The sequence below is a fragment of the Streptomyces lateritius genome, from assembly GCF_014649715.1.
Taxonomy (GTDB): Bacteria; Actinomycetota; Actinomycetes; order Streptomycetales; family Streptomycetaceae; genus Streptomyces; species Streptomyces lateritius.
The window spans coordinates 235,092-290,128 of record NZ_BMTO01000010.1 but is presented as its reverse complement, the minus strand read 5'-3'; the positions used below and the strand labels follow the sequence as shown (position 1 = coordinate 290,128).

Below are 55,037 nucleotides of genomic sequence, written 5' to 3'. Positions count from 1 at the left end.
CGCCCCGGCTCCCACGCCCGCCGGCGCGCGCTCGGCCTCGGCGCCGGGCCCGCGTACGGCCCCGGTCCCGGACGGTCCCGCCGAGCGCAGGCTGTGGCGTTTGTGCCAGGCGACGATCGCCGCCGTCAGGCCGGAGACGACGATGAACCCCATCGAGATCAGGAACGCGGGCGAGGTCGGCGAACCGGCCTCGCTGCCCGCGATCACGTAAGCCGCCGTGTTCGGGATCGTCCCCAGCCCGGTCGCGAGGAGGAACGGCGCGTATCCCATACGGGAGACCGCCGCGCAGTAGTTGGCGGCGGCGAACGGCACCCCCGGGAAGAGCCGGATCGCCAGCATGGAACGGAAGCCGTGCCGGCTCAGCTGCCCGTCCGCCGCCTTCAGCCAGCGGCCCCGTAGCAACGGCCGCAGCGCGTCCTGCCCCAGAACCCGCCCGAGGGTGAACGAGATCCCGGCCCCCAGAACCGTTCCGGCCACCGCGGACGCCAGCCCCGCCTGGGTACCGAACAGCGCGCCCGCCGCCAGGTTCAGGATCGGCCGGGGCACGAACGCCGCCGTGCACAGCCCGTACGCGAGCCCGAACAGCACGACCGCGCCCGCACCGCTCATCTGCGGGGGCCACCCCGCCGCGAGCAGCCGCTGGGGCTCGTACAGCACCACCGTCGTCGCCGCGCTCAGCAGCAGCACGGCGAGCAGGGAGAGTCGCGACCAGGGCGACAGCAGCGCCCGGGAGCAGCGAAGAGCGACGGAGCCCGGCGGCCGGGTGACGGGGTCGAGCATCCGGGGAGACTAACCGACAACCACCGGTGATCGCCGTCATGTCCGTCATACGCCGTACCGTGAACCGTATGACGACCGCCGTGCCCGACAGCGCTCTCGCCGACACCGTGCTGACCCGCCTCACGGAGGTCTACCCCACCGCCGGTGACCCCTTCCGGGCACAGGAGCAGATCGCCTACATGAAGGGCGTCGCCCCCTTCCTCGGCATCCGCACCCCTGAGCGGCGCGCCCTGTCCCGTACGGTCCTCCAGGGCATCCCTCGCCCCGACGAGGCCGACTGCGCGGCCGTCGCCCTGCGCTGCTTCGCCCTCCCCGAGCGCGAGTACCACTACTTCGCCGTCGACTACCTCCGGCGGTACGTGACCCGCTGCTCCTCGGGCTTCCTGCCCGTCGCCCGACGGCTCGTCACCACCGTCTCCTGGTGGGACACGGTCGACCACCTCGCCGCTCACGTGGTCGGCGGTCTCGTCGCCGCCGATCCGGCACTGGCCGTACGAATGGACGAGTGGATCGAGGACGACGACGTGTGGGTGGCCCGCACCGCCCTCCTCCACCAACTCCGCTTCAAGGCGTCGACCGACGCCGAACGGCTCTTCGCCCACTGCCTGCGCCGCTCCGGCGACACCGACTTCTTCCTCCGCAAGGCGATCGGCTGGTCCCTGCGCGAATACGCCAAGACCGCCCCCGACGAGGTCCACGCCTTCGTGGCGCAGCACCGGACCCGCCTCTCACCCCTCTCCGTCCGCGAGGCCCTCAAGAACGTCTGACACCCTCCGACGCCACGAAAACCGCTCGACGCCGGCAACCCGCCACGCCATGATCGTGGGCATGTTCCGGTACGCCTTCCTCGCAGCACGGCCCGCAGTCGCGGCCGTGCCGGAGGCTGCCGTCGTCCTCTCCGTGCTCTGCCCTGCCGCGCTCTGCGCTGTCGCACTCGACGGCGCCCGAAGCTGACCCTCCCCGGATCGTCCGGCGGACCCCGCAGGGGGAGGGTCGGTTCGGCCCCGGGGTCCCGCCTCACGCTTCGAGCTCAAGGAATGAGCGAACAACCATGCCCAAGACGGCATACGTGCGCACCAAGCCGCACCTGAACATCGGCACCATGGGCCACGTCGACCACGGCAAGACCACCCTGACCGCCGCCATCACCAAGGTCCTCAGCGGGCGGGGGACGGGCACGTTCGTGCCCTTCGACCGGATCGACCGCGCCCCCGAGGAGGCCCAGCGCGGCATCACGATCAACATCGCGCACGTCGAGTACGAGACCGACACGCGTCACTACGCCCATGTCGACATGCCCGGACACGCCGACTACGTCAAGAACATGGTCACCGGCGCGGCCCAGCTCGACGGGGCGATCCTCGTGGTCTCCGCGCTCGACGGGATCATGCCGCAGACCGCCGAGCACGTCCTGCTCGCCCGTCAGGTCGGCGTCGACCACATCGTGGTGGCGCTCAACAAGGCCGACGCCGGGGACGACGAGCTGACCGACCTCGTGGAGCTGGAGGTACGGGAGCTGCTCACCGCGCACGGCTACGGCGGCGACACCGTCCCCGTCGTGCGGGTGTCCGGCCTCAAGGCTCTGGAGGGAGACCCGCGCTGGACCGGGGCGATCGAGGCGCTGCTCGACGCGGTGGACACGTATGTGCCCATGCCGGTGCGGTATGTGGACGCGCCGTTCCTGATGTCCGTCGAGAACGTCCTCACCATCACCGGTCGCGGCACGGTCGTCACCGGCGCGATCGAGCGCGGCGCCGTGAAGATCGGCGACCGCGTGGAGATCCTCGGCCCCGGCACCGAGACGGTCGTCACCGGCGTCGAGACCTTCGGCAAGCCCATGGAGTCCGCCGAGGCGGGGGACAACGTGGCCCTGCTGCTACGCGGGGTCGCGCGGGACGCCGTCCGCCGCGGCCACGTCGTGGCCGCGCCGGGCAGCGTCGTGCCGAGCCGGCGGTTCACCGCCCAGGTGTACGTCCTGTCCGGGAAGGAGGGAGGCCGCACCACCCCGGTCTCCACCGGCTACCGGCCGCAGTTCTACATCCGGACCGCGGACGTCGTCGGCGACGTCGACCTCGGCGAGGCGGCGGTCGCGCGCCCCGGTGAGACGGTCACCATGACCGTCGAACTCGGCCGGGACGTACCGCTGGAGGCGGGGCTCGGCTTCGCGATCCGCGAAGGCGGCCGCACGGTCGGGGCCGGCACCGTCACCACCGTCGGCTGACGGAGAGCGACAGACGGGCGGAGGCCCGCATTCCGCACCCCGCGGGACGCGGGCCGACCCCCCTGCGCCAGAGTCGGGCCATGACGCGGAGAGGGTCAGCGCAGGCCTTCGTCCGGGGCGTGCTCGATCCGGCCCACCGCGGTCCGGCCGCGCGCGCCGGACGGGCCCAGGCCGCCGCCCGAGCGGAGGCCGTCGCCGCCGTGTGGGCACAATGAGGGCGTGAAAGAGAGCGCGAACGAGGGCGTGAACGAGAGCGCGGGCGAGCAGATCCCCGTCGTCCGGGAGGTCGACGGCGGCACCGCCAGGCTCCTGCCCGATGTCGACCGGGACCGGGCCTGGCTCCTCACGGTGGACGACGCACCCCAGTCGTACATCGACCTGGACGAGCCGACGCATCTCGAGTTCGAGTACGCGCGCCGCCTCGCCCACGTCCTGGACGGCGTGGCCGACGACGGAGTCCCGCTCGACGTGCTGCACCTCGGCGGTGGGGCCTTCACCCTGCCCCGTTACGTCGCCGCCGCCCGACCCGGCTCTCGTCAGCACGTCGTCGAGGCCGACGGGGCGCTGCTCGACCTGGTCACCGAGCACCTGCCGCTGCCGGAGGGCTCCGGCATCACCGTGTACGGGGCCGACGCCCGTACGTGGCTGGAGAACGCGCCCGACGCGTCGGCGGACGTGCTGATCGCCGACGTCTTCGGCGGCTCGCGGGTGCCCGCGCACCTGACGTCGGCCGAGTACGCGCGCGAGACGCGGCGGGTGCTGCGGCCGGGCGGTACCTACGCCGCCAACCTGGCCGACGGGTCGCCGTTCGCCTTCCTCCGCTCCCAACTGGCCACCTTCGCCGCAGTCTTCCCCGAACTCGCGCTGATCGCCGAGCCGGCCGTGCTGCGCGGCCGGCGCTTCGGGAACGCCGTCCTCGTCGCCTCCGACCGGGAGATCGACATGGCCCGCCTCTCCCGGCGCACGGCGGCGGACGCCTTCCCCGCGCGGGTGGAGTACGGGGCGTCCCTCACCCGCCTCATCGGTGGCGCCCGCCCGGTGAGCGACGCGGACGCGGTGCCGTCCCCCGTACCGCCGGGCGGGGCCTTCAGCGTCGGCTGAGCGACGACCCGGCGACCGCCGTGGCGGTGGTGGCGGCCGCCGGGCGGCCGGCTCGACGGCGTCAGGTGGTCGCGGAATCCTTGGGTCCGTGGCCGTCGGCGATCGTGGCCGCCGGCCCCGGAAGGGGTACGGCACCGTCGGCGTGACCGGTGACCTCCTTCGTACGGCGCGTCAGGTTCCGTACGTCCGGGACGAGCAGGACGAGGGCCGTCACCACCACGATCAGCGTCGCCGAGCCCCACAGCGCCTCACGCCGCCCGAAGAGACTCTCCGCCGGACCCGCCAGCGCGGTGGACAGCGGCAGCATGGCCGTCGAGCCGAACCAGTCGTACGCGGAGACCCGGGACAGTTTCTCCTCCGGGATCTCCTGGTGCAGCGTCGTCATCCAGGCCACGCCGAACACCTCGATGGCCACACCGCTGACGAACATCGCGACCGAGAGACCCGCCACGTCGAGCGGCACCGCGAGCGCGGCCGAGGGCAGGGCGATCGGGAAGACGCCGAGGGTGCCGACGAGCAGCATCCGGCGCGGCTTCCAGCGCATCATGAGCAGCGCGCCCACGAGGGTGCCGACTCCGAAGGCGGCCAGCGCGAGCCCCCAGGGCCGGGCACCGCCCAGATGCTCCTGGGCGACCAGCGGCCCGTACACCGACTCGGCCGCGCCCACCAACGCCACGACGATGGAGAACTGGGCCACGATCGACCACAGCCACGGGCGGCCGATGAACTCCTGCCAGCCCTCGCGGAGATCGGCCAGCAGGCCGCCGCCGGCCTTGCGTTCGGCGATGTGGCTGACGTCGAGGAACGCGCGCAGCGCCCCGGCGAAGGCGAAAGCCGCGGCGTCGATGGCGAGGACCCAGCCGGGGCCGACCGCTGCGATCATCGCGCCGCCGAGGGCGGCCCCGCCGATGCCGGCGCCGTGCATCGCCATCCGGAACAGCGCGAAGGCGCGGCTGACCTGTTCACCGCTGACGCTGGACATCAGCATGCCCTCGGCGGCGGGGCTGAAGAAGGCCTGGCCGGTTCCGCAGAGCGCGGTCAGCAGCATCATCTGCCACAGCTCGGGGTCGCCCGTGAGGACGAGGACGGCGAAGACCGCCTGTGAGACGCAGTTGAGCGCGTTGGCCGCGACCATCACCCGGTGCCGGGGTATCCGGTCGGCCACCGCGCCGCCGACGAGCAGGAAGAGGACGAGCGGGAGGGTGCGGGCCGCCGCCACCAGGCCCACGTCGCCGCCGTCGCCGCCGGACTGGAGAACGGCGAACGCCGCCGCGATCAGGGCACCGTGGGTGCCGAGGTTGGTGACGATCGCGGCGGCGGTCAGGAGCAGATAGTTGCGGCCCGCCCACTCGGGGCGGCGGGAGCGCAGCGGAGTGCGGGGGGAGGCGGCGGAGGTTCTCACCCCGGGACTATCCCTGTCGCCGCCACCTCCTGCCAAACCGATTACCGGACGTCTTCGGCCCGGTCGCCGCGCCCGGGACGCCGCCGCCCCGCACGTGCGCGGACCGTCGGCGTCAGGACGACGCCGGGGCCAGCCGCACGGTGGAGAGGATCTGCTGGATCGTGGCGTCCGGCAGCTCGTCCTTGACCCCGTCGGCCGCGTAGAGCACGAACGAGGAGAAGTCGCCCTTGGAGTTCTTGAAGGAGAACGCGATGGACTTGCCGTCCGACTCGCACTTGTTCCGCTTCTTGATGCCCGGGGCGGTGGCGGTCGACATGCTGCCCACGAGCCCCGACTTGGTCGTGTACGGGACGGCCTTGGTGATCTTGATGGTGCCCTTGGGCATGTGCTGGGCGTAACCGGCCCACACCCAGTTGCCGGCCTCGTTGAACGCCGCCTCCGAGGTGTTCTTGGCGCCCTGGCCGCCCTTGGTGCCCGCGGTGCTCAGCCCCCAGGTCTCCTCGGTGCCGTTCTTGTCGGTGTCGAAGGTGCACCACTTGCTCTTGAACCGCGCGGGCGCCGACATGGTGACGACAGGCGTGCCGTCGCCCTTCTTCTCGTCCTCGAAGAACGTGATGGAGCCGGGCTTGAGCAGTTCCCACTCCGGCGGTACGTCGAACAGCGTGCCGTACTTCGGGTTGTGGACGACCTTCCACCCCGGGATCGTCGGCTGCTGCCCGGCGTCGTCACGCGGGTTGTCGAGCGAGGGCGACGGGGCGGCGGACGTCGGCGCCGACACGGAGGGCTTGGGGTCGTCGCCGGCGTGGGTGTTCTTGTCGTCGTCCTTGTCGAGGACCAGGAAGCCCGTCACCCCGGCGGCGACGACCACGGCGATCGCGGCGCCGATGGCGATGAGCGTCGTCTGCTTCTTCTTGCCGTCACCCGGTCCGCCCTGCGGCGGCCCCGGCACCGCGTACTGCGGGCCGGTCGGCTGCTGGTACGGGTTGGGCTGCGGGTAACCGGCCTGGGCCGGCGGCTGCTGCGGGTAACCCGGCTGCGTCGGCGGCTGCTGCGGGTAACCCGGCTGCGTCGGCGGCTGCTGGTATCCCGGCTGCTGGTACGGGTTCGGCTGCTGGGGATAACCCGGCTGCTGATACGGGTTCTGGTCCTGCGGGTTCTGCTCGCCCCCGGGCGGCTGCTGTCCTGGCCACATGGCCAGTAACCATAGGGGTGCGACGGGAAGGCTGCTACGCCCGGCCCCGCCGGAGAGGGTCCGGAGGGCTCGGGGAGGCGGACCATGGGGCGCCGCAGGGATGGCCATCCCTCCTACTCGTGGGTAACATCGGCCCATGAGCGCAGACCAGATGTCCGTCGGCGAGATGCTCGCCGCCACGGTCCCCATGGCCAGGACCCTCAACCTCGAGTTCCTGGAGACCACTTCCGAGCGTGCCGTCGTCCGCCTGCCGGACCAGGCCGACTACCACAACCACGTCGGCGGCCCGCACGCCGGAGCCATGTTCACGCTGGCCGAGTCGGCCAGTGGCGCGATCGTCCTCGCCGCCTTCGGTGACCAGCTCGGCCGCGCCGTGCCGCTCGCCGTGAAGGCTGAGATCGGGTACAAGAAGCTCGCCATGGGCGTGGTCACGGCCACCGCCACGCTCGGCCGCCCGGCCGCCGAGGTCGTCGCCGAGCTGGACGCGGGCGAGCGCCCGGAGTTCCCCGTGCGGATCGAGATCACGCGCGAGGACGGCGCCGTGACCGGCGAGATGACCGTGGTCTGGACCCTGCGCCCGAACGCCTGACCCCTGGCCGCCGCCTTCCGCCCCCGCGCCGTTTCCCCGGGCGCGGGGGCGGTCGTGCGCCCGGGCCCCAGGGGCGGGCGTCCGCTCTCCGTGACCAGGTAGGCTGCCCCGGCGTGCGCGACGCCGCGCGCGCCGCGGCTTCGGGCCGAGAGGGTCGAAACGGGAGGAACCCGCGTTGCACGTCCAGGAGTGGCTGGAGACGATTCCCGCGGTCGCCATCTACGCGCTGGTGGGGGTGGTGATCGGGCTGGAGAGCCTCGGCATCCCGCTGCCCGGTGAGATCGTCCTCGTGAGCTCGGCGCTGCTCGCCTCGCAGCACGGCGACATCAACCCGTACGTCCTCGGCGCCTGCGCCACGGCCGGGGCGATCATCGGCGACTCGATCGGTTACGCGATCGGCCGCCGGGGCGGCCGGCCGCTGCTCGCCTGGCTCGGGAAGAAGTTCCCCAAGCACTTCAGCGAGGCCAACATCGCGATGGCCGAGCGGTCCTTCGAGAAGTGGGGCATGTGGGCGGTCTTCTTCGGCCGCTTCGTCGCCCTGCTGCGGATCTTCGCAGGCCCGCTCGCCGGCGTTCTGCGCATGCCGTACTGGAAGTTCCTCATCGCCAACGTCTTCGGCGGGATCCTCTGGGCCGGCGGCACCACGGCCGTCATCTACTCGGTGGGTGTCGTCGCCGAGGCGTGGCTGAAGCGCTTCTCGTGGCTCGGGCTCGTGCTCGCCGTCGTGATGGGCCTCGCCTCGATGCTGATCCTGAAGAACCGCGCGAAGAAGGCGGCGGCCAGGGCCGAGGCGGCCAAGGCCGAGACGACCGCGGAGGCACCGGCCGCTGAGCCGGTCCCGGTCCCGGTCGCGGACTGACGACGACACCGGTACGACGGCGGTACCACGGTACGGAGAAGGGCGCGGCACCCCGGCAGGGGCGCCGCGCCCTTCCTCGTACGCGAGCCCTCGCGGCCCACCGGGAGTGTCCTCAGTCGGTGAAGACCTCGGCGTGGCCCTTCGCCAGGTGCAGGTACATCTCCGCGTTGAGTCGGATGCCGGCCTGCTCCTCCTCCGTCAGCGGGCGCCGGACCTTCGCCGGGACGCCCGCGACCAGCGAGCCGGGCGGGATCTCCATCCCCTGCGGTACCAGCGCCTGCGCCGCGACGAGCGAACCGGCGCCGACACGCGCTCCGTTGAGGATCGTGGCGCCCATGCCGACGAGGACGTCGTCCTCGACCGTGCAGCCGTGGACGGTCGCGTTGTGGCCGACGGTCACGCGGGCGCCGATGGTGACCGGGAAGCCCGGGTCGACGTGGACCGTGCAGTTGTCCTGGATGTTGGAGTCCTCGCCGACGGCGATGGGACCGCAGTCGGCGCGCAGCACAGCGTGGTACCAGACACTGACGCGGGCGCCCAGGGTGACATCGCCCAGCACGACGGAGGTCGGGGCGGTGAAGGCGGTCGGATCGACCTTCGGCTCCTTGCCGCCCACGCCCTTGATCAACGCCTCTGCCATTGTCCGCTCCCGATCGTTCGCCGTTTCCGTCACGCCTGAGGGCACCCTAGCGGCGGCCCATGACGGACATCACAGGGCACCCCACTGATCAGGTACGACGGCGGCGACTACCGTGTGCGGGTGCCGAGGAACAGAAACACGTTCTCATCTTTCACCGTCTGGCGGCGCCGGGTGGTCGCCCACGCCCTGCAGGGCGGCCGGCGTTGGGTGCAGCAGGCCGGCGCCGTCACCGCGGAGCACCCCGGCAAGCTGCGCTTCCGCCGCCTGGGCGCCGGGACCCGGCTCGCCTTCCCGCAGGGCACGGTCTTCGGTGAACCCTGGATCGAGATCGGCGAGCACTGCATCATCGCCGAGCAGGTCACCCTCACCGCCGGCATGCTCCCCGGACTCGACCTCGGTCCCGCCCCGATCCTGACCCTCGGCGACGGCGTCGTCCTGGGGCGCGGCAGTCACGTCATCGCCGACACCACGGTGACCATCGGCTCGGACACGTACTGCGGGCCGTACGTCTACATCACCTCGACCAACCACAGTTACGACGATCCCCACGAGCCGGTCGGCCGGCAGTGGCCCCGCTCCGAGCCGGTCGAGATCGGCCCGGGCTGCTGGGTGGGCACGGGCGCGGTGATCCTGCCGGGCGCGCGCCTCGGGCGCAACGTGGTCGTGGCGGCCGGCGCCGTCGTACGGGGAGAGGTACCGGACCACTCGGTGGTCGCCGGGGCCCCGGCCCGGATCGTACGGAGCTGGGACCCGGAGAAGGGCTGGCAGCCGCCGCTGCGTACGCCACCTCCCGTGCCGATCCCGGACGGTGTGACCTCCGAGCAGCTCGCCGCCCTCGCGGAGTGGGATCTCGCCGAGAGCTGATCAGGGAACCGCGAGGGCCGATCAGGGCCGGACGGCGAGCGGGCGCTCAGCCTGTCGCGAGGAGCACGGTGCCGACCAGCGCCAGGCCCGCGCCGGCTGCCTGCACCGCCCGCAGCCGTTCCTTGAGCACGCCGCGGGCGGCCAGCGCCGTGATCACCGGGTAGAGGTTGGCCAGGACGGCGGCGACGGTCACGGGACCGTTCTGCGCGGCGATCGAGTACGTGCCGTTGGCGGCGACATCGGCCAGACCCACGAAGGCGAGTGCCGGGAGGGCCGCCAGGACGGCCTTCACGCCGCCGCCGTCCTCGGGCAGCGCCCGCCCGCCCCGCTTCACGGAGACGAACAGCGCCGCGCCGCCCACCGCGACGTTGGTGACCCGCTGTACGAACAGCGCGAGGAAGAGCCCGGTGAGGGTGGAGGAGGCCTCGGCGATCAGCGCCATCACCGAGCCGAACCCGAAGGCGGCGACGAGGGTGAGGAGGACCGCCTGGCGCTGTACCGGCGCGCCGCGCAGCTCCGGGCCGCCGGCCAGCACGATGCCGACGATCGCCACGCCGATTCCGGCGAACTGCAGCAGCCCCGGCCGGTCGCCGATCAGCAGGCCGACGGACACGGGGACGACGACGCCGAGGGAGCCGAGGGGGGAGACCACGCCCATCGGCCCGAGGGCCAGGGCCTTGTAGAAGCAGAGCATCGCCACCGGGCCGACCACACCCGCCGCGACCGCGTACCAGAGCTGTGGTCCGGCCTCGCTCCAGCCGCCGGTGGCCACCACGATCGCGCCGAGGACGACGACCGCGATCGCCTGGGAGACGACGACGACCGTCAGGGCCGGCATGCGCCGGGTGAGCAGCCCGCCGCCGAAGTCGGCCAGTCCCCACAGGAGTGCGGTGGCCAGGGCGAACAGAGCGGTCATGGGTTCCTCGCAGACGGCGGTCGCGCAGTACAGTGCGGTGTACAGCTGGGTACACTTCGATAGACCACAACAGTAGTTCAATATAATGAACTCTGTCATCCAAAATATTGGACGGAATGTGTCGGACCTCGATCAGCTCACGCAGTCGCTCGCGCGGAACCTCAAGCGGTGGCGCAACGAACGCGGCTTCACCCTCGACGCGCTCGCGGCGCGCGCCGGCGTGAGCCGCGGCATGATCATCCAGATCGAGCAGGCCCGCACGAACCCCAGCGTCGGCACCACCGTGAAGCTCGCGGACGCCCTCGGAGTCTCGATCACCACCCTCCTCGACTACGAGCAGGGCCCCCAGGTCCGTCTCGTCCCGCCGAGCCAGGCCGTGCGCATGTGGTCCACCTCCACCGGCAGCCACACCACCCTCCTGGTCGGCACCGAGGCGCGCGGGCCGCTGGAACTCTGGTCCTGGACGCTCATGCCCGGCGACGGCAGCGCCTCCGACCCCCACCCCGACGGCACGACCGAGCTGCTGCACGTCACCGAGGGGGTGCTCACCCTGGTGGTCGAGGGCGAGGAGCACAAGCTGCCGGCCGGAACGTCGGCCGTCTTCGAGGCGAACCTGCCGCACGCCTATCGCAACGACGGTGAGGAGAAGGTCGAGATGACCATGGCCGTCTCCATCCCGCCCGTACGCTGAGGCGACCGGACCCCCGTGAGCCGGGCACGGCGGGCCCGGTTCAGCCGAGCAGCGGGATCTCGATGGCCGGGCAGCGGTCCATGACCATGTCGAGGCCGGCCGCACGGGTCCGCGTGTACGCGTCCTCGTCGACCACACCGAGCTGGAACCAGACGGCCTTGGCGCCGATCGCCACCGCCTCGTCCGCGATCTGCCCCGCGTGCTCGCTGTTGACGAACACGTCGACGACGTCCACCGGGAACGGGATGTCGGCGAGCGAGGCGTAGCCCTGCTCGCCGTACACCGTCTCCGCCTTCGGGTGGACGGGCACGATCCGCTTGCCGTAGCGCTGCAGCTCCGCGGCGACGCCGTACGCCGCACGCGACCGGTTCGAGGAGAGCCCGACGACGGCCCAGGTGTCGCCCGTGGCGGTCAGGATCTTCCGTACCGTGTCCGACTCGGTGGTCCCGGCGCTGGTCGTCTCGATGGTCACGTGCTGCCTCCCGGTGGATCGGCTGGTCACCGTCGACAACGAACCGGAGCCCACCGTGATTCCCGCCGATTCCCGCCGCCGGGTAACCCCCTGGAGCGGGTGCCGGTCCCTACGGGCCGACGGCGACACACTAGGGTGGCGGGATGCAGGAGCAGTACCGCACGCTCGCTCGCGAGGGTGTGCACGAGACCGAGATCAACCGCTCGCGCTTCATCTGCGCGCTCGCGCCCGTCGCGACCGAGCAGGAGGCGCAGGACTTCGTCGCACGCGTCCGCAAGGAGCACCCGACCGCCACGCACAACTGCTTCGCGTACGTCATCGGCGCCGACGCGGCCGTACAGAAGGCCAGTGACGACGGCGAGCCCGGGGGCACGGCCGGGGTCCCGATGCTCCAGATGCTCATGCGGCGCGAGGTGCGGTACGTCGCCGCCGTCGTCACCCGCTACTACGGCGGCGTGAAGCTCGGCGCGGGCGGTCTCATCCGCGCGTACGGAGGCGTCGTCGGCGAGGCCCTCGACGTGCTCGGCACCGTCACCCGGCAGCGCTTCCGCCTCGCCACCGTCACCGTCGACCACCAGCGCGCGGGCCGGCTGGAGAACGAGCTGCGGGCTACCGGGCGGGCGGTGCGCGACGTGCGGTACGGCGAGGCCGTCACCCTCGAGATCGGCCTGCCGGACGCCGACGTGGCCGGGTTCCGCGCCTGGCTCGCCGACGCGACGGCGGGCACCGCGCGGCTCGAGCTCGGCGGCGAGGCATACGGCGATGCCTGAGCGGCTTCACTCGCGACCGGCCTTCGGAATCCACGAACCCCCGGCCGATGTCCGACCCCACCGATACGCTCCTCGATCATGAGATTCCTGCACACCTCGGACTGGCACCTGGGACGGTCGTTCCACCGGGTGAGCCTGCTCGACGCCCAGGCCGCGTTCCTCGACCACCTGGTGGCGACGGTGCTCGAGCGCGAGGTGGACGCGGTGCTGGTCGCCGGGGATGTCTACGACCGGGCCGTACCGCCGCTGAGCGCCGTCGAGCTCTTCGACACGGCCCTGCACCGCCTCGCCGAGGCGGGCGTGCCGACGGTGATGATCTCCGGGAACCACGACTCGGCACGCCGCCTCGGCGTGGGCGCCGGACTCATCGAACGCGCCGGGATCCACCTCCGTACCGACCCGGCGGGAGTCGGCACCCCCGTCCTGCTCACGGACGCCCACGGAGACGTGGCCCTGTACGGGCTGCCCTATCTCGAACCCGCCCTCGTCCGCGAGCGGTTCGGCGTGGAGAAGGCGGGGCACGAGGCCGTGCTCGGCGCCGCCATGGACCGGGTGCGCGCCGACCTCGCCGAACGGTCCGCCTCCACCCGGTCCGTCGTCCTCGCCCACGCCTTCGTCGCCGGAGGCGAGCCCAGCGACAGCGAGCGGGACATCACCGTCGGCGGAGTCGCGGCCGTCCCGGCCGGAGTCTTCGACGGTGTCGACTACGTCGCCCTCGGCCACCTCCACGGCAGCCAGGCCGTCACCCCGCGCGTGCGCTACTCCGGCTCCCCCCTGGCGTACTCCTTCTCCGAGGCCGAGCACCGCAAGACGATGTGGCTGATCGACCTCGGCCCCGAGGGCGGGATCGAGACCGCCGAGCGCATCGACTGCCCCGTGCCGAGGGCGCTGGCCCGGATCAGGGGCCGGCTCGACGACCTGCTGGCCGACCCCGCCCTCGTACGGCACGAGCGGTCCTGGGTCGAGGCGACGCTCACCGACCCCCTGCGGCCGGCCGAACCCATGGCCCGGCTCGTCGAACGCTTCCCGCACACCCTCAGCCTGGTCTTCGAGCCCGAGCGCACCGAGGGCGACCCGCTCGCCTCGTACGCGCAGCGGCTGCGGGACCGCAGCGACCAGCAGATCGCGGAGGACTTCGTGGCCCATGTACGCGGCGGCGCCGGACCGGACGGCGCCGAGCGGACGGTGCTGTACGGCGCCTTCGACGACGTACGGGTGGACGCGGCGGAGCGCGAGGTGAGCGGCCGGTGAGACTGCACCGCCTCGCCGTCACCGCCTTCGGGCCGTTCGGCACCACGCAGGAGATCGACTTCGACGCGCTCTCCTCCGCCGGGCTCTTCCTCCTCCACGGACCGACCGGCGCCGGGAAGACCTCCGTCCTGGACGCCGTCTGCTACGCCCTGTACGGCGCCGTGCCCGGCGCCCGGCAGAGCCCGGGCGCCTCGCTGCGCAGCGACCACGCCCAGGCCGGGACGTACACCGAGGTCACGCTCGAGCTGACCGTGGGGGAGCGTCGGTTGGAGATCACCCGGCGGCCCGCCCAGCCGCGGCCCAAGAAGCGGGGCGGCGGCTTCACCACGGAGAAGGCCCAGAGCTGGCTGCGCGAGTACGACCCCGGGACCGGTGAGTGGGCCGGACTCAGCCGCTCTCACCAGGAGATCGGCGAGGAGATCACCCAGCTCCTCGGCATGAGCCGGGAACAGTTCTGCCAGGTCGTGCTCCTGCCGCAGGGCGACTTCGCGCGCTTCCTGCGGGCCGACGCCGAGGCGCGCGGCAAACTGCTCGGGCGGCTCTTCGACACCCGCCGGTTCGCGGCCGTCGAGGAGCGCCTCGCCGATCTGCGGCGCGCCGCCGAGCAGCAGGTACGGGACGGGGATGAGCGGCTCCTCGCGCTCGCCCACCGGATGGCGCAGGTAGCCGGCGGTACCGTCGTGGCGGAACGGCCCGGTGAGCCGGGACTCGCCGAAGCCGTCCAGACCTGGGCGGCCCTGGCCCGCTCCGATGCGCGCGAGGCGCTCGGCATCGCGGGCTCGGCCGTCACCGCCGCCGAGAGCCGACAGGCCGCCGCCCGCCGGGCGCTCGACGCCGAGCGCGACCTCGCGGCGCGGCAGGCGCGGTACGCCGAGGCCCTGCGGCGGCAGGAGGAACTGGAGACGCGCAGAGCCGAGCGGGACGCCTGGGAGGCCACCCTGGACCGGGCTCTCAAGGCCGACCGGGTGGCGCCCGCGCTGGCACTGCGCGCCGACGCCGAGCGCGACCACGCGGCGGCGAGCGGGGCCCGGGAGCGCACGCGCGGCCTGCTGCCGCCCGACCTGGCCGACGCGGGAACGGAGCAGCTGTCCACGCTGGAGCGGCGGCTGCGCGAGGAGCTGGGCGGGCTGGAGTCGGCCCGGCGGGCCGAGCGGCGCAGCGCCGAGGTCACCCGGGAGCGTTCCACTCTGGAGCGGCAGGCGCGCGCCGACGAAGAGATCCTCCAGGACGCGGGCGGCTGGCTCGCCGGGTGGGAGCCCCGCCGGGCGGAGCTCATGGCGCGTATCGAATCCGCCCAGGAGGCCGCGGCCCGCGCCGAGCACCTCGCCGGCCGGCTCGAACCCGCCCGTCGCAGGCTCGCGGCGGCCCGCCGCCGCGACGGCCTGGCCGAGGAAGCGAAGGCCGCCGAGGCCCGGCTGACGGCCGCCCGCGAACACCGCAACGAGACGCACGAGGCGTGGCTCGACATCAAGTCCCGCCGCCTGCGGGGCATCGCCGCCGAACTGGCCGCCGCCCTGACCCCTGGCGACCCGTGCCAGGTCTGCGGCTCGGCCGACCACCCGGCCCCGGCACGCACCGGCGCCGACCACGTGGACCGGGCGACGGAGGACACCGCCTACGCCGCCTTCACGCACGCGGACGAGGCCAGGACCACGGCCGAACGAGAGCTCGCGGTTCTCAGGGAAGCCTGGTCAGCGGCCAGCGCGGAGGTCCTCGCGGGGCCGGTGCCCGGCGCGGTCGAGGTGGCCGCCGCGGCGCGCGTGGCGACCGCTTCCCGGGCCCGAGGCGGCGGCGCTCCCGCCAGGGGAGAGGGTGCCGTTGCCGTGCGAGGGGAGGACGCCGCCGACCCAGCGCCCGCTACCGCCCCCGCCTCGGCCGGACCGGTCGACGGAAGGGACGTGCCGGGTGGCACGCCGGGCGACGCTCCGGAGGGGGCGCTGTCCGAGGGCGGGGCCGAGATCCCGCGCCCCGACGCGGCGGACGGTCACAGGGTTCGGCTCGACACCGTGCCCGTGCAGGGTGCCGGGGCGCGAGCCGTGGAGTCGGCCGCCCGCGAGGATTCCGGCGTATCCGAGCCCGGTGTCGAGGAACTGACCCGCGAGGTCGAGGAGCTGACACGGCAGCACGCGGAGGCGCACGCGCTCGCCGGGCAGACGCACGGCGCGCGCGAGGCGCTCGCCCGAGCGGAGCGGGAGTACGAGAGCCGGCTCGCGGCCCAGCGGGACGCCGAGCGGCGGGTCGCCGCGCGCACCTCGCAGCGCGAGGCGCTCGACCGGGAGCAGACCGTCCTGGACGCGGAACTGGCCCGGGGCCGGGGGGAGTCGGGCAGCGTCGCCGAGCACGCCTCACGCCTGGAGCGGCGCATCGCCATCCTGATCGACGCCGCCGAGACCGTACGGACCGTCGACACCACCGCCCAACGGCTGAAGGAGGCCGACGACCGGCTCGCCGACGCCGCGTTCCGCGCCGGGTTCGACACGCCCGCCGCGGCCGCCGCCGCGCTCCTGGAGGACGGCGAACGCCGCACCCTCCAGAGCCGCCTGGACGCCTGGCAGGCGGAGGCGGCCGCTGTCGCCGACCGGCTCGCGGAGCCGGAGACCCGCGCCGCCGCCGAGTGTCCCCCCGCCGACCCCGCGCAGACCGAGGCCACGCACACCGCCGCCGAACGGGCCCTGCGGGGCGCCACGGCGGCCCTCGCCGCCGTACGCGACCGGTGCGCCGAACTGGCGCGGCTCTCCCAGCAGGCCGACACCGAGGTGCGCCGGCTCGGACCGCTCCGTGAGACGTACGAACGGGTCGCCCGGCTCGCCGGACTCACGGCCGGCACCTCGGCGGAGAACGAACGCAAGATGCGCCTGGAGTCGTACGTCCTGGCCGCCCGGCTCGAACAGGTCGCGGCCTCGGCCTCGGCCCGGCTCCAGCGCATGTCCTCGGGTCGCTACACCCTCGTCCACTCCGACGCCCGCTCCGGCGGCCGGCGCGCGGGCCTCGGGCTCCATGTCGTGGACGCCTGGACCGGCAACGAGCGCGACACCGCCACCCTCTCGGGCGGAGAGACGTTCTTCGCCTCCCTGGCGCTCGCCCTCGGCCTCGCCGACGTCGTCACCGACGAGGCCGGCGGTGTCCGGCTCGACACCCTCTTCATCGACGAGGGCTTCGGCAGCCTGGACGACCAGACCCTCGACGAGGTGCTCGACGTCCTCGACTCGCTGCGCGAGAGGGACCGCAGCGTGGGCATCGTCAGCCATGTCGGCGATCTGCGTCGCCGTATCCCGGCCCAGCTGGAGGTGGTCAAGGAGCGGCACGGCTCGGCCGTGAGGCTCCGTACGGCGGACGCTCTCGGCGACTGAGGCGCCTGAGGCAACTGAGGCGCCTGACTCGGGGACGCGAGTCAGCGGCTGATGGAACGCCGCGGCAGGGGGGAGGAGTAGACGACGCTCGTCGTCACGGAGCCCAGGGCGGCGATCTTCCCGGTGATCTCCTCGAGGTGCTTCATGGAGCGTGCCGCGACCTTGAGCACGAAGCAGTCGTCGCCCGTCACATGGTGTGCCTCCAGGACCTCCGGGGTGGTGGCGGTCAGGTCGTGGAACGGCTTGTAGTTGCCGTGCGGGTAGCGCAGCCGGACGAAGGCGAGGACCGGCAGACCGAGCCTTTCCTGGTCCACCACGGCCGTGTACCCGGCGATCACGCCGGCCTCCTCCAGTCGGCGCACCCGCTCCGTGACGGCGGAGGCGGACATGGAGACGGCCCGGGCCAGCTCGGCGAAGGTGGCCCTTCCCTGGGACTGCAGGACTTCGAGGATGCGCCAGTCGGTGGCGTCCGGTGCGTATCCGGTCATGACCGAGAAATAGCAGGGGAATCCCCGGGCGATCAAGGGATGCCCGGGGAGTTCTCACCGTCCGGTACGGGGAAGGGGCCGGATTCCCCTGTGAGAGCCGTGCGCTCAGAGGCGCGAGATCTCGTCCACCAGGTCGTCCAGGCCCAGCGGCCCCTGCGACAGCGCCGCCATGTGCCAGGCCTTCGCGTCGAACGCGTCGCCGTGCGCCGCGCGCGCGTTGGCGCGACCCAGCAGCCATGCCCGCTCGCCCAGCTTGTAGCCGATCGCCTGTCCCGGCATCGACAGATAGCGGGTCATCTCGCTCTCGACGAAGGACGGCGGCCGGCTGCTGTGTCGCTGGAAGAACTCCTGCGCCAGCTCCGGCGTCCACCGCTCGCCCGGGTGGAACGGCGAGTCCGCCGGGATCTCCAGGCGCAGGTGCATGCCGATGTCGACGATCACCCGACAGGCGCGCATCATCTGCCCGTCAAGGTACCCGAGCCGTCGCTCGGCGTCCGGCAGGAACCCCAGCTCGTCCATCAGCCGCTCCGCGTAGAGCGCCCACCCCTCAGCGTTCGCGCTGACCCCGCCGATCGTCGCCTGGTAACGGGAGAGCCGGTCGGCGACGTGCACCCACTGCGCGATCTGGAGGTGATGGCCGGGAACGCCCTCGTGGTACCAGGTCGACACCAGGTCGTACACCGGGAAGCGCGTCTCGCCGTCGACCGGCAGCCAGGTGCGGCCCGGGCGCGAGAAGTCCTCGGAGGGACCGGTGTAGTACGGGGCGGCGGCGCCGCCGGGCGGGGCGATGTGGGACTCCACCCGCCGTACCCGCTCGGCGAGTTCGAAGTGGGTGCCGTCCAGCGCCTCGATGGCCTCGTCCATCAGGTTCTGCAGCCAGACCCTGACCTCCTCGACGCCCTCGATGTGGGTGCCGTGGACGTCGAGGTGCGCGAGCGCCTCCCACGGGCCGGCACCCGGAAGGATGCGCTCCGCCTCCGTCCGCATCTCACCGAGGATGCGGTGGTACTCGGACCAGCCGTACGCGTAGGCCTGGTCGAGGTCCAGGTCGGTGCCGTTGAAGTAGCGCGACCACCGCTGGTACCGCTCGCGGCCGACCGTGTCGGGTGCGTCCGCCACGGCCGGGGCGTAGACGTCGCGCATCCAGTCCCGCAGCTCCGCGACCGCCTCGGTCGCGCCGCGGGACGCCGCGGCGAGCTCCGTCCGCAGCTCCGGACGCAGGGACTCCGGACCGGAGGCGGCGAACTCCTCGAACCAGCCCCGGCCGCCGGTGCTTCCGCCCGACCATTCCGTGAGCTGGTCGACGAAGGTGGCGGTGGCCCGCGGCCCGCCGAGGAGCTTGCGCTCCAGGCCGAGCGCGAGCGAGGCCCGGTAGCCCTCGAGCGCCGCCGGCACCGCGCGCAGCCGTCGGCCCACGGCCTCCCAGTCCTCCTCGGTCTCCGTCGGCATCACCGTGAACACCATCCGCACGCTGTGCGCGGGGGAGCGCATGTTGCTGACCGCGCAGAGGCCCTCTTCGGCGTCGTGGACGGCGAGTTCGGCCGTCAGACGCTCGCGCAGCAGACGGCCGCAGCGTCGTTCGGCGTCGGTTTCCGCGCCGGGCCGCCGCTCGGCCTCGTCGAGGAGGGCCAGGGTGTCGCGGGCGAGTTCGGCCACCGCCTCCTGTCCGGCCGGCGAGAAGTCGGGGAGGAGCCCGGCGCTCTCTTTGACTCCCAGGTATGTACCGGTGATCGGGTCGAGTGCGATGAGTGCGTCGACGTAGGTGTCGGCGACCTGGCGGGGCAGCGGGCTGCTGGAAGTCTCTGGCATGAGGCTCATCCTGATGCCTCCGTCGTGCCCGCGTCACCCTCGATCGATCTCAGTCGGCCGACAAATGAGCGCCCGGAACGGGAGGCAGAAGCGGTCCGCACTCCCACTGCTGGAAGATCAGCCGGGTTTCCACGCGGGCCACCTCGCGGCGCGAGGTGAACTCGTCCAGGACAAGTCGCTGCAGGTCGGCGGGGTCGGCCACGGCCACGTGCACGAGATAATCGTCGGGTCCGGTGAGATGGAACAGCGCGCGTGACTCCGGAAGCGCGCGAATCCTGTCGACGAACGGACCGATCAGTTCGCGCCGGTGCGGGCGGACCTGGACGAGGAGGAGCGCTTCCAGTCCACGGCCGAGTTTGGCCGGATCCAGTCGTAGCCGGTGCCCCAGGATCACTCCCGTGCGGCGTAGCCGCGCCACCCGGTCCAGGCAGGTGGAGGGTGCCACGCCCACCTCGGCGGCGAGCTCGCGGTATGTGGTCCGGGCGTCGTTCTGCAAGAGGCGAAGAATGTGCAGATCGACCGCGTCCAGTACGACAGAATCGGCCATCTGCCGAACGTAGCACGGTCATATCCCGTTACTTTCCGGTATCCGTTCACAGTGCGGTCATGTACATGGACTACGACGCCTCCACCCCCAGGGCTCTGGCCACCGAAGCCGTGCACGCGGGCCGCGAAGATCTCGCGGAGCTCGGTCTGCACGCCCCGCCGATCGATCTGTCCACCACCTATCCGTCGTACGACACCCGCGCCGAGGCAGCGCGGATCGACGAGTTCGCCACCACGGGAGCCCGGCTGGACGGACCGCCCGTCTACGCGCGCCTGGACAACCCCACCACCGCCCGCTTCGAGACGGCACTCGCCCGCCTGGAGGGCGCCGACGACGCGGTGGCCTTCGCCAGCGGCATGGCGGCGCTCACCGCCGTCCTCCTGGTACGGGCGAGCCTCGGTCTGCGCCATGTGGTCGCCGTCCGGCCGTTGTACGGCTGCAGTGACCATCTGCTGAACGCGGGCCTGCTCGGCACCGAGGTCACCTGGACCGACCCGGCGGGCGTCGCGGACGCGATCCGGCCCGACACCGGCCTGGTGATGGTCGAGTCTCCGGCGAACCCGACTCTCGCCGAGGTCGACATCCGGGCGCTGGCCCACGCCTGCGGTTCGGTGCCGCTGCTGGTGGACAACACCTTCGCCACCCCGGTGCTCCAGCGGCCGGTCGAGGAGGGCGCGCGGATCGTGCTGCACAGCGCGACCAAGTACCTGGGCGGGCACGGTGACGTCATGGGCGGCGTCGTGGCCTGCGACGACGAGTTCGCCCGTGCGCTGCGCCAGGTGCGGTTCGCGACCGGCGGTGTGCTCCATCCCCTGGCCGGTTATCTGCTGCTGCGCGGCCTCTCCACCCTGCCGGTCCGGGTGCGGGCCGCGTCCGCGACGGCCGCCGAACTGGTCCGGCGGCTCGCCACCGACCCGCGCATCGCCCGGGTCCACTACCCCCGGGTGGGCGGCGCGATGGTCTCCTTCGAGGTGTACGGAGACCCGCACGACGTGATCGCCGGCGTACGGCTGATCACGCCGGCGGTCAGCCTCGGCAGCGTCGACACCCTGATCCAGCACCCGGCCTCGATCAGCCACCGGATCGTTGCCGAGGGAGACCGGCGCTCGGCGGGCGTCAGCGACCGGCTGCTGCGGATGTCGGTCGGTCTGGAGGACGTCGAGGACCTGTGGCGGGATCTCACCCAGGCCCTCAGCGCTCCACCCGCTGAAACGGTGCGTGCTCCTCGTGCGGCCGACGGCCCGGCCGCCCCGTCGCGGCCAGTCGGGCGGTGATGACCAGCGTCCCCTCCTCGATCTGGTAGTCGAGGGGGAGGTTCAGCGCCCGCATCGCGGCGACCATCGCGGTGTTGGACGACTGGGTCACGGCGTAGACGCTCTCGCATCCGGCCTCCTCGGCCATGGCGACCAGGCGGCCCAGGAGTTCGGAGCCGATGCCCCTGCGCTGCCAGTCGTCCTCGACCATCAGAGCCACCTCCGTCTCGTCGCCGTCCCAGAGCAGATGACCCAGGGCGACGAGTCGGCCGGAGGTCGTCTGTACCGCGAGTGTCCGGCCGAAGCGCGGGCTGAGCAGGTGGTTGAGGTAGCGGTCGGCGTCGCTCACCGGTCCGTGGTAGCGCATGCCGAGGGTCCGCGCGGAGCAGCGGTCGTGCATGGCGCGCGCCGCGGCCACATCGCGCTGGTCGGCGCGGCGGACCGTGATCTCGTTGCCCTCGGGGAGAGTGAGGACGTCCTGGCTCCGCGGGACGCGCGGGCCGAGCCGGGCGTCGAGTTCGACGAGGGCCCGGGCGCGGGCGAACTCGGTCGGGGTGAACGGCAGATAGGGCCGCTCGATGGTGATAGCCCCGCCGCTCGGGTCGCGCAGCCGCATCACCGTCTCCTCCAGGACGCCCTCGACCGGGGCGGTCTCCCCGGTGGGGCGGCCGCTCAGGGAGACGGCGGGCAGGGAGTGGATGGTGCAGCGGCCGAGGAGCTGGCGCAGCGCGAGAGGGAGTTCGGCCGCGTCGAGGGCGGTCCGGGTGGCCAGACCGAGCAGCCGGGTCGGGGTGTCCACCAGGTCGTGGGCATCGGCCCGCTCGATCCAGGTGCTGCTGCCGCCGGCCGCCGCGATCTCCCGGGTGAGCTGGTTGGCCTGGAGGGGGGCGGGGGCGCGCAACAGGAACTCGTCGACGGTGCCCTCGGCCAGCGGGTGCGTCTGCAGGGTCAGGATGTCGACCTCGTGGCGGGCCAGGGCCGTGCACAGCGCGGCCAGGCTGCCCGGGGCGTCACGGACGGTGGTCCTCATACGCCAGAGCACCGTCTCGACGGGCTCCTCGGAGTCGGTCCGTTCGCCGGAGGCGGCGACGCCGGTGCCGGGGGCCGTGCTCGTGCCGGCGTGAGCCGTCGTCGGCAGGGGCGATGCCGTGCCGGCGGGATCGGAGGCCGGGGGCGCATGGCTGTGGCGCCGCGCCCACCAGGTGTGGAAGGTGGCGGTGGCGATCAGCGCGATCGCCGAGAACACCAGCATGTACGGACCCTCGGCGCCGCGGACGACGGTCTTGGCGATCGTGTCGGCCACCACCACCGCCGTGAACAGGGCGGCCAGTTCGATGAGGTCCCGCCGCCAGTGGTGGGGACGGCGGGCACTCTTCGCAGAAGTCACATCAGTCATGACTTCACTGTGACCCAACGGTGTTGCGTGATCACGAACGCTTTGTGACTGACGGGTTAAGCGCCGATCTGGGGCCTTAGTGACTGATTTTCTCTGATTGCGGCAGACCTTGATCGGCCTCGTGGTGGAGTGCGGCCCGGAGACGAACTGCCAGAACGGCGCGTAGTCCTGTAAGGCCGCCCGCTCCGGCGCGTAGTGCTGCGCCGCGGGGTGGTGCGCATCGGCGGTCAGCCACACCGGCGCCCACAGGAACCCCGTGGGACCGCACCGGGGCGCCGGCCCCCCTCGGCCTCCAGGGAACGCGGCCTGGGTCGTGTCCGCGAAGTCCCGCCTCCCCCTACCGCCCCGCCGCCTCCGCGACCAGCCGTACGCCCCGCGCGATCTCGGACGGGGTCAGATGGGCGTACCCGATGACCAGCCGGACGGCTCCGTCCGTCGGCCGTGCCGTGCCGTACTCCTCCAGCGGACGCAGGGCCACCCCGGCGGACGCGGCCCGCTCCACGAAGCGCGAGGTCGGACCGTAACGCCGGGGCACGCGCGCGATGATGTGCAGTCCGGCCGCGATCCCGCTCACCCCGGTGCCCGGGAAGTGCTCCTCCAAGGCCGCCACCAAGGCGTCCCGCCGCTCCCGGTACGCGCGCTGACAGCGCCGCAGCTGCCGGTCGTAGCCGCCGCGTGTCACGAACTCCGCGAGCAGCGCCTGGTCCAGCGCCGGATTGCCCAGGTCCATCGTCCGCTTGCGCTCCACGACCTCCGCCACCAGCGCCTCCGGGACCAGCATCCAGCCGAGCCGCAGCCCGGGGGCGAGCGACTTGCTCACCGAGCCGGTGTACGCGACCCGTTCCGGATCGAGTCCCTGCAGCGCCCCGACCGGCGCCCGGTCGTAGCGGAAGTCACCGTCGTAGTCGTCCTCCAGGATGTAGCCGTCGACCGCCCGGGCCCAGTCCAGCAGCGCGGCCCGGCGTGCGGCGGAGTACGCGATCCCGGAGGGGAACTGGTGCGAGGGGGTCGTCACCACCGCCCGTATCCCCGACGCGGCGAGGGGACCCGGCAGCAGCCCCTCTTCGTCCATCGGCAGCCACAGGGTCTCCATGCCGGTGGACGCGAAGAGACGGCCGTGCTCAGGGCTGCCCGGATCCTCGATGCCGACGGTCCTCAGCCCCCGTGCCCGCAGGACGAAGCCGAGCAGCGTCGACGCCTGCGCCACCCCTGAGCACACCACGAGCCGTTCGGGATCGGCCACCACCCCGCGCCGTCGCGCCAGCATCCCCGCCAGCGCCGTCCGCAGCTCCGGCAGCCCGCGGGGATCGGGGTAGCCGAGCGCCCGGTGGGGCAGCCCGGCCAGGACCGACCGCTGGACGGCCGCCCAGGCCGCGCGGGGGAACAGCGCCAGGTCCGGCGTTCCGGGGTGGAAGTCCACCCGTACACCGGGCGCGCGGGGCGCCAGATCCCGCGCCGGCTGCGAGGCGGCCGCCCGGACGGCGTCGCCCACCCACGTGCCCGAACCCCGGTCGCTGCGCAGATAGCCCTCGGCGGTGAGCTGTTCGTACGCCTCGGTGACCAGACCCCGTGAGACACCGAGGTCGGCGGCCAGCTCGCGGCTCGACGGCAGCCGGGTCCCGGCCGTCAGACGGCCTGTGCGCACCGCCTTCCGCAGTGCCTCCTGGAGCGCCCTGCCGCGCCGCCGCGCCGGAGCGGCCGCGGCCGGGAGCAGCAACTCCCAGGCCGGCTGCCCGCCCCCGGGAACGTCGGAGGCGGCGTGCGCAGGGGTCCCGAAGACGGCGGACCGCGGACCGGACCCGGAAGTCACCTCGCCGGGCGCCGCGTTCCCCGAAGTGGTCCCCGAAGTCGTCATGGAAGTGGACCTTAAACGGGGCCGCCCGCGTTCGTAACGTCGGGAGCATGAACGCGAACTCCCTGCGCGGGGCGCTCCTGGTGACCCTCGCCTACGCCCTCGTCGGTGCCTCCTTCACCGCCAACAGCCTCCTCGGCGACTACCCGTACGCGGGGGGACAGGCCCTGCGTTACGGCGCCGCCTGCCTGCTCCTGCTGCCTCTCCTCGGCACGGCGGGGCTCACTCCGCTCAGGGCGCTGGCCGCCCGTCACTGGGTCCGCCTGACCCTGCTCGCCGCCGTCGGCATGGTCGGCTTCAACCTCGCGGTGCTCGCCGCGGAACGCACCGCCGAGCCCGCGGTCCCCGGCGTCCTGGTCGGCTGCGCCCCGGTCGTGGTCGCCGTCCTCGTCCCGCTCCTGGAGGGACGCAGGCCCAGCCGGCCGGTCCTGTACGGCGCCCTGCTCGTCGCCGCCGGCGCGTTCACGGTGCAGGGGTGGGGCCGTACCGACCCGGCCGGTCTCCTCTACTCGGTCGGAGCACTGGCGGGCGAGGTCGGCTTCACCGTCCTCGCCGTACCCGTGCTGCGCCCGCTCGGGCCGAAGCTGCTCACGGTGGTGGTCTGCGCCATCGCCGCCGTGGAATCGGCCCTGCTCGGTCTCGTCGTCGACGGCGGCGCGTTCCTGCGGCTGCCGACGGCCGTGGAGACGGGCGCCCTGATCTGGCAGGCCGCCCTCGCCACGGTCGTCGGATTCGTCCTCTTCTACATGGGGGTCCAGCGGATCGGCATGGAACGGGCGACCCTCTACACCGGCGCGATCCCGGTCGCCGCCGCCCTGACCGCGGTGCTCGTCTCGACCGGGGGCTTCGGCCTGCCGCAGGCCGCGGGCAGTGTCCTGGTGGGGGCAGGGGCCGCCCTGGGTACCGGCCTGTTCACCCGCGCGGGCCGGTCAGCGGCTGCCGTCCAGAACGACCCGCGCGACAAGAGCCGGATCGTCGTTCATGGGCACATGACCGCAGCCCGGCAGCCGCACCAGCCGTGCCCCGGGGATGGTCCGCTTGGCCCGGACGCCCTGGCGGCGCAGCAGCAGCCGGTCGTGGGAGCCCCAGGCGATGGTGACGGGCACGTCGGGCACGTCGTCGGCGAAGAGCACGTTCCGGCCGGCCTCCAGGGTCTGACGGAAGCCGGGGGCGCCCCGAAGGGCGAGCGCCTCGGCGACCGCCGCCTCGGGTGACCGCCGCGCGGGCCGGGCGTAGATCGTGCCGGTGAGCACGGTCCGCCCGGCGGCGCTGCGGGACAGCCGCTCGATCAGCGGCACGGGCATCGACAGCGCGGCGGCCCGCATCGCGAGCAGCGTCCCGAAGGCGTACCGCCGCTCGCTCTCCGACCAGAACCCGGCCGGGGAGAGCGCGGTCACCGAGCGTACGAGCTTCTCCTTGCCCAGTTGGAGGGAGAGCAGTCCGCCCAGCGAGTTGCCGGCCACATGCGGCCGCTCGACGCCGAGCGCCTCGCAGAAGGCGCCGAGCACCGGCACCACGGTCGACAGGTCGTACGCGCAGTCCTCCGGCAGCGCGGCCGATGCGCCGAACCCCGGCAGGTCGACGGCGATGACGTCGCGTTCGGCGGCGAGGATGTCGAGGACCGGCTCCCACGCCTGCCAGTGGTGCCCGATGCCGTGGAGCAGCAGCAACGGCTCGCCCGCGCCCCGGCGTTCGTAGGTGACGGACACCGTGCGCGGCCCGCGCGGGGACGCGGTCGTGAACGAGATCTCTGCGGACATGCGCCGGCTCCCTGTCTTCGACCCCGGGCACCTCTTAGACGCCCTGTCAGCAAGAATTACCGTCCAGTAGCCACGAGTTCAAGGGATCCGGCAGAACTGGACAGGTCCCCGCCCGGTCGGCTGGGATGGGGGCGTGGCGACCGAAACAGCGACAGACGTCTTCGAAGAACACCGCCCGCTGCTCACCGGCGTGGCCTATCGCATGCTCGGCCGCGCGGCCGACGCCGAGGACGTGGTCCAGGACGCCTGGCTGCGCTGGTCGGCGGCCGACCGCGCAGAGGTCCGCGAACCCCGCGCCTACCTCATCCGCATCACCACCCGGCTCGCCCTGGACCGCCTTCGTCAGGCCCAGGCGCGCCGCGAGTCCTACGTGGGCCCCTGGCTGCCCGAACCCGTCGTCACCGACTTCGGTCCCGCCGTCCCCGACACGGCCGAGCGCGCCATGCTCGCCGACTCCGTCTCGCTCGCCGTCCTCGTCGTCCTCGAATCCCTCTCGCCGCTGGAACGCGCCGTCTTCGTCCTCCGCGAGGCCTTCGGCTTCCCCTACGGGGAGATCGCCACCGCCCTCGACCGCTCCGAGGCCGCCGTCCGCCAGCTCGCCGGCCGCGCCCGGCGCCACGTCGACGAAGGCAGGCCGCGCTACGACGTCGACCCGGTCGAGCGCCGCGCCCTCACCGAACGCTTCCTCGCCGCGGCGGCCGGCGGGGACCTCGAGCAGCTCCTGGCACTCCTCGCCCCGGACGTGCGCCTCGTCGGCGACAGCGGCGGCAAGGCCAAGGCCCCCCTGCGGGTCATGGAGACCGCGGACAAGGTCGGTCGCTTCCTCGCCGCCGTCGCCCAGGGAGCCGAGAGCGCGTACGAGTTCCGCTTCCTGGAGGTCAACGGAGCGCCCGCCCTGCTCACGCTCGACGGCGGCAGGCCGGACACCCTCTTCCAGATCGAGGCGCGGGACGGGCGCGTCCAGTGCGTCTACATCGTGCGCAACCCCGACAAGCTGCACGCGCTGAGCATCGGCTGACCCACCCCGGCCACGCGGTGCCCCGTCTCCGGTCCGGAGACGGGGCACCGCGCTGTGCACGGCTCACGCACCGCTCACGCACGGCTCACGGCGGCGCGAACGTCCTGTGAACGATCTACGCCGGAGCCCCGCGTCGAGGGCATCCGGCGGATGATTGGTCTTGACCAAGGGTGTGTGCCGTCTTATGGTCGCAGAGTTAGTGCAGGAACCTTTAATAAACAAGGGCGCGGAAAACCGCCGGCGACACGGCGATTGCGGAGGATCAGGGTGGGGACCACGCAGCTGGAATCGGTGCCGGAGCCGAAGTACTGGCACCTCAAGACCGTGATCGGCGAGGCGCTCGACTCCGACTTCGCGGTCGGCGAGATCCTCCCCAACGAGCGGGAGCTCGCCGCGCGCTTCGGCGTCGCCAGGGCGACGCTCCGTCAGGCCCTGGAGCAGCTGGAGCTCGAGGGTCGCCTGCAGCGCCGCCGCGGCGTCGGCACGACCGTCGCCCCGCCGCGCGTGGGCGTGGACGTCTCCACCACCCAGCACACCTGGCCCGGCGTCGCCGAGGAGACCTGGCAGTCCATGGACGCCTCCTCCGCCGTGGCGCCCCCCGCCGTGGCACGGCTCCTGGACATCGAGCCCGACGAGCAGGTCCACGTGGTGCGCCGGCTGCGCGTCACGCAGGAGCAGCCGGTCGCGGCCGAACTCCTCTACGTTCCGTCCGGCTCGGTTCCCGAGCTGAACGCGACCGACACCCCGACCGGCCCGGCCCGGGCCCGCGTCGTGCTGCGCGAACTCCAGCGCCTCGCCCTGGACGGCCAGGACCGCGCAGTCGAGCTCGGCTCCGCCCGCGTCGACGACGCCAAGGAACTGGACCGCCTGCCCGGTGCCCCGGTCCTCGTCGTGACCACCCGCTACCTCTCCGAGGGCCGCACGGCGGCGGTCTCCGTGGCCACCTACCGCGCCGACACCTGCCGCCTGACCTTCGGCGACTCGGGCGACCTCGTGATGGCCTCCTGACCTCTGGGCGCCTTGCCGGCCTCCTGACGCAGACGCCACTCTCCCGGAGGTCTCAACCTGTCGGACGCGGGAGGACGGCAGGTGACAGGTAGGCGCGGAAACCGGTCCGGGGACCCAGGCCGGGAAGCGGGTGGACGCGCCACTCGCGGGCGTGCGCGGGAGGACGCCCCTTGTCGGCGACGAGGACCGCGACGGGCTGCTGAAGGGCCATTGCCGCGAGGGCGCGCGGCGTGATGCTTCCGTCGTGACCGCCCGGCTGACGGGAGGCGCAGCCGGTACGGAACGCGATCCGGATCGCCTCTTCGCCGCTGATCACGCACGGCGGTCGCACGCCCTGGGCACGCAGTTCGGCCGCGATCCGCGTGAGGTCCACGGCGTCGCGCCGTACCCGGTTCGCCACCCCTACGACCAGGACGTACTGGATCGCCAGGTGGGCGACGACGGCCAGGATGACGAGGCCTGCCGCGGTGCGCCGCCACCGAAGCGGGGCGAGGCACGCCCAGAGCAGGCACTGGGCCACGGGCAGGGCCATCAGCGCGTAGGCCGGAAGCAGGAAACGGGGCGCCGCGTATCCGACGGTGAGCAGATACGGCGCCGCCAGCACCACCCCCACCGCCGTCGCGAGGAGGATAGGTGTGCGGTTCCGGGCGCGGACGGCGGACACGACTCCGCCCGCCACGAGCAGCGGCAGCGCGAAGAACCACAGGGCGGAGACGGGGTACCGCCAGGGCACGTTGCAGGGCCGGCACAGCGCCCGGCCGCCCAGGGCCCGCACGTGGTCGTCGACGGCGAAGTACCAGCCGAGATGGCCCTGGATCTCGCTGGCCCGCCGCAGCCGGGCGGCGAGGCCGCCGTAGTGGACGTACGCCTCGATCACCCACTCGGCGCATCCGACAGCCACGCCGGCGACCGCCACGAGAACCAGCAGACCCCTGCCACGCGTACGCGGCATCACCAGGGCCGCCACCACGAGCGCCAGGGCCAGCCACACCGCGTCGGACGGACGCATCAGCGCGGCGAACGCCACCCCGGCGCCCATGACGATCAGCGCGCGACCGTCGCCGGGGTCCCGTGCGGCCCGTAGGAAGCAACCGACCGCGGCGACGGCCCCGTAGGCGACCCAGAGGTTGGGCATCGCCTGCGAGGCGTAGAACATCGTCACCCACAGGCTCGCGAACAGCGCCCCGGCGATCGCGAGCACGGGAGCGGGCAGCAGCCGTCGCCACATCCACAGGGCCAGGAACAGGCCGCAGCCCGCCAGCACGGCCATGTACACGCGGAGCGCCGACGTGGAGGTGGTCAGCGCCGCGACCGGAGCGACGAGGTAGGTGATGCCCCGGGCCCGGGGCGCGCTGAAGAAGGCCGCCGGTGCCTGTGGGCTCACCTGACTGACGTACACGGTCTCGTCCCAGCCAAGTCCGAGACCGGGCGCGACCAGTGCGAGGTGGACGAGAGCGAAGGCGGCGCCGACGCCCGCCAGCAGGGGCAGTGGACGTGCGGCCGCCCCGTGCGGAGAGCCGCGCTCGGGCTCCGCGCGCGGCGGCCGCTCCGGTGGGCCGGAGACGAATCGTGTTTCCTGCATGTCCTGGCCTCGCTCGAAGGGGCGGCGGGTGACGATTCCCCGGCCTGACCTCTCCACGCTGCGGGGGCCGTGCCGGGTCCACCACGCGGGGCGGGGCACTCGGCTGAACGGTTCTCCCGAACGGGCGAGGGGCGCGTCCCGACGCCCGTGGTTAGCATCCGACAAGGGGGCGGCCCACACACGGCTCGGAGGCCTTCATGCAGCACGGACCCGCATCGCACCTGTCGGTGAACCGTTCACGGCTCGGCCACAAGATGCGCTACGCGCTGCGGCATCCGGAGCGCGTTGTGCCCTACCTGCGCCGGGCGGGGCGGGACAGCTGGCTGCGGCTGCGGCACCGGGGCAGCCATGTCGCCTACTACCGGGCCGTGATGGCCTCCGACACGGCACGCAGCCCCGAGGCGGCGGTCGGTGGCGGACCCTCGCACGACCGCTGGCTGGCCATCGGACAGATGCAGTACGACTACCTGGTGGGGCACGGGCTGACGCCGCGGGACCGGATGCTGGAGATCGGCTGCGGCAACCTGCGCGCCGGCTGGCGGTTCATCGAGTACCTGGAGCCCGGCCACTACTACGGGATCGACATCTCCCCCGACATCCTCATCGAGGCCAAGAAGACGCTGGTCCGCTACGGTCTGCAGGCCAAGCGCCCCTATCTGACCCCCGTCGACGACCTGAAGCTGGACTTCCTTCCGGACGCCTGGTTCACGGTGGTACACGCCCACAGTGTCTTCTCGCACTCGCCGGCCGACGTCATCGACGAATGCCTGGCGCACGTCGGACGCGTGCTGGCACCCGGCGGATTCTTCGACTTCACCTTCGACCGCACGGAGGGAGTCGAACACCACGTGCTGGGGGAGGACTTCTACTACCGCACGGAAACGCTGACGCGGCTGGCCGCGAAGCACGGCCTCGTCGCCCGCTTCATGGACGACTGGGAACAACTGCCCCATGGTCAATCGAAACTCCGCGTCTCCCACCCCGCGGCCGACCCGGACCGGGACGACGAGCGGCCTTCCCGTCCGGCTGCGGCTGCCGACGTGCCCGCGGTGGAGCCCTGAGCCATGGCCCCTTGTGCTCTGTCCGCCCGCTCGTCCGCCCCCGCCCGTCAGCGGCGGGCCGTCACCGTGGCGTCCACCGCGAAGAGCTGCTCCTCCACATGGTCCAGGGCCAGACGCAGCGCGCCCGTGCCCACCGCCGCCTCGCCCAGCATCGACAGGACCACCCGCGGGGGCCGCAGGCAGAAGCGGGCGAGTTCGTCGCGCAGCGGCTGCAGGACGCCGTCCAGGCCGGCGGCCCAGCCACCGATCACCACCAGTTCCGGGTCGAGCGCGAGGACCAGGGCCGCCACGTCGTGCACCAGACGCTGAGTGAACCGCTCCACGGCGGCTCCGGCCCGGGCGTCACCCCTCCGGGCCAGCGCGAACACCTCGGCGACCGCCTGTTCGTCCAACGGGTGAAGGGGTTCGTCCGTGGTCGACAGCAGATGCTCGGGGGTCACCCCGCGGCCGAGCAGATGCAGCGCCCCGATCTCCCCGGCCGCCCCGCCGTACCCGCGGTGCAGACGCCCCCCGATCAGCGAACCCGCGCCGGGGCTCAACCCGGCGAGGACGAAGACGATGTCGTCGGAGTCGGTCGCCGCGCCCTTCCAGTGCTCGGCGACGGCCGCCGCGTTCGCGTCGTTCTCCACCAGCACCGGGCAGCGGAACGACCGCCTCAACCGCTCCCCGAGCGCCAGGCCGGTCCAGCCGGGCAGCGCGGTACCGAGCCGCACGGTCCCGTCCGCCTCCACGATCCCCGGCGTCCCCACCCCGACCGCCCGTAGGTTGGCGCGCGGGACGCCGGCCCTGCGCAGCACGTCGGCGACCACCGTACGGACCCGCTCCAGGCGCTCGTCCGCGGGAGCCGTCTCGGAGACCTCGCGGGCCCCGGCGCCGATGATCCGTCCGTCGAGCCCCGAGAGCAGCGCGGCGACCCGGTGCGGGACGATCTCGATCCCCAGCAGGTGCCCGGCCTCCGCCCGGAAGCGGAACCTCCGCGCCGGCCGCCCCTGCCGCCGGGCCTCGCCCTCCTCGGGCGCCGCCTCGACGACGAGCCCCCCGACGATCAGCCCCTCGACCACGCCCTCGACCGTCGGGCGCGACAGACCCGTGACCCGGGTCAGGTCCGTGAGTGTGAGCGCGTCGGCGCCCCGCAGAGCATGGAGTACCACCGCGGAATTGATCCGCCGCAGCAGCGACGGATCCCCGCCGGTCAGCCGCCCCACCGTGTGTCCCTCCAGCTCGTGCACATGTTTGCCGGATGGTACTCAATGCCCGGGGGTGCGGCGAGCGCCCCCCTCGGCCGGCTCGACCGCCGGAGCGCCGGGGCGAAGCCGCGGGTGAGGCGATGGGTGATGCGGCGGGTGAGGCGGGTGAGGTCTGACGGAACGCCAATTGTCAGTGGGCGGCGCTTTACTGGGGTCATGACCACGGCACGCCACCTGGCAGCGATCGACTTACTCCGCTCCCGCGCCTTCCCCGAGGCGCCGGGCCGGACGGAGCTGGGAGAGAGCGGCCCGGGCTTCCACATCGCCGAGCTCGCCACCAGCGAGGAGTTCTGGGAGGACGACGGCACCCGTTGGTTGGAGGTCGCCGACCAGTACGAAGCGGAACGGGTCGCGCTGTCGGTGCTGCTCGCGGCGCGCTGGGGACCGCCGCGGATCATGGGGCTCTGGTCTCTCCTGGAGCGCGGCATGGCGGGCGAGGACATACCGGAGCCCTGGTCCTCGCTGAGCGGCCAGGCGCCCGATCTGCACCTGTGGCGGGTGGAGGGCCGGTGGACCGCCCTCGGCGTCTCGAACTGGGACAAGGAGCTGCCCTTCCAGCTCCTCGCCGTCGTCACGACGGTCGACCCGCCCTGAGGGATCCGTCCGGACCCCGTCGGTCCTCGACCCCCGCGGCCTCCCGCAGTCGGGCGAACTCCTCCGCCATCGCCCCCACCGACCAGTGCGCGTTGAGCCCGCTCGGGTTGGGCAGGACCCAGATCCGGGTCTCCCCGACGGTCCGCTCCTGCGGGCCGACGACGGCACGGCGCTCCCCGAACGCCGTGCGGTACGCGGTGATGCCGACGACCGCCAGCCACCTCGGCCGCAGCCGCTCCACCCGCTCGGTCAGCAGTCTGCCGCCCTCGCGGAACTCCTCGTCGCTCACCTCGTCGGCCCGCGCGCTCGCCCGTGCGACCACGTTCGTGATGCCGAGACCGTACGAGAGCAACTCCTCCTGCTCCGACGGTTTCAGCCTGCGCGGGGTGAAGCCGGACAGTTCGAGCACCGGCCAGAACCGATTGCCCGGGCGCGCGAAGTGGTGGCCGGTGGCCGCCGACATCAGCCCCGGATTGATGCCGCAGAAGAGCACGGAGAGGCCGCCCGCGACCACGTCGGGGACGACACGGTCGCGAGCGGCCTCGAGCTCCTGCGGCGAGAACCCGGTCAGAGGATCGACCCGGGGGTGTACGTGGCGGCCTCGGGACGCTGCTTGACGATCTCCTCGATACGGGAGACCACGGCCGCGACCTGGCCGGCGGCGGCGCCGGTGAACGACAGCTTGTCCGCCATCAGCGCGTCGAGCTGCGCCCGGTCCAGCGGGATCCGCTCGTCGGCGGCCAGCTTGTCGAGCAGCTCGTTGCGCTCGGCTCCCTGCTCGCGCATGGCGAGGGCGGAGGCGACGGCGTTCTCCTTGATGGCCTCGTGGGCGAGCTCGCGGCCGACCCCGGCGCGTACGGCACCCATCAGGACCTTGGTGGTGGCCAGGAAGGGGAGGTAGCGGTCGAGCTCGCGGGCCACGACGGCCGGGAAGGCGCCGAACTCGTCGAGCACGGTCAGGAAGGTCTCCAGGAGACCGTCGAGGGCGAAGAACGCGTCCGGCAGCGCCACCCGGCGGACCACCGAGCAGGAGACGTCGCCCTCGTTCCACTGGTCGCCGGCCAGCTCGCCGGTCATCGACGCGTATCCGCGCAGGATGACCATGAGGCCGTTCACACGCTCGCAGGAGCGGGTGTTCATCTTGTGCGGCATCGCGGAGGAGCCGACCTGGCCGGGCTTGAAGCCCTCGGTGACCAGCTCGTGGCCGGCCATCAGACGAATCGTCTTGGCGACCGAGGACGGAGCGGCGGCCAGCTGGACGAGCGCGGTGACGACGTCGTAGTCGAGCGAGCGGGGGTAGACCTGGCCCACCGAGGTGAAGGCGTGCGCGAAGCCGAGGTGACCGGCGATGCGCTGCTCCAGCTCCGCCAGCTTGGCCGCGTCGCCGCCGAGCAGGTCGAGCATGTCCTGCGCTGTGCCGACCGGGCCCTTGATGCCGCGCAGCGGGTAGCGCGCGAGCAGTTCCTCGAGACGGCCGTAGGCGACGAGCAGCTCGTCGGCGGCCGTCGCGAAACGCTTGCCGAGCGTCGTGGCCTGGGCGGCGACGTTGTGGGAGCGGCCGGCCATGACCAGCTCGGCGTACTCCCCGGAGAGCTTGCCGAGGCGGGCGAGGACCGCGACGGCGCGGTCGCGCATCAGCTCCAGCGAGAGGCGGATCTGCAGCTGCTCGACGTTCTCGGTCAGGTCGCGGGAGGTCATGCCCTTGTGGACGTGCTCGTGACCGGCGAGGGCGTTGAACTCCTCGATGCGGGCCTTCACGTCGTGCCGGGTGACCTTCTCACGCTCGGCGATGGAGGCGAGGTCGACCTGGTCGAGCACGCGCTCGTAGTCGGCGAGGGCCGCGTCCGGAACCTCGATCCCGAGGTCCTTCTGGGCACGCAGCACCGCGAGCCACAGCCGGCGCTCCAGCTTCACCTTCTGCTCGGGGGACCAGAGGACGGCGAGCTCCGCGGAGGCGTAGCGGCCGGCCAGGACATTGGGGATACGGGGCTTCGCAGCAGCAGTCACGTGACCTGATTCTACTGGCGGTTTGTGCAGGCCAGCGCCACGGCCGGGTTCGTCTCTTGCTACGAGACGCCCGTCACGCCCGCTCCCGCCCGCCTGTCAGGACTCCGGCGGCAGGTGGTACGGCAGCAGGTCCGGGCGCTTGGCCGGGCGGCCGTCGCCGGAGGAGCGCCCGGTGAGGCGGCGCCCGATCCACGGGCCGAGGTGCTCCCTGGCGAAGCGCGCGTCGCCGATCCGCCGCGTCACCCAGCCCGGGGGCAGGGCCGGCGGCAGCGGCGCCCGCCAGTCGTCCTCCGGGTCCATGCCCAGGGCCTGCCACACGGCCTCGGCCACGCGCCGGTGCCCCTCGCCGGTCAGGTGGAGCCGGTCGACGTCCCACATCCGCTGGTCACCGAGGGCGGGCGCGCCGTACAGGTCGACCACCAGGGCGCCGTGACGGGCTGCGAGCTCGTCGACGTACCCGAAGAGCTCCTCCATGCGAGCCCGGAAGCGCTCCATGACCGGACCGTTGCGGCCAGGGCTGCGCATCAGGACCAGCTGTCCGCAGGACGGTGCCAGTTTCTCGACCGCCTCGGTGAGCAGGCCCCGTACCCGTCCCATGTCGCACTTCGGGCGCAGGGTGTCGTTCAGGCCGCCGACCAGGGTCACCACGTCCGCCTTCATGGCGGCGGCCACGTCCACCTGCTCCTCGACGATCTGCCCGATGAGCTTTCCCCGGACGGCGAGGTTGGCGTACCGGAAGTCGGGCGTACGGGCGGCCAGCCGGGTCGCGAGGAGGTCCGCCCACCCCCGGTAGGTCCCGTCGGGCAGTCGGTCCGACATGCCCTCGGTGAAGCTGTCGCCCACGGCGACAAGACTGGTGTAGGTGGCATTCATCTCCATGGCGGAGCGATCATACCGTGCGGTATGCGGGCCGGGTCCACGGAGGCGGACCGCCGGAGGTGACCCGCCGGACGCCGGGCCGACATCAGACGGGGCCCGGGGCGAAGATCCCCCGGGGCCCCGCCTGCGGGTGCTGCGGTGATGCGGTGACAGCCGGCCCTACGACAGGCCGGCCCTACGACGGCGCCGGACGCCCCACGAGCTTGCGCAGCACGTCCTCCATCGTGACGAGGCCGGCCAGCTTGCCGTCCTCGTCCAGGACCGCCGCCAGGTGCGTACGGCTGCGGCGCATCGCCGTCAGTACGTCGTCCATCGGCGTGGCCGCCCGCACCCGGGCGATCGGACGGAGCGCCGACACGGGGAAGGGCAGATCGCGCGGTGACGCGTCCAGGGCGTCCTTCACATGGAGGTAGCCCAGGATCCGGCGCCCCGAGTCGACCACCGGGAAGCGGGAGAAGCCCGACTGCGCGGCCAGCGCCTCCAGCTCCTCCGCCGTCGTGCCCACCGCCGCGTACACGACCCGCTCCACCGGCATGACCACGTCCCGCACCGGACGACGGCCGAGCTCCAGGGCGTCGTGCAGCCGCTCCGCCGCACGGTCGTCGAGCAGACCGGCGACACCGGCGTCGGTGACCATCCGGGCCAGCTCGTCGTCCGAGAACGTCGCCGAGACCTCGTCCCTCGTCTCCACGCGCAACAGCTTGAGCAGCGCGTTGGCGAAGGCGTTGATCGTGAAGATCACCGGCCGCAGGGCCCGCGCGAGGGTCACCAGCGGCGGGCCGAGGAGCAGCGCGGTGCGCGTCGGCTCGGCGAGGGCGATGTTCTTCGGAACCATCTCGCCGAGCAGCATGTGCAGGTACGTCGCCACGGCCAGCGCGATGACGAACGAGATCGGGTGCACCAGGCCGTGCGGCACGCCGACCGCGTCGAAGACCGGCTCCAGCAGGTGGGCGATGGCCGGCTCGGCGACGATGCCGAGGACCAGGGTGCACAGCGTGATGCCGAGCTGCGCGGCGGCGAGCAGCGCGGAGACGTGCTCGAGACCCCAGATGACGCTGCGCGCCCGCCGGTTCCCGGCCTCCGCCTCCGGTTCGATCTGACTGCGGCGTACGGAGATCAGGGCGAACTCCGCGCCGACGAAGAAGGCGTTCACCACCAGGGTCAGCAAGCCGATCAGCAACTGGATCGCGGTCATCGGCCCGCCTCCCCGGTGTCGGAGTCCTGCGCGGGCGGCACGTGCATCAGCACGCGAGCGGCCCGGCGTCCTGAGGCGTCCACCACTTCGAGCTGCCAGCCGGCCAGCTCCACGCGGTCACCGACGGCGGGGATCCGCCCCAGCTCGGTGGCGAGGACACCCGCCAGCGTCTCGTACGGGCCGTCCGGTACCCGCAGACCGATCGCCTCCAGCTGATCGGTGCGCGCCGCGCCGTCCGCCGACCAGAGCACGCGCCCGTCCGCGTCGACGCCGGCCCGGGCGAGGTCAGGCGTCTCGTGCGGGTCGTGCTCGTCGCGCACCTCGCCGACGACCTCCTCCACGATGTCCTCGAGCGTCACGACGCCGGCGGTGCCGCCGTACTCGTCGATGACGACGGCCATGGTCTGCTTGCCCGACAGCCGGTCGAGCAGCCGGTCCACGGTCAGCGTCTCCGGGACCAGCAGCGGCTCGCGCAGCATGTCCCCGATGCGCCGGAGCCGGCGCTGGTCGGCCGGTATGGCCAGGACGTCCTTGATGTGGACGATGCCGACCACCGAGTCGAGGCTCCCGCGGTAGACGGGGAAGCGGGAGAGGCCGGTCGCGCGGGTCGCGTTCGCGACGTCCTCGGCGGTGGCCTGCACCTCCAGCGCGGTGACCTGGACCCGCGGGGTCATCACGTTCTCCGCCGTCAGCTCGGCCAGATTGAGCGTCCGTACGAACAGCTCGGCGGTGTCCGCCTCCAGCGCGCCCTGCTTGGCGGAGTGGCGGGCCAGGGCGACCAGCTCCTGCGGGGAACGGGCCGAGGCCAGCTCCTCGGCCGGCTCCATGCCGATCCGGCGCAGGATCCGGTTCGCCGTGTTGTTGAGATGGCTGATCAGCGGCTTGAAGGCGGCCGTGAAGACCCGCTGGGGGGTGGCCACCCGTTTGGCGATCGCCAGCGGCGAGGAGATGGCCCAGTTCTTCGGGACCAGCTCGCCGACGACCATCAGAACGACGGTCGACAGGGCGGTGCCGAGGACGAGGCCCACCGATGAGGCGACCGAGGGGGACAGGCCGAGGTCCTCGACCGGACCGCGGATCAGCTTGGCGATGGAGGGCTCGGAGAGCATGCCGACGATCAGGTTGGTGACCGTGATGCCGAGCTGGGCGCCGGAGAGCTGGAAGGTGAGGGACTTGACGGCCTTCAGAGCACTCTCCGCGCCGCGCTCGTCCCGCTCCACGGCGCGCTCGAGCTCGGACCGCTCGACCGTGGTGAGCGAGAACTCGGCCGCGACGAAGGCGCCGCACGCGAGCGAGAGCAGCAGCGCCACCATGAGCAGAAGCACTTCAATCATCGGTTCACCTCCGTCCCATGATCAGTCAGGGGCACGGGGATCGCTCGATGTCGACTGGTACTGGGAGGCTCGCCCATGGGCGGACGCTCACACCTTTCGGTCGTCGGGAAATGAAGTACCCATGGTAAAGGGTGGGCAAAGCAGTCAGCTGATCACCCCTGATCACAGCTGATCAGCCCTGCGTGGCGGCCGGCAGCGGCTTCACCCAGCGGGTCCACTGCTCCTCGGGGCCGTACTCCGCCGCTCGCCAGGCGTGCTGCCCGAGGGTGTTGCGATCGAGCACCATGGCGTCCGCCCGACGCCCGCCGAGCCGGACGAAGCGCTCCTCGGCCGCCGCGAGCAGCGCCCCGCCGACGCCCCGGCGGCGATGGTCCGGGTGGACGGCGAGCCGGTACAGGTGACAGCGCCAGCCGTCGAACCCGGCGATCACCGTGCCGGCCAGCTCGCCGCCGCGCTCCGCGAGGATCAGAGCCTCGGGGTCGCGGGCGACGAGCCGCTCGATCCCGTCACGGTCGTCGCTGATGCTGGTGCCCTCGGCGGCGACCTTCCAGAAGGCCAGCACGGCGTCGAGGTCGGCCGCCGCGGCGGCCCGGATGCGTACGTCGTTCATGCACCGCATCCCACCACCGTCCCGGCGGCCCGTCGACCGCGTTTCGCGATGTGGGCCCACGGGCGCCGACGGCTCGGCTCCCGCGGACTCAGTTCCCGCGCAGCTCCTCGATGACGGGGCCGAAGGCCTCCATGGCATCGTCCAGGACCGTGAAATAGGAGAACCCGTACCGCTCGCGCCGCTCACGCAGCTGGTCGGCGATCTCCCGCACACCGCCGACGGCGAGCAGCGGCAGCTCCCGCACCTCCTCCTCGCTCAGATGGGAGACGTACGGACGGAAATCCGCCGTCGCCGCCGCACGGTCGTCGGTCACGACGACCCGCTGGAGCAGCAGATTCAGCTCGGCCGGAGCGGCGCGCCCCGCCTCCTTCTCGAACCGGCGGTACGCGGCCACCCGCTCGTCCATCTCCTTGGGGGCCAGCACGGTGACGCGGCCGCCCTCGGTGCGCCCGCCGGCGAAGGCCATCACGTCGGCGTGCCGGGCGGCGAGACGCAGGACCCGGTCGCCGTTACCGCCGATCAGCAGCGGAGGGCGCGGCGATCCCTCCGCGGCGAGGACGCGGTCCAGCTCCTCGACCGTACGCCTCAGGTGGTCCACGCGGGCGCCCGGCGGAAGGAACTCGATGCCCGCCCGCTCGTGCTCCTCGCGCACATAGCCCGTCCCGAGCCCGAGCTCCAGACGACCCCCGGTCAGGGCGTCCGTCGTGGTGACCTCGCGGCCCAGCAGGGTCGGGTTCCAGAAGCCCGCGTTGAGCACGAAGGTCCCCACCCGCGGCCGGGTCGTCGCCTCGGCCGCCGCCACCAGGGCCGGGAACGGCGCGGGCATCCCCAGGTGGTCGGGGACCAGGATCACGTCGTAGCCCAGCTCCTCGGCGCGGCGACAGCGCTCCCGCCACTCCTCGCCCGTCCCCGGCCTGAGCATGTTCACAGCGAAGCGGAACGGTAACGCCATGGCGTCTCCCCCTGTAGGTGTCGTTGACCGTCCGAACGTACGCCCCCGTCCGCTACCTCCGCCGTGCGGCCCCCAACACACAGAAGGACGTGGGAAGTCGGGGACCCTTCTCGGGGACGAGGAAGCTGCGGTGCGCGATGCGCTCGAATAACGCCGCCTCGATCGCGGCGAGCGGGTCACGGGCCGTGTGACAGCCGCCGAACAGCCGCGGCCACACCGTGCGGTCGAGAGCCCGCTGGGCCCGGGCCATCCCGCGACCCGGCGCCGCCCCGTGCTCGAAGAACCGCAGCTCGCCGCCCGGCCGCAGTACCCGGTGCAACTCGGCGAGCGCCCGCGGCACGTCCCGCACCGAGCACAGGACCAGGGAGACCACCGCCGCGTCGAAGGCCTCGCTCTTCACCGGCAACGCCTCCGCCGCGCCCGGCACCACGTCCACCGGGACGTCCGCGCGCAGGGCGGCGTCGGCCGCCAACTGCCGCAGGTGCCGCTCCGGTTCGATGGCCACGACCTCGGAGACGGTACGGGGGTAGTGGGCGAAGTTCAGGCCGTTCCCCGCGCCGATCTCGATGACGCGGCCGGACAGGCCGGACAGCAGCTCCGTACGGAGGGGCCCGACGCCGCCCTTCTCGTCGGCGGAGACGCTGAACCGTGCGTAGAAGCGGGCGAAGAGGGGATGGTGGACGGCGTCCCGGGGGACCCGGGTGGAACGCGGGGACATCGCGGACCTCCTGCGGCGCTCGACGGCGCAGACGTGGACGGGGTGATTCTTCCCCGTCCCGAGCCGCTCAGCCCGTCACGAAGCAGAACTCGTTGCCCTCCGGGTCGCGCATCACCTGGAAGGCCCCGTGGTCGTCGGCGACGATCTCCGCGACCCGCTCCGCCCCCAGGCCGGTCGCCTCGTCGGCCGCCGCGTCCAGTCCGGCCACCTCCAGGTCGAGATGGAGCCGGTTCTTCACGGCCTTGCCCTCCGGCACCCGCTGGAACGCGAGCCGGACGAACCCCGGCGGGTCGACGTACGACCAGTCGGGGTTCCGGTCGACCGGGGCCCCACCGAGGAGTCCGGCCCAGAACCGGACGAGACGCGCCGGATCGGCGCAGTCGAAAACGATCTCCTGAACCTGTGCACGCATCCGTCCACCCTACGGATGCCGGGCGCTGTTCCAAGGGAATCGCCGCGCGTTTCAGGCCCGCTCGCCAGGAGCGAACCGGCCGGCGAACACCGCCGCGTCCCAGTCCCCGCCGAGCGGGGGTGCCAGCCACTCGCCCGCGCGCGCCCGGAACTCCGCCGGGTCCAGCGTGCCCGCGCCCTCCGGCACGGCCCCCAGCAGCGGCGCCGCGGCCGCTTCCGGCAGATCCGCCAGATTGCAGCGCGCGGCCAGATCGGGTGAGACCGGCCAGCTGCCCACCACCACGCCCAACTGCTCGATGCCGCGCGCCCGCAGCGCCTCGGCGGTGAGCGCGGTCGCGTTGAGCGTGCCGAGCCCGGCCGGGGTCACGACCAGGACGGGTGCGCCGAGCAGACGGGCCGCGTCGGCGAGGGTGCCGCCGTCGTCGTCGAACCGGACCAGGAGGCCGCCCGCGCCCTCCACCAGGACCAGGTCGTGCTCGGCGGCCAGCTTCGTGGCCGCCTCGGCGACCTCCTGGGGCCCCACCGGCGCCGAACGCGCCCGGCGGGCGGCCGTGGCGGGCGCCAACGGCTCGGGGAACCGACCCAGTTCGGTTGAGGTCACGGCCCCGGAGAGGCGTACGACCTCGTCCGCGTCCCCTCGCTCGCCCGGTTCGAGCCCGGTCTGCGCGGGCTTGAGCACGGCGACCGACCGGCCCTGCGCGGTGGCCACGGCGGCCACGGCGGCCGTCACGATCGTCTTACCGATCTCCGTGCCCGTACCGCTGACGACGATGACGGCCATGGTGTGTTCGCGTCCTCTCTCCGTGTCCGCGCGCGTCGGCGCGGTCGAGTGTGCCGACCCGCGAGCGTGCCCCGGAGGGCCCGGCCGTGGGGACCGGCCTTTCGTTCCCCGGGCGAGTGGCCCGGTCGGTGACCTGCTGCCGCCGCGGGGCGGCTGGGGTCGGTCACGGCTGCCGCAGTGGCGCCGACCGAGTCGGTCAGCCGCTGCGGCAGCAGCGCGGCCCGGCCGCTGACCGGCGACCGCAACACCGCCGCCGAGTCCGTCACCCGCTCTGCCGCGGCAGCGGCGACCGCCCGTTCACCATCTGCCGCAGCGGCGCGGCGGTCCCCCACGCCGCAGCAGCGCCGACCGGGACCGGTCACCGTCTGCCGAGGCAGCGCCCAACTGCCGGTTCCTGCTGCCGTAGCAGCGCGCCCCGGTCGGTGACCGGCTGCCGCAGCCGCGCCGCCCGGTAGGTCAGCCCGCCGCCGCGGCCGCGCGGACGGCGGCGCAGATGCGGGCCAGGTCCTCGTCGCCGGTCACGTACGGCGGCATGACGTAGATCAGGTCGCGGAACGGCCGCATCCAGACACCCGCCCGCACCGCCGCCTCGGTCGCCGCGGCCATGTCGACCGGGTGGTCGAGCTGGACCACGCCGATGGCGCCGAGCACCCGGACGTCCAGAACGCCCGGCACCGAGGCCACCTCCGCGAGCCCCTCGCGGAGCCCCGCCTCGATCCGCTTGACCTCCACCGCCCAGTCCTGCGACAGCAGCAGGTCGATCGAGGCGCAGGCCACCGCCGAGGCCAGCGGATTGCCCATGAACGTCGGCCCGTGCGCGAGGACCGGGACCTCGCCGCGCGAGATCCCCTCGGCCACCCGCGACGTGCACAGCGTCGCCGCCATCGACAGATAACCACCGGTCAGCGCCTTGCCCACGCACATCACATCCGGTGAGACCCCGGCGTGGTCGGCGGCGAACAGCGCACCGGTACGGCCGAAACCGGTCGCGATCTCGTCGAAGATCAACAGGACGTCGTGCGCGTCGCAGGCCTCGCGCAGGACGCGCAGGTACGCGGGGGAGTGGAACCGCATCCCGCCCGCGCCCTGGACCACCGGCTCCACGATCACCGCGGCCAGCTCGTCCGCGTGCTCCGCGATCCGCTCCCGCAGCAGTTCGGCGTACGACTCCTCGTACTCCACGGGCGGCGCGTCCACGAAGGCCTGGCGCTGCAGGACGCCCGACCACAGCTCGTGCATTCCGCCCTGGGGGTCGCACACCGACATCGGCTGCCAGGTGTCACCGTGGTAACCGCCCCGCCAGGTGAGCAGCCGCTGCTTCCCGGGGCGTCCCACCGAGCGCCAGTACTGCAGGCACATCTTGGCCGCGACCTCGACGGAGACCGAGCCCGAGTCGCTGAGGAAGACGTGCCGCAGCGGCTCGGGGGTGATCTCCACCAGACGGGCGGCGAGCCGGACGGCCGGCTCATGGGTGAGACCGCCGAACATGACGTGGCTCATCCGGTCCAGCTGGCCGCGCACCGCCTCGTTGAGCACCGGGTGGTTGTAGCCGTGGACGGCCGACCACCACGAGGACATGCCGTCGATCAACTCGGCCTGCCCGTGGACGGGTTCGGCGAGCCGGAGCCGTACCCCGGACGCGGACGCGACCACCAGGGGGTCCGTACGGCCCGGCATGGGGCCGTACGGGTGCCAGACGTGCGCCCGGTCCAGGGCGAGCAACTCGCTGTTACGCATTGGGCGCGAGGTCCGTCCCGGCGCCCCGGCGGCGGACGGCCACCAGGTCGGTACGGGCGTTCGGGACTTCGGCGACAGGCTCCGGTACGTCGGCGACAGGCTCCGTCGTCGGGTTCGCGGCCTCGGGCCCGGGACCGCCGCACGGCCCACAGCCACCGCCCGCCCCGGCCTCCGCGTGCGAGCCGCAGCCACCGCCCGCGCCCGCCTCCGCGTGCGAGCCGCAGCCACCGCCCGCCCCGGCCTTCGCCTGCGAGCCGCAGCCACCGCCCGCCCCGGCCTTCGCCTGCGAGCCGCAGCCGCCGCCCGCCGCGGCGAGCGCGTCGGCCCGGTGCTCGGGCAGCGTCGTCGTACCCGCGCCCTCCACCTCGAAGCCCGCATCCGCGATCATGTCCAGGTCAGCCTTGCCCGCCTGGCCCTCGCTCGTCAGGTAGTCGCCGAGGAAGATCGAGTTCGCCAGGTGCAGCGCCAGCGGCTGCATCGACCGCAGGTGCACCTCGCGGCCGCCCGCGATCCGTACCTCCACGTCGGGGCAGACGAACCGCACCATCGCCAGGATCCGCAGACACCGCTGCGGAGTGAGGTTCCATTCCTTGGCGAGCGGGGTGCCCTCGAACGGGATCAGGAAGTTGACCGGCACCGAGTCCGGGTCCAGCTCGCGCAGGGCGTAGACGACGTCGACCAGGTCCTCGTCGCTCTCACCCATGCCCGCGATCAGACCCGAGCAGGCGGACAGACCGGCGGCGTGCGCCTTCTGCACCGTGTCGACCCGGTCCGCGTAGGTGTGGGTGGTGGTGATCTCCCCGTACGTCCCCTCGGACGTGTTGAGGTTGTGGTTGTACGCGTCGGCTCCGGCCTCCCGCAGCCGCTCCGCCTGGCCGTCCGAGAGCAGACCGAGGCAGGCGCAGACCTCCACGCCCTCGTTCTGTTCCTTGATCGCCTCGATGGTCTTGCCGACCCGGTCCACGTCACGGTCGGTCGGGCCGCGGCCGCTCGCCACCAGGCAGACCCGCTTCGCGCCGCCCGCCACACCGGCGGCGGCCGCCTGGGACGCCTCGTCCGGCTTCAGCCAGGTGTACTTGAGGATCCCGGCCGTGGAGCCGAGCCGCTGCGAACAGTAGGAGCAGTCCTCGGGACACAGCCCCGACTTCAGATTGACCAGGTAGTTGAGCTTCACCCGCCGCCCGAACCACTGACGGCGCACCTTGCCGGCCGCGGCCACCACATCGAGCAGTTCGTCGTCGGAGGTCGCCAGCACGGCGAGCGCTTCTTCACGGCTCGGCAGTTCGCGCCGCAGCCCCTTGTCCACCAGCGTGTTCAGCAGGTCCATAAGGGCTGATCCTGGCCTACGGCACACCCCGGGGCCAAGGAGGATCCGAACAAACGAGGCCGATTGAGGTGTGTGCATGGCCACACCCTGACCTCGGCCGCGGGCGGTTAGGGTCTGTGCGCTGCCTACAAAAGGATCTGCCCCATGTACCGGGACGAGGACACGCGCGACGAGGCCACGCGGGGCGGGGCCGCGTCCGGCGAGGCTGTGCGCGACGAGGTCGCGCCTGACGAGGCCGTACGGGCCGAGGTCACGCGCCGGACCGCGTTCGACTGGACCGATGCCGAGGCGCGCCGCCGCGAGCGCGCCGGTCTCGTACGCACGCTCAGGCCGCGCGCCGCCGAGTCCGAGCTGCTCGACCTGGCGAGCAACGACTACCTCGGCCTGACCCGCCGCCCCGAGATCACCGAGGCGGCCGCGGAGGCGGCCCGGCGCTGGGGCGCCGGTTCCACCGGATCGCGGCTGGTCACCGGCACCACCCGGCTGCACACCCGGCTGGAGCGCGAACTCGCCGATTTCTGCGGATTCGAGGCAGCCCTCGTCTTCTCCTCCGGCTACACCGCCAACCTTGCCGCGCTGACCGCGCTGAGCAGCCGTGACGGGCTGATCGTGTCGGACGCCGGCAACCACGCCTCGATCGTGGACGGCTGCCGCCTCTCCCGCGCCGAGACGACGGTGGTCCCGCACGCCGACCCCGAGGCGGTACGCAAGACCCTGCGGGCGCACGAGGGACGCCGGGCCCTCGCCGTCACCGACTCGGTCTTCTCGGTGGACGGCGACCGGGCCCCGCTGGCGGAGCTGGCCGATGCCTGCCGCGCGCACGGCGCCGCGCTCGTCGTGGACGACGCCCACGGTCTGGGCGTGCTCGGTGACGGTGGCCGGGGAGCCCTGCACGAGGCCGGACTCGCGGGCGACGAGGACGTCGTCGCCACCCTGACCCTCTCCAAGTCGCTGGGCAGCCAAGGCGGAGCGGTCCTCGGCCCGGCCCGGGTCGTCGAGCACCTGGTCAACGCGGCCCGTACGTTCATCTTCGACACGGGGCTCGCCCCGGCCGCCGCCGGAGCCGCGCTCGCGAGCCTGCGGCTGATCCACGGCGAACCCGCGCTCGCCCGGCGCGCCCGCACCGTCGCGGCCACCCTGCACACGCTGCTCACCGAAGCGGGCCTGACGGCCGTCCGGCCGGACGCGGCCGTCGTCTCGGTCCGCGCCCCGTCACCCGAGGCGGCGCTGCGATGGGCGGCCGACTGCCGCGAGCAGGGGCTGGCCGTGGGCTGCTTCCGGCCGCCGTCGGTGCCGGACGGCATCTCGCGGCTGCGACTCACGGCACGGGCGGATCTGACCGGCGCGGAGATCGAGCGCGCGGTCGCCACGATCGTGCGGACCGCACCGGCCGTGTGACGCGGCCACTCGGCGGCGGGCCGGCGGCGCGCGCCGCCGCAACCCACAGCCACGGCGCCGGTAGGCGTGCCAACGCCGCTCTCACATAGCGGAGTTCAACGCTTCGAGCGACAGATGTACACATATCTTGGTGGATCGCCGCCCAGAGCGGCACGATCGGTGGCACTCTGACGCGAAGCGCAATCCGGGGCGGGGCTCCGGTGGGAAAGGGACAGCGTCGCCATGGCAGACCACCAGGAAGCAACCGTCACTCTGCCGAGCGATCCCGCCTCGGTGCCCGCCGCCCGGAGGTACGTCGCCGACGTCCTGAGCGGTTGGGGGCTCGCCGGGGGAAGTGACACCGCCGACACGGTCCGGCTGATCGTCTCGGAGCTGGCGACCAACGCCGTCCAGCACACTCTCGGACAGTCGCCCACGTTCACCGTCGACATCCGTCTGGAGCGCGAGGAACAGCTCCGCATCGGCGTCACCGACAGCCATCCGCGCCCGCCCCGGCGGCTCCCCGCGGCGGTGCAGCAGGACAACGGCCGGGGCATGGTCATCATCCGCTTCCTGGCCGCCGAGGCGGGCGGCCGCCTGTCGGTCACGCCGACCGACCAGGGCGGCAAGACCGTCTGGATCGACCTCCCGTGGACGGCCGCCGCCGGCTGACGACGACGGCGTCCGTCACCGGGCCGGCGACGCCCGTGCGAAACCACCCCGCAGAAGGGCCCGGAGGGACTGGGCCGCAGGTCCCGACTCCGTGCCGCGGTGCGCCACCGAGATCGTCCGCCGGAACGACGTCGGCTCCAACGCCCGTACACCCAGCGGCGTCGCCGCCATCGCGGCGACCATCTCCGGCACGACCGCCACTCCGAGCCCGGCGCTGACCAGCGCGCACACGAGCGCGTATCCCGGCGTGCGGCAGACCACCGCCGGGGTCGCGCCGATCCGGGCGAGCTCGCCCTCGACCCCCCGTCGCGGTGCGTGGTCCGGCGCGCTGCTGATCAACGGCTGGCCCGCCAGCTCCTCGATCGGCAGCCGGCCCGAGCCACCGGCCAGTACGTGACCGGGCGCGGTGACCAGGACCAACTCCTCGGCCAGCAAGGGCTCGAGTTCGACCCCTGGCGGCAGCGGAGCGGACTGCGCCGGCTCGTAGGCATGGGTCAGGGCCAGATCCACCTCGCCCCCGGCCACGGCGAGCACCCCGCCCGGCGGCTCGTACTCGGCGACCGTCATCTCCACGTCCGGATGGGCCCGCCGGAACGCGCTGAGCACCGGTGGCAGCAGATGGATGCCCACCGTGGTGAACGTGCCGACCCGCAGCCGCCCGCCGGAGAGGCCGCTGAGCCGAGCCAGTTCGTGACGGGCCCGGTCCATCTCGTCCAGGACCCGACGCGCCCGTGTGACGAGCAGTTCGCCCGCCGCCGTCAGACGCGCGCCGCGGTGATGGCGTACGAGCAGGGCCGCACCCGCCTCCCGCTCCAGCTTCGCGAGCTGCTGCGAGAGCGCCGGGGCGGTGTATCCGAGACGGGCGGCGGCCCGGGTGATGGAACCGTCCTCGGCGACCGCCACCAGCGCCGCGAGCCGCACCAGATCCTGCATAAAGGATTCCTTTGGACCGACCCAGAAGATTGCACATACATGCTAAAGGCTGGGCTGGTGCACGCTGAGGCCCATGGACGGACAGCTGATCGCCTTCATCGGCGTCGCGGCGGGCATGGTGGCCATGCCGGGCGCCGACTTCACGGTCGTGGTACGCAGTGCGCTCGCCTCGCGGGGCGCGGGGCTGGCCTGCGCCGTCGGGGTGGCGGGCGGACTCCTTGTCCATACGGCGCTGGCGGTGGCCGGCCTGGCGGCCGTGCTGATCGCCGTGCCGGTGCTCTACCGCGTGCTGCAGATCGCGGGCGGCGCGTACATCCTCTGTCTCGGCGTCCAGGCGCTGCGCGGCGCCCTGCGGGCGACCGGGAGAACGCCGGCCGACACCGCGGGGGAGGCGGGGGCCGGGCGCGCACTGCGCCGGGGGTTCCTGACCAATGTGCTGAACCCCAAGGCACCGGTGCTCTTTCTGAGTCTGCTGCCCCAGTTCGTACCGGACGGCGCCGCGGTGCTGCCGCGCACACTGATGCTGGCGTCGATCGTGGTGGTGCTGGCTCTGCTCTGGTTTCCCCTGGTCGCCGTGCTCGTGGACCGCCTCGGCCACCGGCTGCGGCGTCCACGGCAGGCACGGACCGTGCAGGGGGTGACCGGCGGCGCGCTGGCCGCCCTGGGGCTGACGCTCCTGTCGGCCCCGCTCGCGGGGAAGTGAGCGGGACCCGCGCGAGAGGGTGCGGTGGCGCCCCCGCACCCCTCGGCACATCAGTCGTCGGTCAGTGGGTCAGCGGACCCGGCCGTAATAGACCTTGGACGACCAGATCTTGTCCAGCTTCACCCAGGAACCCCTCTTCGGAGAGTGCCAGATCTTGCCGCTGCCGGCGTAGATGCCCACGTGGTACACCCTCCCGCCGGAGTGGAAGAAGACCAGGTCCCCCTTCTGCCGGCTGGACGCGGAGATGTGCCGGGTCTTGTTGTACTGCTGCTGCGCGGTTCGGGGCAGTGACTTGCCCGCCTTCTTGTACGAGTAGAGCGTGAGCCCCGAGCAGTCGAACCGGGACGGGCCGGCCGCTCCGTACTTGTAGGGCGATCCCTTCTTCGAGGCCGCCACGTCGAGGGCCTTGCCCGCGTACGAGGTGGCGGCCTGGGCCTCCGGTGCGGCGCCTGGCGCCAGCATCGTCCCGCCGACGGCGGCGAGGGTGAGAGCCGAGACGGCTCCGGCCCGGGAGAACAGGGACGGGACATGAATCTGCGCAGTCATGCGCAACCCTTCGTCAGCCGCCTGTGAAGGATGACCTGTCGGGTTCGGGCTGGCGAAGTTGCCCGGCCGCGGCTGCGGCTTCACCCCGAGGAACGGCCCCACTGCTCGGTCGTCCCGTACTGCCTGGGTCCTCCACTCCTGCCGATCCACTCCTGTCGACCAGACATCCGGGACAGCGGCAGGACTCGGCGTCCGCCCGGACCGCCCCGCCGCGGTGGCGGGGGCTTGTCGTCGTCAGGGATCTTGACCCACAACCTGGTCGAAAACCGAGTTGAAACGGCGATATGTGAGGCTCCTCACGACTGATCCATTCGGGTGGACAGACATGTTTCGTGATCTTCGGAAGGTTCGCCTACGAGCCCCGTACCAGGGCTGGAGCAGCCGATTCGACCAGATGTGTACACCCGCTGCGCAACTCACCCCGTACATAAGTCGATTCATCTACTACGCCGAACGAGGGAGGGTTTCTGCGGCTTCGCTGGTCCGAGTGGACCTCGACACGACACGCGGGAATGTCAACTCATCGATGCTCCCGGGAGGGTGACCCGGTCCGTCCGGCGCTCCCCGCCCAGGACGCGCAGCGCGCGGGCCAGGGTCTCCGCGTGCACCTCGCTCTCGCCGCGCGCGTGCATCACCGTCAGTGCGTCGCGCAGCGCCGTCGCCCGGCTCACCAGCGTCTGGGCGGCTCGCAAGGCCCCATAAGTATGTGACGTTCTGGATGGATTGATCCTCCCCAGCAGGTCGACCACCTCGAGATAGGCGGCGATGAACTCGCCCTCGGCACGCGTGAGGGCGGGCAACGGCGGCAGTTCGGGGGCCATGTCCGGGTCACCGGCCCCCGCCGCCGACCGCCCCGCGGTTCTGGATCACGTGGTCGACCAGGCCGTAGGCGACGGCGGCCGGGGCGTCGAGGACGGTGGCCCGGTCGAAGTCGGCGTCGACCCGCTCGGGGCTCCGGCCGGTGTGGGTGGCGAGCATGCCGGCCACCATCGCGCGCAGCCGCAGCAGTTCTCGCGCCTGGATGTCGAGATCGCTCGGCTGTCCCTGCAACGGCTCGCCCATCGAGGGCTGCTGGAGCACCACGCGGGCGCCGGGCAGCGCGAGCCGCTTGCCGGGCGCTCCGGCCGCGAGCAGGACGGCGGCGGTGGAGGCCGCCTGGCCCAGGCAGATGGTCTCCACGTCGCAGGTGACGACCTGCATCGTGTCGTAGATCGCGGACATGGCGCTGAGCGAACCGCCGGGGGAGTTGATGTAAAGCGAGATGTCCCGGTCCGGGTCGGCGTACTCCAGGTGGAGGAACTGGGCGATGACGTCGTTGGCCGAGGTCTCGTCGACGGGGGTCCCGAGGAAGACGATCCGCTCCTCGAGCAGCTTCGAGTAGGGGTCGAGGGTCCGGCTGCCGAAACTGGTGCGCTCGGTGAACTCGGGCAGGACGTAGCGGGCGTGCATGGTGCATCACTCCTTGCCGCGCGGGGGCTTCGCGCTCGGTAAAAATGTACAGGACGTACAGACCGTAAGATGAGGAGCATGGCCTACGAGATTCCGGTGACGCAAGCACGGGCAGAGCTCGCCGACCTGATCAACCGCGTGGTGTACGGCGACGAGCGGGTGGTCGTGACCCGGCACGGAAAGCCGCTCGTGGCGCTCGTCTCCGCCGCTGACCTGCAACGACTCGAGGAGGCGGAGGCCCGGGAGCGTGAAGCGGCGGAGGAGCGGGTGATCAGTTCGGTCTCCCGCATCGGCGGCGCCGCGTCAGCTCCGGGCGAACAGGGCCGCTTCGGCATCGCCGCCCACCATCGCGAGCCCGGCACGTAGCGGCCGTATACGACCCGCCTCCGGGACGCGGCGCGGCCGCGGTATGCGGTCCCGCCCGGGGTCATGACCATGGGCACGCAAAGCCACAGTTAACGCGCCGGAAAAACTTGCGCCCTAACGTGCAATGTCTGGCCCGGCAGCCCGTCGCCGCAGCTCAACAGAGCGTTGAAGATCGGTAACGTCCGCTGCTGTCCGGGAGACCCGCCCGGTGGACGACTGTGAGGTGGAAGCGTGCAACTGACCCCGCACGAGCAGGAACGCCTGCTCATTCATGTGGCGGCGGACGTGGCCGAGAAGCGCAGAGCGCGCGGAGTGAGGCTCAACCACCCCGAGGCCGTCGCCCTGATCACCTCCCACATCCTGGAGGGCGCCCGGGACGGCCGTACGGTCGCCGAGCTCATGGCGTCCGGTCGCAAGGTGCTCTCCCGCGAGGACGTCATGGACGGCATCCCGGAGATGATCCACGACGTGCAGGTCGAAGCCACCTTCCCCGACGGCACCAAGCTCGTCACCGTCCACGACCCGATCCTCTGACGGGGAAGGCGCGCCGATGATTCCCGGAGAGATCCTGCACGGAGACGGCCCCGTCGCCCTCAACGAGGGCCGCCCCGTCACCCGCCTCACCGTTCTCAACGCCGCGGACCGGCCCGTCCAGGTCGGCTCCCACTACCACTTCGCCGAGGCCAACCCCGGCCTCGACTTCGACCGCGCCGCCGCGCGCGGACAGCGGCTGCACATCGCCGCCGGGACCGCCGTGCGCTTCGAACCCGGCATCCCCGTCGAGATCGAACTCGTCCCCCTCAGGGGCCGGCGGGTCGTCCCCGGCCTGCGCGGCGAGACCGCGGGCCCCCTCGACGGAGCCTCCGCCACCCCTGACGCCGACGGAGGCGACCGTGCCTGACCTGCACCGCGCCGTCTACGCCGACCTGTTCGGCCCCACCACCGGCGACCGCGTCCGGCTCGCCGACACCGACCTGCTCGTCGAGATCGAGGAGGACCGCTGCGGCGGCCCCGGCCGCGCCGGCGACGAGGCGGTCTTCGGCGGCGGCAAGGTCATCCGGGAGTCGGTGGGCCAAGCCCGGACGACCCGCGCCGAGGGCGCGCCCGACACCGTCATCACCGGCGCCGTCGTCCTCGACCACTGGGGCGTCGTCAAGGCCGACATCGGCATCCGCGACGGCCGGATCACCGCTCTCGGCAAGGCCGGCAACCCCGACACCATGGACGGCGTCCACCCCGACCTCGTGATCGGCCCCGAGACGGAGGTCATCGCCGGCAACGGGAAGATCCTCACCGCGGGCGCCGTCGACGCCCACGTCCACTTCATCTCGCCCACCCTCGTCGACCAGGCGCTCGCCACCGGCGTCACCACCCTCGTCGGCGGCGGCACGGGCCCGGCCGAGGGGACGAAGGCCACCACCATCACCCCCGGCCCCTGGCACATGGCCCGGATGTTCGAGGCACTGGACACCTTCCCCGTCAACATCGGTCTGCTCGGCAAGGGCAACACCATGTCCCGGGAGGCCATGCACTCCCAACTGAGGGGCGGAGCGCTCGGCTTCAAGATCCATGAGGACTGGGGGGCGACACCGGCCGCCATCGACGCCTGCCTGAACGTCTGCGACGAGACCGGCGCCCAACTCGCCATCCATACAGACACCTTGAACGAGGCGGGCTTCGTCGGGGACACCCTCGCCGCCATCGCGGGCCGTACCGTCCACGCATACCACACCGAGGGAGCGGGTGGCGGGCACGCGCCCGACATCATCACCGTCGTCTCCGAGCCGTACGTCCTGCCCAGCTCCACCAACCCGACCCGGCCGCACACCCTCAACACCGTCGAGGAACACCTCGACATGCTGATGGTCTGTCACCACCTCAATCCCGCCGTGCCCGAGGACCTCGCCTTCGCCGAGTCCCGCATCCGGCCCTCGACCATCGCCGCCGAGGACGTCCTCCACGACCTCGGCGCCATCTCGATCATCTCCTCCGACTCCCAGGCCATGGGCCGCATCGGTGAGGTGATCATGCGCACCTGGCAGACCGCGCACGTCATGAAGAAGCGCCGGGGCGCCCTGCCCGGCGACGGCCGCGCGGACAACCACCGGGCCCGCCGCTATGTCGCCAAGTACACGATCAACCCCGCCGTCGCCCAGGGCATGGACCACCTCATCGGCTCCGTCGAGCCGGGCAAACTCGCCGACCTGGTGCTGTGGGATCCGGCGTTCTTCGGGGTGAAGCCGCAGACCGTCATCAAGGGCGGCCAGATCGCCTACGCCCAGATGGGCGACGCCAACGCCTCCATCCCCACCCCGCAGCCCGTCCTGCCCCGTCCGATGTTCGGTGCGCTCGGCAAGGCGGCGGCCGCCGGATCGGTCAACTTCACGGCCCGGGCCGCGATCGAGGACGACCTGCCCGAACGGCTCGGGGTCGGCAAGGCGTTCGTGGCGATCGGCAGCACCCGCCGGGTCACCAAGGCGGACATGCGGGAGAACGACGCCCTGCCTCGGGTCGAGGTCGACGCCGACACCTTCACGGTGACGATCGACGGCGAGCCGGTCGAGCCCGCACCCGCCGCCGAACTGCCCATGGCCCAGCGCTACTTCCTCTTCTGATGATCACCGCACCGACGATCCCGCCAGCCACCGCCGGACCCGCCCGGACGGAGGCCGCACCGGCACCCGGACCCGCACCACGGGCCGCGGCCGGGGGCCGCGCCGCCCTCCTCGTGCTTGCCGACGGCCGCTTCCCCGCCGGCGGGCACGCCCACTCCGGCGGGGCCGAGGCCGCCGTCAAGGCCGGCCGCATCACGGACGCGACGAGCCTCGCCGCGTTCTGCCGGGGCCGGCTGCACACCAGCGGTCTCACGGCGGCGGGCCTCGCCGCCGCGGCGGCGCTCGGACTCGACCCGTACGCGCTCGACGAGGCCGCCGACGCCCGGACCCCGTCACCCGTCCTGCGCACCGTCGCCCGCAAGCTCGGCCGGCAGATGATGCGGGCGGCCCGCGCGGCCTGGCCCTGCCCCGAACTCGACGCGCTCGCGGCCGCGTTCCCGCGCGGCGCCCATCAGCCCGTCGTCCTCGGCGCCGCCGCCCGCGCCGCCGGTCTCGGCCCCGAGGACGCCGCCCACTGTGTCGCTTACGAGACGGTCGGCGGCCCCGCCACCGCCGTGGTACGCCTCCTCGGCCTGGACCCCTTCCAGGCCACCGCCGTCCTCGCCCGCCTCGCCCCCGAGATGGACCGGGTCGCCGAAGTGGCCGCGACCGCCGCCCGGCAGGGCCTCGACGCCCTGCCCGCCGCGTCCGCGCCCCTCCTCGACATCACCGCCGAGCAGCACGCGGCCTGGCCCGTCCGCCTCTTCGCGTCCTGAGCGCCCAGCACACCCCAGGAGAGCCATGCACCTCGACCATGCCCCCCACCGCGCCGGCGCCGTCTCCGCCGACGCCCACCGCCCCGACGGGACCCGGCGCGCCCTGCGCATCGGACTCGGCGGCCCCGTCGGCTCCGGCAAGACCGCGACCGTCGCCGCTCTCTGCCGCGCCCTGCGCGACCAGCTCTCCATCGCTGTCGTCACCAACGACATCTACACCCGTGAGGACGCCGAGTTCCTGCTCCGCAACGCCGTCCTGCCCTCCGAGCGCATCCAGGCCGTCGAGACCGGCGCCTGCCCGCACACCGCGATCCGCGACGACATCTCCGCCAACCTCGAAGCCGTCGAGGAACTGGAGGACACCGTGGGCCCGCTCGACCTGATCCTCGTCGAGTCCGGCGGTGACAACCTCACCGCCACCTTCTCCAAGGGCCTCGTCGACGCCCAGATCTTCGTCATCGACGTGGCCGGCGGCGACGACATCCCGCGCAAGGGCGGCCCCGGCGTCACCACCGCCGACCTGCTCGTCGTCAACAAGACCGACCTCGCCCCGTACGTGGGATCGGACCTGGAGCGGATGGCCCGCGACGCCGCCGAGCAGCGCGGCGACCTGCCCGTCGCGTTCACCTCCCTCACCGGCCCCGACGGAGTCCGCCCCGTCGCCGACTGGGTGCGCGCCCAGCTCGCCTCCTGGGCCGTGGCGCCCACGCCCGCCGCATGAGCCTGCGCGCCACCGCCCGGATCGTCGCCGACGCCGGCGGCGGCCTGCCGCTCCTGGAGAGCGACGGCCCCCTCGCCGTCCGGCGCACCCGCGCCACCGGGCCGTACACCCGGGTCACCGTCGTCGGAGCCATGAGCGCGCCACTCGGCGGTGACCGCCTCGCGATCGAGACGGAGGTACGGGACGGGGCGCGGCTTCTCGTCGACTCGGCCGCGGCGACGCTCGCCCTGCCCGGC

The 55,037-nt window shown here is 72.9% G+C and carries 56 protein-coding genes, 1 pseudogene and 1 riboswitch (2 of these 58 cut by a window edge); of the genes and pseudogenes, 27 read left to right on the top strand and 30 right to left on the bottom strand.

All coding sequences use genetic code 11. The features are described 5' to 3' along the window. Positions 1 to 780, bottom strand: the 5' portion of a protein-coding gene (locus tag IE136_RS22195; RefSeq protein ID WP_189601194.1) for a TVP38/TMEM64 family protein. Its footprint begins 15 nt before the window's first position; 780 of the gene's 795 nt are visible here — the first part of the coding sequence; its start codon is at positions 778 to 780; its stop codon lies beyond the left edge, outside the window. A gap of 68 nt (positions 781 to 848) precedes the next feature. Here IE136_RS22195 and IE136_RS22190 point away from each other — a divergent pair, with 68 nt between their 5' ends. The 4 genes from IE136_RS22190 to IE136_RS22180 all read left to right on the top strand — a co-directional run bounded on the left by IE136_RS22190 (position 849) and on the right by IE136_RS22180 (position 4,102). Beyond that, on the top strand, positions 849 to 1,547 hold the full coding sequence (locus IE136_RS22190; RefSeq protein ID WP_158985153.1) for a DNA alkylation repair protein: 699 nt from the start codon (positions 849 to 851) through the stop codon (positions 1,545 to 1,547). A gap of 61 nt (positions 1,548 to 1,608) precedes the next feature. Next, a complete protein-coding gene (locus tag IE136_RS36460; RefSeq protein ID WP_268247952.1) occupies positions 1,609 to 1,734 on the top strand; it encodes a hypothetical protein in 126 nt (41 codons plus the stop codon). A 97-nt stretch (positions 1,735 to 1,831) separates the two neighbouring features. Beyond that, on the top strand, positions 1,832 to 3,001 hold the full coding sequence (tuf, locus tag IE136_RS22185) for an elongation factor Tu (protein WP_158985151.1): 1,170 nt from the start codon (positions 1,832 to 1,834) through the stop codon (positions 2,999 to 3,001). A 219-nt stretch (positions 3,002 to 3,220) separates the two neighbouring features. Next, on the top strand, positions 3,221 to 4,102 hold the full coding sequence (locus tag IE136_RS22180; protein WP_229819018.1) for a spermidine synthase: 882 nt from the start codon (positions 3,221 to 3,223) through the stop codon (positions 4,100 to 4,102). A gap of 61 nt (positions 4,103 to 4,163) precedes the next feature. On the opposite strand, the gene IE136_RS22175 is transcribed toward IE136_RS22180, so the two are convergent. Then, positions 4,164 to 5,504 (bottom strand): MFS transporter, encoded by a 1,341-nt coding sequence (locus IE136_RS22175; protein ID WP_189601193.1) that lies wholly within the window; start codon positions 5,502 to 5,504, stop codon positions 4,164 to 4,166. Positions 5,505 to 5,616: 112 nt separating this feature from the next. Further along, the gene (locus IE136_RS22170) at positions 5,617 to 6,696 is read right to left on the bottom strand and encodes a DUF8017 domain-containing protein (protein ID WP_189601192.1); all 1,080 of its coding nucleotides are present in this window, start codon (positions 6,694 to 6,696) and stop codon (positions 5,617 to 5,619) included. Between the two features lie 151 nt (positions 6,697 to 6,847). Here IE136_RS22170 and IE136_RS22165 point away from each other — a divergent pair, with 151 nt between their 5' ends. Both IE136_RS22165 and IE136_RS22160 read left to right on the top strand, forming a co-directional pair. Then, positions 6,848 to 7,285, top strand: a complete 438-nt coding sequence (locus tag IE136_RS22165) for a DUF4442 domain-containing protein (protein ID WP_158994035.1) — start codon at positions 6,848 to 6,850, stop codon at positions 7,283 to 7,285. Positions 7,286 to 7,460: 175 nt separating this feature from the next. Further along, on the top strand, positions 7,461 to 8,144 hold the full coding sequence (locus IE136_RS22160; RefSeq protein WP_158985145.1) for a DedA family protein: 684 nt from the start codon (positions 7,461 to 7,463) through the stop codon (positions 8,142 to 8,144). Between the two features lie 112 nt (positions 8,145 to 8,256). Here the strand turns inward: IE136_RS22160 and IE136_RS22155 are convergent, their stop codons facing one another. Continuing rightward, positions 8,257 to 8,784, bottom strand: coding sequence for a gamma carbonic anhydrase family protein (locus tag IE136_RS22155; RefSeq protein ID WP_189601191.1), 528 nt, complete (start codon positions 8,782 to 8,784; stop codon positions 8,257 to 8,259). A gap of 120 nt (positions 8,785 to 8,904) precedes the next feature. Here IE136_RS22155 and IE136_RS22150 point away from each other — a divergent pair, with 120 nt between their 5' ends. Next, the gene (locus IE136_RS22150) at positions 8,905 to 9,648 is read left to right on the top strand and encodes an acyltransferase (RefSeq protein ID WP_189601190.1); all 744 of its coding nucleotides are present in this window, start codon (positions 8,905 to 8,907) and stop codon (positions 9,646 to 9,648) included. A 46-nt stretch (positions 9,649 to 9,694) separates the two neighbouring features. On the opposite strand, the gene IE136_RS22145 is transcribed toward IE136_RS22150, so the two are convergent. Continuing rightward, positions 9,695 to 10,564: a DMT family transporter gene (locus IE136_RS22145; RefSeq protein ID WP_158985139.1), complete on the bottom strand. Its 870-nt coding sequence runs from the start codon at positions 10,562 to 10,564 to the stop codon at positions 9,695 to 9,697. Between the two features lie 118 nt (positions 10,565 to 10,682). Between IE136_RS22145 and IE136_RS22140 the strand changes: the two genes are divergently transcribed. Further along, positions 10,683 to 11,255: a helix-turn-helix domain-containing protein gene (locus tag IE136_RS22140; RefSeq protein WP_158985137.1), complete on the top strand. Its 573-nt coding sequence runs from the start codon at positions 10,683 to 10,685 to the stop codon at positions 11,253 to 11,255. A gap of 40 nt (positions 11,256 to 11,295) precedes the next feature. Here IE136_RS22140 and IE136_RS22135 read toward each other — a convergent pair whose 3' ends face one another. Beyond that, positions 11,296 to 11,727, bottom strand: a complete 432-nt coding sequence (locus tag IE136_RS22135; RefSeq protein WP_229819017.1) for a CoA-binding protein — start codon at positions 11,725 to 11,727, stop codon at positions 11,296 to 11,298. A 143-nt stretch (positions 11,728 to 11,870) separates the two neighbouring features. Here IE136_RS22135 and IE136_RS22130 point away from each other — a divergent pair, with 143 nt between their 5' ends. The 3 genes from IE136_RS22130 to IE136_RS22120 all read left to right on the top strand — a co-directional run bounded on the left by IE136_RS22130 (position 11,871) and on the right by IE136_RS22120 (position 17,098). Beyond that, complete coding sequence (locus IE136_RS22130) at positions 11,871 to 12,497, top strand: YigZ family protein (protein ID WP_158985135.1); 627 nt, start codon at positions 11,871 to 11,873, stop codon at positions 12,495 to 12,497. Between the two features lie 78 nt (positions 12,498 to 12,575). After that, positions 12,576 to 13,748, top strand: a complete 1,173-nt coding sequence (locus IE136_RS22125) for an exonuclease SbcCD subunit D (RefSeq protein ID WP_158985133.1) — start codon at positions 12,576 to 12,578, stop codon at positions 13,746 to 13,748. Further along, positions 13,745 to 17,098: an AAA family ATPase gene (locus tag IE136_RS22120; RefSeq protein WP_189601189.1), complete on the top strand. Its 3,354-nt coding sequence runs from the start codon at positions 13,745 to 13,747 to the stop codon at positions 17,096 to 17,098. Before IE136_RS22125 ends, IE136_RS22120 begins: the two co-directional genes overlap by 4 nt. A gap of 41 nt (positions 17,099 to 17,139) precedes the next feature. Here IE136_RS22120 and IE136_RS22115 read toward each other — a convergent pair whose 3' ends face one another. From IE136_RS22115 to IE136_RS22105, 3 genes are all read right to left on the bottom strand, one after another. Beyond that, positions 17,140 to 17,586 carry an Lrp/AsnC family transcriptional regulator gene (locus IE136_RS22115; RefSeq protein ID WP_158985129.1) on the bottom strand — a complete coding sequence of 149 codons (447 nt, stop codon included), beginning with the start codon at positions 17,584 to 17,586 and terminating at the stop codon, positions 17,140 to 17,142. 105 nt (positions 17,587 to 17,691) lie between these two features. Then, positions 17,692 to 19,395: a DUF885 domain-containing protein gene (locus tag IE136_RS22110; RefSeq protein WP_189601188.1), complete on the bottom strand. Its 1,704-nt coding sequence runs from the start codon at positions 19,393 to 19,395 to the stop codon at positions 17,692 to 17,694. 49 nt (positions 19,396 to 19,444) lie between these two features. Then, entirely contained in the window at positions 19,445 to 19,942 is a 498-nt protein-coding gene (locus IE136_RS22105; RefSeq protein ID WP_158985127.1) for an Lrp/AsnC family transcriptional regulator, read from the bottom strand. 59 nt (positions 19,943 to 20,001) lie between these two features. On the opposite strand from IE136_RS22105, the gene IE136_RS22100 reads away from it, so the two are divergent. Further along, positions 20,002 to 21,216 carry a trans-sulfuration enzyme family protein gene (locus IE136_RS22100; RefSeq protein WP_373309107.1) on the top strand — a complete coding sequence of 405 codons (1,215 nt, stop codon included), beginning with the start codon at positions 20,002 to 20,004 and terminating at the stop codon, positions 21,214 to 21,216. Here the strand turns inward: IE136_RS22100 and IE136_RS22095 are convergent. Then, positions 21,134 to 22,591, bottom strand: coding sequence for a GNAT family N-acetyltransferase (locus IE136_RS22095; RefSeq protein ID WP_189601187.1), 1,458 nt, complete (start codon positions 22,589 to 22,591; stop codon positions 21,134 to 21,136). The two genes, IE136_RS22100 and IE136_RS22095, sit on opposite strands and share 83 nt — an antisense overlap. A 337-nt stretch (positions 22,592 to 22,928) precedes the next feature. After that, positions 22,929 to 24,446 (bottom strand): MocR-like pyridoxine biosynthesis transcription factor PdxR, encoded by a 1,518-nt coding sequence (gene pdxR, locus IE136_RS22090; RefSeq protein ID WP_189601186.1) that lies wholly within the window; start codon positions 24,444 to 24,446, stop codon positions 22,929 to 22,931. 47 nt (positions 24,447 to 24,493) lie between these two features. Between pdxR and IE136_RS36965 the strand changes: the two are divergent. Next, positions 24,494 to 24,898 (top strand): annotated as a pseudogene (locus IE136_RS36965) (EamA family transporter); the annotation flags it as partial. 474 nt (positions 24,899 to 25,372) lie between these two features. Here the strand turns inward: IE136_RS36965 and IE136_RS22080 are convergent. After that, on the bottom strand, positions 25,373 to 26,203 hold the full coding sequence (locus tag IE136_RS22080) for an alpha/beta fold hydrolase (protein WP_189601185.1): 831 nt from the start codon (positions 26,201 to 26,203) through the stop codon (positions 25,373 to 25,375). Positions 26,204 to 26,336: 133 nt separating this feature from the next. On the opposite strand from IE136_RS22080, the gene IE136_RS22075 reads away from it, so the two are divergent. Then, positions 26,337 to 27,221 carry an RNA polymerase sigma-70 factor gene (locus tag IE136_RS22075; RefSeq protein ID WP_158985117.1) on the top strand — a complete coding sequence of 295 codons (885 nt, stop codon included), beginning with the start codon at positions 26,337 to 26,339 and terminating at the stop codon, positions 27,219 to 27,221. Between the two features lie 267 nt (positions 27,222 to 27,488). Further along, positions 27,489 to 28,229: a GntR family transcriptional regulator gene (locus tag IE136_RS22070; RefSeq protein ID WP_158985115.1), complete on the top strand. Its 741-nt coding sequence runs from the start codon at positions 27,489 to 27,491 to the stop codon at positions 28,227 to 28,229. 52 nt (positions 28,230 to 28,281) lie between these two features. Here IE136_RS22070 and IE136_RS22065 read toward each other — a convergent pair whose 3' ends face one another. Then, positions 28,282 to 29,811: a glycosyltransferase family protein gene (locus IE136_RS22065; protein ID WP_229819016.1), complete on the bottom strand. Its 1,530-nt coding sequence runs from the start codon at positions 29,809 to 29,811 to the stop codon at positions 28,282 to 28,284. A gap of 197 nt (positions 29,812 to 30,008) precedes the next feature. Between IE136_RS22065 and IE136_RS22060 the strand changes: the two genes are divergently transcribed. After that, the gene (locus tag IE136_RS22060; protein ID WP_189601184.1) at positions 30,009 to 30,872 is read left to right on the top strand and encodes a class I SAM-dependent methyltransferase; all 864 of its coding nucleotides are present in this window, start codon (positions 30,009 to 30,011) and stop codon (positions 30,870 to 30,872) included. A 47-nt stretch (positions 30,873 to 30,919) separates the two neighbouring features. Here the strand turns inward: IE136_RS22060 and IE136_RS22055 are convergent, their stop codons facing one another. Beyond that, complete coding sequence (locus IE136_RS22055; RefSeq protein WP_189601224.1) at positions 30,920 to 32,077, bottom strand: ROK family transcriptional regulator; 1,158 nt, start codon at positions 32,075 to 32,077, stop codon at positions 30,920 to 30,922. Between the two features lie 198 nt (positions 32,078 to 32,275). Between IE136_RS22055 and IE136_RS22050 the strand changes: the two genes are divergently transcribed. Then, positions 32,276 to 32,713, top strand: a complete 438-nt coding sequence (locus tag IE136_RS22050; protein WP_158985111.1) for a hypothetical protein — start codon at positions 32,276 to 32,278, stop codon at positions 32,711 to 32,713. Here the strand turns inward: IE136_RS22050 and mug are convergent. The 12 genes from mug to bioB form a co-directional block, all read right to left on the bottom strand. Beyond that, positions 32,691 to 33,284, bottom strand: coding sequence for a G/U mismatch-specific DNA glycosylase (mug, locus tag IE136_RS22045; protein ID WP_158994029.1), 594 nt, complete (start codon positions 33,282 to 33,284; stop codon positions 32,691 to 32,693). The two genes, IE136_RS22050 and mug, sit on opposite strands and share 23 nt — an antisense overlap. Then, positions 33,281 to 34,720, bottom strand: coding sequence for an adenylosuccinate lyase (gene purB / locus IE136_RS22040; protein ID WP_158985109.1), 1,440 nt, complete (start codon positions 34,718 to 34,720; stop codon positions 33,281 to 33,283). Before purB ends, mug begins: the two co-directional genes overlap by 4 nt. A 96-nt stretch (positions 34,721 to 34,816) precedes the next feature. Next, positions 34,817 to 35,599 (bottom strand): SGNH/GDSL hydrolase family protein, encoded by a 783-nt coding sequence (locus IE136_RS22035; protein ID WP_158985107.1) that lies wholly within the window; start codon positions 35,597 to 35,599, stop codon positions 34,817 to 34,819. Between the two features lie 175 nt (positions 35,600 to 35,774). Then, a complete protein-coding gene (locus IE136_RS22030; RefSeq protein ID WP_158985105.1) occupies positions 35,775 to 36,794 on the bottom strand; it encodes a hemolysin family protein in 1,020 nt (339 codons plus the stop codon). Further along, positions 36,791 to 38,128, bottom strand: a complete 1,338-nt coding sequence (locus IE136_RS22025; RefSeq protein ID WP_158985103.1) for a hemolysin family protein — start codon at positions 38,126 to 38,128, stop codon at positions 36,791 to 36,793. Before IE136_RS22025 ends, IE136_RS22030 begins: the two co-directional genes overlap by 4 nt. A 172-nt stretch (positions 38,129 to 38,300) precedes the next feature. Continuing rightward, positions 38,301 to 38,738 carry a GNAT family N-acetyltransferase gene (locus tag IE136_RS22020; RefSeq protein WP_158985101.1) on the bottom strand — a complete coding sequence of 146 codons (438 nt, stop codon included), beginning with the start codon at positions 38,736 to 38,738 and terminating at the stop codon, positions 38,301 to 38,303. 88 nt (positions 38,739 to 38,826) lie between these two features. Further along, complete coding sequence (locus tag IE136_RS22015; RefSeq protein ID WP_158985099.1) at positions 38,827 to 39,690, bottom strand: LLM class F420-dependent oxidoreductase; 864 nt, start codon at positions 39,688 to 39,690, stop codon at positions 38,827 to 38,829. A 52-nt stretch (positions 39,691 to 39,742) separates the two neighbouring features. After that, positions 39,743 to 40,408 (bottom strand): class I SAM-dependent methyltransferase, encoded by a 666-nt coding sequence (locus IE136_RS22010; RefSeq protein ID WP_189601183.1) that lies wholly within the window; start codon positions 40,406 to 40,408, stop codon positions 39,743 to 39,745. 67 nt (positions 40,409 to 40,475) lie between these two features. After that, on the bottom strand, positions 40,476 to 40,820 hold the full coding sequence (locus IE136_RS22005) for a VOC family protein (protein WP_158985095.1): 345 nt from the start codon (positions 40,818 to 40,820) through the stop codon (positions 40,476 to 40,478). 51 nt (positions 40,821 to 40,871) lie between these two features. Next, positions 40,872 to 41,600, bottom strand: a complete 729-nt coding sequence (gene bioD / locus IE136_RS22000) for a dethiobiotin synthase (protein ID WP_189601182.1) — start codon at positions 41,598 to 41,600, stop codon at positions 40,872 to 40,874. A gap of 456 nt (positions 41,601 to 42,056) precedes the next feature. Then, positions 42,057 to 43,337 (bottom strand): adenosylmethionine--8-amino-7-oxononanoate transaminase, encoded by a 1,281-nt coding sequence (locus tag IE136_RS21995; RefSeq protein WP_189601181.1) that lies wholly within the window; start codon positions 43,335 to 43,337, stop codon positions 42,057 to 42,059. Next, positions 43,330 to 44,664, bottom strand: a complete 1,335-nt coding sequence (bioB, locus tag IE136_RS21990) for a biotin synthase BioB (RefSeq protein ID WP_189601180.1) — start codon at positions 44,662 to 44,664, stop codon at positions 43,330 to 43,332. The genes IE136_RS21995 and bioB overlap by 8 nt, the downstream gene beginning before the upstream one ends. A 144-nt stretch (positions 44,665 to 44,808) precedes the next feature. On the opposite strand from bioB, the gene IE136_RS21985 reads away from it, so the two are divergent. Together IE136_RS21985 and IE136_RS21980 are read left to right on the top strand one after the other, a co-directional pair. Next, on the top strand, positions 44,809 to 46,062 hold the full coding sequence (locus IE136_RS21985; protein WP_158985087.1) for an 8-amino-7-oxononanoate synthase: 1,254 nt from the start codon (positions 44,809 to 44,811) through the stop codon (positions 46,060 to 46,062). A 222-nt stretch (positions 46,063 to 46,284) separates the two neighbouring features. Continuing rightward, positions 46,285 to 46,713: an ATP-binding protein gene (locus IE136_RS21980; RefSeq protein WP_158985085.1), complete on the top strand. Its 429-nt coding sequence runs from the start codon at positions 46,285 to 46,287 to the stop codon at positions 46,711 to 46,713. 15 nt (positions 46,714 to 46,728) lie between these two features. Here IE136_RS21980 and IE136_RS21975 read toward each other — a convergent pair whose 3' ends face one another. Next, entirely contained in the window at positions 46,729 to 47,646 is a 918-nt protein-coding gene (locus tag IE136_RS21975) for a LysR family transcriptional regulator (protein ID WP_158985083.1), read from the bottom strand. A 73-nt stretch (positions 47,647 to 47,719) separates the two neighbouring features. Between IE136_RS21975 and IE136_RS21970 the strand changes: the two genes are divergently transcribed. Continuing rightward, entirely contained in the window at positions 47,720 to 48,349 is a 630-nt protein-coding gene (locus tag IE136_RS21970) for a LysE family translocator (protein ID WP_189601179.1), read from the top strand. Between the two features lie 69 nt (positions 48,350 to 48,418). On the opposite strand, the gene IE136_RS21965 is transcribed toward IE136_RS21970, so the two are convergent. The 3 genes from IE136_RS21965 to IE136_RS21955 all read right to left on the bottom strand — a co-directional run bounded on the left by IE136_RS21965 (position 48,419) and on the right by IE136_RS21955 (position 50,344). Beyond that, a complete protein-coding gene (locus IE136_RS21965) occupies positions 48,419 to 48,895 on the bottom strand; it encodes a C40 family peptidase (RefSeq protein ID WP_158985079.1) in 477 nt (158 codons plus the stop codon). 3 nt (positions 48,896 to 48,898) lie between these two features. Beyond that, positions 48,899 to 49,016, bottom strand: a riboswitch (cyclic di-AMP (ydaO/yuaA leader). Between the two features lie 394 nt (positions 49,017 to 49,410). Then, the gene (locus IE136_RS21960; protein WP_189601178.1) at positions 49,411 to 49,716 is read right to left on the bottom strand and encodes a hypothetical protein; all 306 of its coding nucleotides are present in this window, start codon (positions 49,714 to 49,716) and stop codon (positions 49,411 to 49,413) included. Between the two features lie 7 nt (positions 49,717 to 49,723). Next, positions 49,724 to 50,344: a ClpP family protease gene (locus IE136_RS21955; protein WP_189601177.1), complete on the bottom strand. Its 621-nt coding sequence runs from the start codon at positions 50,342 to 50,344 to the stop codon at positions 49,724 to 49,726. 78 nt (positions 50,345 to 50,422) lie between these two features. Here IE136_RS21955 and IE136_RS21950 point away from each other — a divergent pair, with 78 nt between their 5' ends. From IE136_RS21950 to IE136_RS21920, 7 genes are all read left to right on the top strand, one after another. Then, on the top strand, positions 50,423 to 50,710 hold the full coding sequence (locus tag IE136_RS21950; RefSeq protein WP_158985073.1) for a type II toxin-antitoxin system Phd/YefM family antitoxin: 288 nt from the start codon (positions 50,423 to 50,425) through the stop codon (positions 50,708 to 50,710). A gap of 231 nt (positions 50,711 to 50,941) precedes the next feature. Continuing rightward, positions 50,942 to 51,244 carry an urease subunit gamma gene (locus tag IE136_RS21945; RefSeq protein WP_158985071.1) on the top strand — a complete coding sequence of 101 codons (303 nt, stop codon included), beginning with the start codon at positions 50,942 to 50,944 and terminating at the stop codon, positions 51,242 to 51,244. 16 nt (positions 51,245 to 51,260) lie between these two features. Then, positions 51,261 to 51,611 carry an urease subunit beta gene (locus IE136_RS21940; RefSeq protein ID WP_189601176.1) on the top strand — a complete coding sequence of 117 codons (351 nt, stop codon included), beginning with the start codon at positions 51,261 to 51,263 and terminating at the stop codon, positions 51,609 to 51,611. Beyond that, on the top strand, positions 51,604 to 53,325 hold the full coding sequence (locus IE136_RS21935) for an urease subunit alpha (RefSeq protein ID WP_189601175.1): 1,722 nt from the start codon (positions 51,604 to 51,606) through the stop codon (positions 53,323 to 53,325). Before IE136_RS21940 ends, IE136_RS21935 begins: the two co-directional genes overlap by 8 nt. After that, positions 53,325 to 54,080, top strand: a complete 756-nt coding sequence (locus IE136_RS21930) for an urease accessory protein UreF (protein ID WP_158985065.1) — start codon at positions 53,325 to 53,327, stop codon at positions 54,078 to 54,080. Before IE136_RS21935 ends, IE136_RS21930 begins: the two co-directional genes overlap by 1 nt. Positions 54,081 to 54,105: 25 nt before the next feature. Continuing rightward, complete coding sequence (gene ureG, locus IE136_RS21925; protein WP_189601174.1) at positions 54,106 to 54,801, top strand: urease accessory protein UreG; 696 nt, start codon at positions 54,106 to 54,108, stop codon at positions 54,799 to 54,801. Next, positions 54,798 to 55,037: the 5' end (the start) of an urease accessory protein UreD gene (locus IE136_RS21920; RefSeq protein WP_189601173.1), read on the top strand. 504 nt of this gene lie beyond the right edge of the window; 240 of the gene's 744 nt are visible here — the first part of the coding sequence; its start codon is at positions 54,798 to 54,800; its stop codon lies beyond the right edge, outside the window. Before ureG ends, IE136_RS21920 begins: the two co-directional genes overlap by 4 nt.

Excerpts from the sequence above, each read along its gene's own strand:
- IE136_RS22190 (WP_158985153.1), top strand. The coding sequence starts at position 849 with ATGACGACCGCCGTGCCCGACAGCGCTCTCGCCGACACCGTGCTGACC.
- IE136_RS36460 (WP_268247952.1), top strand. The coding sequence starts at position 1,609 with ATGTTCCGGTACGCCTTCCTCGCAGCACGGCCCGCAGTCGCGGCCGTG.
- tuf (WP_158985151.1), top strand. The coding sequence starts at position 1,832 with ATGCCCAAGACGGCATACGTGCGCACCAAGCCGCACCTGAACATCGGC.
- IE136_RS22170 (WP_189601192.1), bottom strand. The coding sequence starts at position 6,696 with ATGTGGCCAGGACAGCAGCCGCCCGGGGGCGAGCAGAACCCGCAGGAC.
- IE136_RS22165 (WP_158994035.1), top strand. The coding sequence starts at position 6,848 with ATGTCCGTCGGCGAGATGCTCGCCGCCACGGTCCCCATGGCCAGGACC.
- IE136_RS22155 (WP_189601191.1), bottom strand. The coding sequence starts at position 8,784 with ATGGCAGAGGCGTTGATCAAGGGCGTGGGCGGCAAGGAGCCGAAGGTC.
- IE136_RS22145 (WP_158985139.1), bottom strand. The coding sequence starts at position 10,564 with ATGACCGCTCTGTTCGCCCTGGCCACCGCACTCCTGTGGGGACTGGCC.
- IE136_RS22130 (WP_158985135.1), top strand. The coding sequence starts at position 11,871 with ATGCAGGAGCAGTACCGCACGCTCGCTCGCGAGGGTGTGCACGAGACC.
- IE136_RS22125 (WP_158985133.1), top strand. The coding sequence starts at position 12,576 with ATGAGATTCCTGCACACCTCGGACTGGCACCTGGGACGGTCGTTCCAC.
- IE136_RS22115 (WP_158985129.1), bottom strand. The coding sequence starts at position 17,586 with ATGACCGGATACGCACCGGACGCCACCGACTGGCGCATCCTCGAAGTC.
- IE136_RS22110 (WP_189601188.1), bottom strand. The coding sequence starts at position 19,395 with ATGCCAGAGACTTCCAGCAGCCCGCTGCCCCGCCAGGTCGCCGACACC.
- IE136_RS22105 (WP_158985127.1), bottom strand. The coding sequence starts at position 19,942 with ATGGCCGATTCTGTCGTACTGGACGCGGTCGATCTGCACATTCTTCGC.
- IE136_RS22100 (WP_373309107.1), top strand. The coding sequence starts at position 20,002 with ATGTACATGGACTACGACGCCTCCACCCCCAGGGCTCTGGCCACCGAA.
- IE136_RS22095 (WP_189601187.1), bottom strand. The coding sequence starts at position 22,591 with ATGACTGATGTGACTTCTGCGAAGAGTGCCCGCCGTCCCCACCACTGG.
- pdxR (WP_189601186.1), bottom strand. The coding sequence starts at position 24,446 with ATGACGACTTCGGGGACCACTTCGGGGAACGCGGCGCCCGGCGAGGTG.
- IE136_RS22080 (WP_189601185.1), bottom strand. The coding sequence starts at position 26,203 with ATGTCCGCAGAGATCTCGTTCACGACCGCGTCCCCGCGCGGGCCGCGC.
- IE136_RS22065 (WP_229819016.1), bottom strand. The coding sequence starts at position 29,811 with ATGCAGGAAACACGATTCGTCTCCGGCCCACCGGAGCGGCCGCCGCGC.
- IE136_RS22060 (WP_189601184.1), top strand. The coding sequence starts at position 30,009 with ATGCAGCACGGACCCGCATCGCACCTGTCGGTGAACCGTTCACGGCTC.
- IE136_RS22050 (WP_158985111.1), top strand. The coding sequence starts at position 32,276 with ATGACCACGGCACGCCACCTGGCAGCGATCGACTTACTCCGCTCCCGC.
- IE136_RS22035 (WP_158985107.1), bottom strand. The coding sequence starts at position 35,599 with ATGGAGATGAATGCCACCTACACCAGTCTTGTCGCCGTGGGCGACAGC.
- IE136_RS22030 (WP_158985105.1), bottom strand. The coding sequence starts at position 36,794 with ATGACCGCGATCCAGTTGCTGATCGGCTTGCTGACCCTGGTGGTGAAC.
- IE136_RS22025 (WP_158985103.1), bottom strand. The coding sequence starts at position 38,128 with ATGATTGAAGTGCTTCTGCTCATGGTGGCGCTGCTGCTCTCGCTCGCG.
- IE136_RS22020 (WP_158985101.1), bottom strand. The coding sequence starts at position 38,738 with ATGAACGACGTACGCATCCGGGCCGCCGCGGCGGCCGACCTCGACGCC.
- IE136_RS22015 (WP_158985099.1), bottom strand. The coding sequence starts at position 39,690 with ATGGCGTTACCGTTCCGCTTCGCTGTGAACATGCTCAGGCCGGGGACG.
- IE136_RS22010 (WP_189601183.1), bottom strand. The coding sequence starts at position 40,408 with ATGTCCCCGCGTTCCACCCGGGTCCCCCGGGACGCCGTCCACCATCCC.
- IE136_RS22005 (WP_158985095.1), bottom strand. The coding sequence starts at position 40,820 with ATGCGTGCACAGGTTCAGGAGATCGTTTTCGACTGCGCCGATCCGGCG.
- bioD (WP_189601182.1), bottom strand. The coding sequence starts at position 41,600 with ATGGCCGTCATCGTCGTCAGCGGTACGGGCACGGAGATCGGTAAGACG.
- IE136_RS21995 (WP_189601181.1), bottom strand. The coding sequence starts at position 43,337 with ATGCGTAACAGCGAGTTGCTCGCCCTGGACCGGGCGCACGTCTGGCAC.
- bioB (WP_189601180.1), bottom strand. The coding sequence starts at position 44,664 with ATGGACCTGCTGAACACGCTGGTGGACAAGGGGCTGCGGCGCGAACTG.
- IE136_RS21985 (WP_158985087.1), top strand. The coding sequence starts at position 44,809 with ATGTACCGGGACGAGGACACGCGCGACGAGGCCACGCGGGGCGGGGCC.
- IE136_RS21980 (WP_158985085.1), top strand. The coding sequence starts at position 46,285 with ATGGCAGACCACCAGGAAGCAACCGTCACTCTGCCGAGCGATCCCGCC.
- IE136_RS21975 (WP_158985083.1), bottom strand. The coding sequence starts at position 47,646 with ATGCAGGATCTGGTGCGGCTCGCGGCGCTGGTGGCGGTCGCCGAGGAC.
- IE136_RS21970 (WP_189601179.1), top strand. The coding sequence starts at position 47,720 with ATGGACGGACAGCTGATCGCCTTCATCGGCGTCGCGGCGGGCATGGTG.
- IE136_RS21965 (WP_158985079.1), bottom strand. The coding sequence starts at position 48,895 with ATGACTGCGCAGATTCATGTCCCGTCCCTGTTCTCCCGGGCCGGAGCC.
- IE136_RS21960 (WP_189601178.1), bottom strand. The coding sequence starts at position 49,716 with ATGGCCCCCGAACTGCCGCCGTTGCCCGCCCTCACGCGTGCCGAGGGC.
- IE136_RS21955 (WP_189601177.1), bottom strand. The coding sequence starts at position 50,344 with ATGCACGCCCGCTACGTCCTGCCCGAGTTCACCGAGCGCACCAGTTTC.
- IE136_RS21950 (WP_158985073.1), top strand. The coding sequence starts at position 50,423 with ATGGCCTACGAGATTCCGGTGACGCAAGCACGGGCAGAGCTCGCCGAC.
- IE136_RS21940 (WP_189601176.1), top strand. The coding sequence starts at position 51,261 with ATGATTCCCGGAGAGATCCTGCACGGAGACGGCCCCGTCGCCCTCAAC.
- IE136_RS21930 (WP_158985065.1), top strand. The coding sequence starts at position 53,325 with ATGATCACCGCACCGACGATCCCGCCAGCCACCGCCGGACCCGCCCGG.
- ureG (WP_189601174.1), top strand. The coding sequence starts at position 54,106 with ATGCACCTCGACCATGCCCCCCACCGCGCCGGCGCCGTCTCCGCCGAC.